At 63.1% G+C, this 57,671-nt stretch carries 48 protein-coding genes (2 of these 48 cut by a window edge); 10 read left to right on the top strand and 38 right to left on the bottom strand.

Annotated features, from left to right (window positions below; genetic code table 11):
- The 5 genes from umuC to EDC39_RS07525 form a co-directional block, all read right to left on the bottom strand.
- On the bottom strand, positions 1–323 hold the 5' portion of the coding sequence (gene umuC, locus EDC39_RS07545) for a translesion error-prone DNA polymerase V subunit UmuC (RefSeq protein ID WP_148895767.1). It extends 937 nt beyond the left edge of the window; only the first 323 of its 1,260 coding nucleotides appear in the window; it begins with the start codon at positions 321–323; the stop codon falls past the left edge of the window.
- A complete protein-coding gene (gene umuD, locus EDC39_RS07540) occupies positions 320–751 on the bottom strand; it encodes a translesion error-prone DNA polymerase V autoproteolytic subunit (protein WP_148895766.1) in 432 nt (143 codons plus the stop codon). The genes umuC and umuD overlap by 4 nt, the downstream gene beginning before the upstream one ends.
- Before the next feature lie 448 nt (positions 752–1,199).
- Positions 1,200–4,652 carry a pyruvate carboxylase gene (locus EDC39_RS07535; RefSeq protein WP_148895765.1) on the bottom strand — a complete coding sequence of 1,151 codons (3,453 nt, stop codon included), beginning with the start codon at positions 4,650–4,652 and terminating at the stop codon, positions 1,200–1,202.
- 329 nt (positions 4,653–4,981) lie between these two features.
- Positions 4,982–5,764 (bottom strand): slipin family protein, encoded by a 783-nt coding sequence (locus EDC39_RS07530; protein WP_148895764.1) that lies wholly within the window; start codon positions 5,762–5,764, stop codon positions 4,982–4,984.
- The gene (locus tag EDC39_RS07525) at positions 5,761–7,053 is read right to left on the bottom strand and encodes an NfeD family protein (RefSeq protein ID WP_246140203.1); all 1,293 of its coding nucleotides are present in this window, start codon (positions 7,051–7,053) and stop codon (positions 5,761–5,763) included. The genes EDC39_RS07530 and EDC39_RS07525 overlap by 4 nt, the downstream gene beginning before the upstream one ends.
- Positions 7,054–7,269: 216 nt before the next feature.
- Here EDC39_RS07525 and EDC39_RS07520 point away from each other — a divergent pair, with 216 nt between their 5' ends.
- Positions 7,270–8,667, top strand: a complete 1,398-nt coding sequence (locus EDC39_RS07520; RefSeq protein WP_148895762.1) for a sigma-54-dependent transcriptional regulator — start codon at positions 7,270–7,272, stop codon at positions 8,665–8,667.
- A 6-nt stretch (positions 8,668–8,673) separates the two neighbouring features.
- Here the strand turns inward: EDC39_RS07520 and EDC39_RS07515 are convergent, their stop codons facing one another.
- A complete protein-coding gene (locus tag EDC39_RS07515) occupies positions 8,674–9,585 on the bottom strand; it encodes a selenium metabolism-associated LysR family transcriptional regulator (protein WP_148895761.1) in 912 nt (303 codons plus the stop codon).
- A gap of 149 nt (positions 9,586–9,734) precedes the next feature.
- Here EDC39_RS07515 and EDC39_RS07510 point away from each other — a divergent pair, with 149 nt between their 5' ends.
- On the top strand, positions 9,735–11,063 hold the full coding sequence (locus EDC39_RS07510; RefSeq protein ID WP_148895760.1) for a glycerate kinase type-2 family protein: 1,329 nt from the start codon (positions 9,735–9,737) through the stop codon (positions 11,061–11,063).
- Positions 11,064–11,252: 189 nt separating this feature from the next.
- On the opposite strand, the gene EDC39_RS07505 is transcribed toward EDC39_RS07510, so the two are convergent.
- On the bottom strand, positions 11,253–11,960 hold the full coding sequence (locus tag EDC39_RS07505; RefSeq protein WP_148895759.1) for a uracil-DNA glycosylase: 708 nt from the start codon (positions 11,958–11,960) through the stop codon (positions 11,253–11,255).
- Between the two features lie 143 nt (positions 11,961–12,103).
- Here EDC39_RS07505 and EDC39_RS07500 point away from each other — a divergent pair, with 143 nt between their 5' ends.
- The gene (locus EDC39_RS07500; protein ID WP_148895758.1) at positions 12,104–13,015 is read left to right on the top strand and encodes a zinc dependent phospholipase C family protein; all 912 of its coding nucleotides are present in this window, start codon (positions 12,104–12,106) and stop codon (positions 13,013–13,015) included.
- Here the strand turns inward: EDC39_RS07500 and coaBC are convergent.
- The 15 genes from coaBC to ndk all read right to left on the bottom strand — a co-directional run bounded on the left by coaBC (position 13,009) and on the right by ndk (position 26,109).
- Complete coding sequence (gene coaBC, locus EDC39_RS07495; protein ID WP_148895757.1) at positions 13,009–14,223, bottom strand: bifunctional phosphopantothenoylcysteine decarboxylase/phosphopantothenate--cysteine ligase CoaBC; 1,215 nt, start codon at positions 14,221–14,223, stop codon at positions 13,009–13,011. The two genes, EDC39_RS07500 and coaBC, sit on opposite strands and share 7 nt — an antisense overlap.
- A gap of 32 nt (positions 14,224–14,255) precedes the next feature.
- Positions 14,256–14,879, bottom strand: coding sequence for an MBL fold metallo-hydrolase (locus tag EDC39_RS07490; RefSeq protein ID WP_148895756.1), 624 nt, complete (start codon positions 14,877–14,879; stop codon positions 14,256–14,258).
- On the bottom strand, positions 14,869–16,011 hold the full coding sequence (locus EDC39_RS07485) for a 3'-5' exoribonuclease YhaM family protein (protein WP_148895755.1): 1,143 nt from the start codon (positions 16,009–16,011) through the stop codon (positions 14,869–14,871). Before EDC39_RS07485 ends, EDC39_RS07490 begins: the two co-directional genes overlap by 11 nt.
- A complete protein-coding gene (locus tag EDC39_RS07480) occupies positions 16,008–17,597 on the bottom strand; it encodes an NAD(P)/FAD-dependent oxidoreductase (RefSeq protein WP_148895754.1) in 1,590 nt (529 codons plus the stop codon). Before EDC39_RS07480 ends, EDC39_RS07485 begins: the two co-directional genes overlap by 4 nt.
- Positions 17,598–17,633: 36 nt before the next feature.
- Positions 17,634–18,797 (bottom strand): hybrid sensor histidine kinase/response regulator, encoded by a 1,164-nt coding sequence (locus EDC39_RS07475; protein WP_148895753.1) that lies wholly within the window; start codon positions 18,795–18,797, stop codon positions 17,634–17,636.
- A gap of 125 nt (positions 18,798–18,922) precedes the next feature.
- A complete protein-coding gene (locus tag EDC39_RS07470) occupies positions 18,923–19,372 on the bottom strand; it encodes a universal stress protein (protein ID WP_148895752.1) in 450 nt (149 codons plus the stop codon).
- Between the two features lie 32 nt (positions 19,373–19,404).
- A complete protein-coding gene (locus EDC39_RS07465; RefSeq protein ID WP_148895751.1) occupies positions 19,405–19,770 on the bottom strand; it encodes a response regulator in 366 nt (121 codons plus the stop codon).
- A 124-nt stretch (positions 19,771–19,894) separates the two neighbouring features.
- Complete coding sequence (locus EDC39_RS07460) at positions 19,895–20,734, bottom strand: purine-nucleoside phosphorylase (RefSeq protein WP_187426697.1); 840 nt, start codon at positions 20,732–20,734, stop codon at positions 19,895–19,897.
- The gene (locus EDC39_RS07455) at positions 20,727–21,239 is read right to left on the bottom strand and encodes a response regulator (RefSeq protein ID WP_148895785.1); all 513 of its coding nucleotides are present in this window, start codon (positions 21,237–21,239) and stop codon (positions 20,727–20,729) included. Before EDC39_RS07455 ends, EDC39_RS07460 begins: the two co-directional genes overlap by 8 nt.
- An 85-nt stretch (positions 21,240–21,324) precedes the next feature.
- The gene (locus EDC39_RS07450) at positions 21,325–22,071 is read right to left on the bottom strand and encodes a tetratricopeptide repeat protein (RefSeq protein ID WP_148895749.1); all 747 of its coding nucleotides are present in this window, start codon (positions 22,069–22,071) and stop codon (positions 21,325–21,327) included.
- A 10-nt stretch (positions 22,072–22,081) separates the two neighbouring features.
- Positions 22,082–22,621, bottom strand: a complete 540-nt coding sequence (locus EDC39_RS07445; protein WP_148895748.1) for a hypothetical protein — start codon at positions 22,619–22,621, stop codon at positions 22,082–22,084.
- A 3-nt stretch (positions 22,622–22,624) separates the two neighbouring features.
- Positions 22,625–23,536, bottom strand: coding sequence for a PfkB family carbohydrate kinase (locus EDC39_RS07440; protein WP_148895747.1), 912 nt, complete (start codon positions 23,534–23,536; stop codon positions 22,625–22,627).
- Positions 23,537–23,645: 109 nt separating this feature from the next.
- Positions 23,646–24,509: an S-methyl-5'-thioadenosine phosphorylase gene (gene mtnP, locus EDC39_RS07435; RefSeq protein ID WP_148895746.1), complete on the bottom strand. Its 864-nt coding sequence runs from the start codon at positions 24,507–24,509 to the stop codon at positions 23,646–23,648.
- 28 nt (positions 24,510–24,537) lie between these two features.
- Positions 24,538–25,581, bottom strand: a complete 1,044-nt coding sequence (rlmN, locus tag EDC39_RS07430; RefSeq protein WP_148895745.1) for a 23S rRNA (adenine(2503)-C(2))-methyltransferase RlmN — start codon at positions 25,579–25,581, stop codon at positions 24,538–24,540.
- A 114-nt stretch (positions 25,582–25,695) separates the two neighbouring features.
- A complete protein-coding gene (gene ndk / locus EDC39_RS07425; protein WP_148895744.1) occupies positions 25,696–26,109 on the bottom strand; it encodes a nucleoside-diphosphate kinase in 414 nt (137 codons plus the stop codon).
- Positions 26,110–26,286: 177 nt separating this feature from the next.
- On the opposite strand from ndk, the gene EDC39_RS07420 reads away from it, so the two are divergent.
- Positions 26,287–27,006, top strand: coding sequence for a L,D-transpeptidase family protein (locus tag EDC39_RS07420; RefSeq protein ID WP_148895743.1), 720 nt, complete (start codon positions 26,287–26,289; stop codon positions 27,004–27,006).
- 233 nt (positions 27,007–27,239) lie between these two features.
- Here the strand turns inward: EDC39_RS07420 and EDC39_RS15715 are convergent, their stop codons facing one another.
- Positions 27,240–27,566 carry a hypothetical protein gene (locus tag EDC39_RS15715; RefSeq protein ID WP_148895742.1) on the bottom strand — a complete coding sequence of 109 codons (327 nt, stop codon included), beginning with the start codon at positions 27,564–27,566 and terminating at the stop codon, positions 27,240–27,242.
- Between the two features lie 358 nt (positions 27,567–27,924).
- Between EDC39_RS15715 and EDC39_RS07410 the strand changes: the two genes are divergently transcribed.
- The 5 genes from EDC39_RS07410 to EDC39_RS07390 all read left to right on the top strand — a co-directional run bounded on the left by EDC39_RS07410 (position 27,925) and on the right by EDC39_RS07390 (position 32,811).
- Positions 27,925–29,085, top strand: coding sequence for an HD domain-containing phosphohydrolase (locus EDC39_RS07410; protein WP_148895741.1), 1,161 nt, complete (start codon positions 27,925–27,927; stop codon positions 29,083–29,085).
- A 290-nt stretch (positions 29,086–29,375) separates the two neighbouring features.
- Entirely contained in the window at positions 29,376–29,936 is a 561-nt protein-coding gene (locus EDC39_RS07405) for a methyl-accepting chemotaxis protein (RefSeq protein ID WP_148895740.1), read from the top strand.
- Positions 29,933–30,727 (top strand): cytochrome c3 family protein, encoded by a 795-nt coding sequence (locus EDC39_RS07400; RefSeq protein WP_148895784.1) that lies wholly within the window; start codon positions 29,933–29,935, stop codon positions 30,725–30,727. The genes EDC39_RS07405 and EDC39_RS07400 overlap by 4 nt, the downstream gene beginning before the upstream one ends.
- A gap of 11 nt (positions 30,728–30,738) precedes the next feature.
- Entirely contained in the window at positions 30,739–31,305 is a 567-nt protein-coding gene (locus EDC39_RS07395) for a hypothetical protein (RefSeq protein WP_148895739.1), read from the top strand.
- A gap of 111 nt (positions 31,306–31,416) precedes the next feature.
- Entirely contained in the window at positions 31,417–32,811 is a 1,395-nt protein-coding gene (locus EDC39_RS07390) for a S1C family serine protease (protein WP_148895738.1), read from the top strand.
- Between the two features lie 16 nt (positions 32,812–32,827).
- Here the strand turns inward: EDC39_RS07390 and EDC39_RS07385 are convergent, their stop codons facing one another.
- The 5 genes from EDC39_RS07385 to EDC39_RS07365 are packed head-to-tail and all read right to left on the bottom strand — an operon-like array spanning position 32,828 to position 47,108.
- Positions 32,828–35,869 carry a response regulator gene (locus EDC39_RS07385; protein ID WP_187426696.1) on the bottom strand — a complete coding sequence of 1,014 codons (3,042 nt, stop codon included), beginning with the start codon at positions 35,867–35,869 and terminating at the stop codon, positions 32,828–32,830.
- An 18-nt stretch (positions 35,870–35,887) separates the two neighbouring features.
- Positions 35,888–38,905, bottom strand: a complete 3,018-nt coding sequence (locus tag EDC39_RS07380) for an LVIVD repeat-containing protein (protein ID WP_148895736.1) — start codon at positions 38,903–38,905, stop codon at positions 35,888–35,890.
- Positions 38,898–41,303, bottom strand: a complete 2,406-nt coding sequence (locus EDC39_RS07375) for a response regulator (RefSeq protein WP_148895735.1) — start codon at positions 41,301–41,303, stop codon at positions 38,898–38,900. The genes EDC39_RS07380 and EDC39_RS07375 overlap by 8 nt, the downstream gene beginning before the upstream one ends.
- 24 nt (positions 41,304–41,327) lie before the next feature.
- Entirely contained in the window at positions 41,328–43,838 is a 2,511-nt protein-coding gene (locus tag EDC39_RS07370) for a TonB-dependent receptor (protein ID WP_148895734.1), read from the bottom strand.
- Between the two features lie 33 nt (positions 43,839–43,871).
- Positions 43,872–47,108 (bottom strand): hypothetical protein, encoded by a 3,237-nt coding sequence (locus EDC39_RS07365; protein WP_148895733.1) that lies wholly within the window; start codon positions 47,106–47,108, stop codon positions 43,872–43,874.
- 819 nt (positions 47,109–47,927) lie between these two features.
- Between EDC39_RS07365 and EDC39_RS15320 the strand changes: the two genes are divergently transcribed.
- The gene (locus EDC39_RS15320; RefSeq protein WP_187426695.1) at positions 47,928–48,248 is read left to right on the top strand and encodes an energy transducer TonB; all 321 of its coding nucleotides are present in this window, start codon (positions 47,928–47,930) and stop codon (positions 48,246–48,248) included.
- A 51-nt stretch (positions 48,249–48,299) separates the two neighbouring features.
- On the opposite strand, the gene EDC39_RS07355 is transcribed toward EDC39_RS15320, so the two are convergent.
- The 10 genes from EDC39_RS07355 to EDC39_RS07315 all read right to left on the bottom strand — a co-directional run.
- Entirely contained in the window at positions 48,300–48,728 is a 429-nt protein-coding gene (locus EDC39_RS07355; protein WP_187426694.1) for a hypothetical protein, read from the bottom strand.
- Positions 48,729–48,742: 14 nt separating this feature from the next.
- Positions 48,743–49,351, bottom strand: coding sequence for an XTP/dITP diphosphatase (locus tag EDC39_RS07350; protein ID WP_246140201.1), 609 nt, complete (start codon positions 49,349–49,351; stop codon positions 48,743–48,745).
- The gene (gene rph / locus EDC39_RS07345) at positions 49,348–50,076 is read right to left on the bottom strand and encodes a ribonuclease PH (protein WP_148895783.1); all 729 of its coding nucleotides are present in this window, start codon (positions 50,074–50,076) and stop codon (positions 49,348–49,350) included. Before rph ends, EDC39_RS07350 begins: the two co-directional genes overlap by 4 nt.
- Positions 50,077–50,081: 5 nt before the next feature.
- Entirely contained in the window at positions 50,082–51,164 is a 1,083-nt protein-coding gene (locus tag EDC39_RS07340; protein ID WP_148895729.1) for an N-acetylmuramoyl-L-alanine amidase, read from the bottom strand.
- Between the two features lie 135 nt (positions 51,165–51,299).
- Complete coding sequence (locus EDC39_RS07335; protein ID WP_148895728.1) at positions 51,300–52,337, bottom strand: DHH family phosphoesterase; 1,038 nt, start codon at positions 52,335–52,337, stop codon at positions 51,300–51,302.
- A gap of 17 nt (positions 52,338–52,354) precedes the next feature.
- On the bottom strand, positions 52,355–52,822 hold the full coding sequence (locus EDC39_RS07330; protein ID WP_148895727.1) for a TIGR00725 family protein: 468 nt from the start codon (positions 52,820–52,822) through the stop codon (positions 52,355–52,357).
- Positions 52,823–52,825: 3 nt separating this feature from the next.
- Complete coding sequence (locus EDC39_RS07325) at positions 52,826–55,459, bottom strand: heavy metal translocating P-type ATPase (protein ID WP_148895726.1); 2,634 nt, start codon at positions 55,457–55,459, stop codon at positions 52,826–52,828.
- On the bottom strand, positions 55,456–56,709 hold the full coding sequence (locus EDC39_RS07320) for a tetratricopeptide repeat protein (protein ID WP_148895725.1): 1,254 nt from the start codon (positions 56,707–56,709) through the stop codon (positions 55,456–55,458). Before EDC39_RS07320 ends, EDC39_RS07325 begins: the two co-directional genes overlap by 4 nt.
- A 388-nt stretch (positions 56,710–57,097) precedes the next feature.
- The gene (locus EDC39_RS15315) at positions 57,098–57,256 is read right to left on the bottom strand and encodes a hypothetical protein (protein WP_187426693.1); all 159 of its coding nucleotides are present in this window, start codon (positions 57,254–57,256) and stop codon (positions 57,098–57,100) included.
- Positions 57,257–57,354: 98 nt separating this feature from the next.
- Positions 57,355–57,671: the 3' portion of an SseB family protein gene (locus EDC39_RS07315; RefSeq protein ID WP_148895724.1), read on the bottom strand. The gene runs 115 nt beyond the window's last position; only the last 317 of its 432 coding nucleotides appear in the window; its start codon lies off the right edge, out of view; its stop codon occupies positions 57,355–57,357.

Below are 57,671 nucleotides of genomic sequence, written 5' to 3'. Positions count from 1 at the left end.
TCGAGAAACGCCTCGTCGATGGAGTAGATCTCCAAGTCGGGACTGAACCGTTCGAGAGTCTGCATCACCCGGGCGGAGATGTCGCCGTACAGGGCGTAGTTGGAGGAAAAGACCCGGACGTTGTGACGCCTCACCGTCTCCCGCACCTTGAACAGGGGCGCACCCATGCCGATTCCCAGCGCCCTGGCCTCCGAACTGCGGGCGACGACGCAGCCGTCGTTGTTGGAGAGCACGACCACCGGCACCTTCTTCAGGTCCGGCCGGAACAGGCGCTCGCAGCTGCAGTAGAAGTTGTTGCAGTCGACCAGGGCGAAACGTCTCATGGCCGGCGCAGGGTATGAATGACCGTGGTGACCACGCCGAAGATCTCCAGCTCGGCCCCTTCCGGCACCGGCACCGGCGCGTGCCGGCGGTTCATCGGCACCAGCCGCACCTCGGGCTTCAGCTCCAGCCTCTTCACCGTCAATTCGCCGTTGAACTCGGCGATGACAACATCGCCGTGCCGGGCCTCCAGCGAGCGGTCGACCACCAGCACGTCACCGGGAAAGATGCCGGCCTCAATCATCGAATCCCCCTGCGCCCGGACAAAGTAGGTGGCGGCGGGATTCCTGACGCAGAGTTCGTTCAGATCGAGGGTACGCTCCTTGTAGTCGGAAGCCGGCGAGGGAAAGCCGGCCGGCACCGCGTCGAGAAAGAGGGGAATGTCGAGCCGGTCGAAGTCACCGGCGCGACCGATGGATTCGGCGTTCATGGACCCTCCTGGCGATACGTCTTTCAGCATTGCGGCACACCCCAGCATACGGCCGGGCGTGACGAAATACGACATTTCACTTACAGAACGGGAAAGGAAAACCGGAACCATGCGCTGCCGCGGATGACGCCGATGAGCGCGGAGGCGTACCTGAATGGTACGCCGCACAAGTGAAGAGGCACCCAACGCCGGGCTGGCGGAAAAGAACCGCCCCTGCCAAACCTGCCGGCAAGAGGGACGCCCTCCACCAGCCCACCCCGTTCAAGGGCGAGGAGTTTTTCGTCAGATCAAGGCGGGCGCCGATGAGCGCGGAGGCGTACCTGGATGGTACGCCGCACAAGTGAAGAGGCACCCAACGCCGGGCTGGCGGAAAAGAACCGCCCCTGAAAAAAAAGGGCCGGACCCTGCGGATCCGGCCAAAGACATCCGTTGTGACGACGGATAGGGTTCAGCCAAGTACAACCAGCAGATCGCCCTGGTCGACCTGGTCGCCTTCCTGGCAGAGAATCTCCTTGACCTCGGCAGAGATCTTCGCCTTGACGTTGGTCTCCATCTTCATCGCCTCGGTGGTCAGCAGGGTGTCCCCCTCCTTGACCACGTCGCCGACCTTGACCAGCAGCTTGAACACCTTGCCCGGCATGGGAGCACCGACCTGACGTTCGTCGTCCGGGTCGGCCTTCTGCCGGCTCGACCCGCCCGCCTCCACCGACAGGTCCTTGACCTGGGCGGTGCGCGGCATGCCGTTCAGCTCGAAGTAGATGTTGCGGGTGCCGTCCTCCTGCACCCGGCCGATGGCGTTGAGCTTGATGATCAGGGTCTTGCCCTCTTCGATGTCGATGGTCACCTCGTCACCGACATCGAGACCGTAGAAGAAGACCGGCGTCGGCAGCACCGAGGTGTCGGAATAGGTCTGGCGATGGCGGTCGAACTCCTCGAAGACACCGGGATAGAGAACCGCCGACAGCACGTCGCGGTCGCTGACGGGATGACCCAGCTTTTTCTCCAGCTCCTCCTTTTTCGCTTTGAGGTCGACCGGCTCCAGCAGTTCGCCCGGCCGGCAGGTCAGGGGCTGCTCGTCCTTGAGGATGATCTTCTGCAGCTCCTTGGGAAAACCGCCGTAGGGCTGGCCGATCATCCCCTTGAAGAAGTCGATGACGCCCTGGGGGAAGGTCAGCTCATGCCCCCGCTCGAAGATGTCCTCCGGCTCGAGGTTGTTCTGCACCATGAACATGGCCATGTCGCCGACGATCTTGGAGCTGGGGGTCACCTTGACGATGTCGCCGAACATGTCGTTGACCTTGCGGTACATCTGCTTGCACTCTTCCCAGCGATCGCCGAGACCGAGCCCCTCGACCTGCGGCTTGTAGTTCGAATACTGGCCGCCGGGAATCTCGTGCTCGTAGACCTGGGCGGTTCCGCTGCGCAGCTCCGACTCGAAGGGAGCGTAGTAGGTGCGCGCCGTCTCCCAGTAGTTGGCCAGTTCCTGCAGACCCTGCCTGTCCAGCTTGGGATCCCACAACGTCCCCTCAAGCGCGGCCAGCAGCGCATTCAGGTTGGGCTGGGCGGTCAGCCCCGACACCGAGGACAGGGCGGCGTCGACCACGTCGACCCCGGCCTGGGCCGCCATCAGCAGCATGGCGCCGCCGTTGCTCGAGGTGTCGTGGGTGTGCAGATGCACCGGAATGCCGATCTCGTTCTTCAGCGCCTTGATCAGCTTTTCGGCGGCGAAGGGCTTGAGCAGGCCGGCCATATCCTTGATCGCCAGGATGTGGGCGCCCATCTTCTCCAGCTCTTTGGCCATGTCGACGTAGTACTTGAGCGGATACTTGTCACGCTTCGGGTCGAGGATGTCGCCGGTGTAGCAGACTGCCGCCTCGCAGACGGCGCCCGATTCGCGCACCGCCTCCATCGCCACCTGCATCCCCTTGGTCCAGTTCAGCGAGTCGAAGACGCGGAAAATGTCGATGCCGCTCTCGGCCGCCTTGCGCACGAACTCGCGCACCACGTTGTCGGGATAGTTGGTGTATCCGACGGCATTGGAACCGCGCAGCAGCATCTGGAAACAGATGTTGGGAATCTTCTCCCGCAGCCGGTCGAGACGCTCCCAGGGATCCTCGAAAAGGAAGCGCATGGCGACGTCGAAGGTCGCCCCGCCCCACATCTCGAGCGAGAAGAGCCCCCCGCCCAGGTGCGCCGTCGCCTCGGCGATCCGGTCCAGGTCGGCGGTGCGAAAGCGGGTGGCCATCAGCGACTGATGGGCGTCGCGCATGGTGGTATCGGTAATCAGCAGCTGCTTGTTCTCCCGGACCCAGGCGGCCAGCCCCTCCGGGCCCTTCTCGCGCAGGATGTCGCGGCTGCCGCGCGGCAGCGGCTTGCCGTAGGGAATCTCGGGCACCCGCGGCTCCCGCAGGTCGCGAAAATGCAGGCGCTTGTGCTCCGCGATGCCGGGATAGCCGTTGACCGTGACATGACCGATGTAGGAGAGGATCTTGTTCGCCCGGTCCTTCTTCACCGGCAGTTTGAACACCTCGGGATGGGTTTCGAGGAACGAGGTGTCGTACTTGCCGCCGAGAAAGTCGGGGTGGGTGATGACGTTCTCGAGAAAGCCGATGTTGGTCTTGACGCCGCGGATGCGGAACTCCTGCAGAGCCCGGTTCATGGTGCGGGCGGCCTGCTGCAAATTGCGGCCGAAGGTCGACACCTTGACCAGCATCGAATCGTAGTGCGGCGTGATCTCCGCCCCGGCGTAGGCGCTGCCGGCGTCGAGACGCACGCCGAGACCGGCCGCCGAGCGATAGACCTTGAGGGTGCCGAAGTCGGGCGCGAAGTTGTTGGCCGGGTCTTCGGTGGTGATGCGGCACTGGATGGCGGCGCCACGCAGCTCGATGTCCTTCTGGCTCCTGATACCGATTTCCGGATCGGACAGCCTGTGCCCGGCGGCGACCAGAATCTGCGCCTGCACCAGATTGCGCATGGTCACCAGCTCGGTCACCGTGTGCTCGACCTGGATGCGCGGATTGACCTCGATGAAGTAGAACTTGCCGTCCCGGTCCATCAGGAACTCGACGGTGCCGGCATTGACATAACCGACGGCGTTGCCGATGGCCAGGGCGTAGTCACAGACCTGTTGCCGCTGCTTCTTGCTGAGGGTGATGGCCGGGGCGACCTCGATCACCTTCTGGTGCCGTCGCTGTATGGAACAGTCACGCTCGTACAGGTGCACCAGGTTGCCGTGCTTGTCGCCCAGCAGCTGCACCTCGATATGCTTCGGATTTTCGATGTATCTTTCCAGAAAGATGGCGGCGTTGCCGAAGGAGGCCTGCGCCTCGCTGGCGGCAGCGCGCATCCCCTCGATCAGCTCTTCGCGGTTGCGCGCCACCCGCATGCCTCGACCGCCGCCGCCGGCTGAGGCCTTGACAATGATCGGGTAGCCGGTCTTCTTGGCGAACAGCAGGGCCTCCTCTTCGGTCTGCACCGGCTTTTCGGTGCCGGGCACCACCGGAACGCCGGCCTCGATCGCCACCTTGCGGCCGGCCACCTTGTCGCCGAGCTCGCGCATGATCCGGGCGTGCGGGCCGATGAAGGCAATGCCGGCCCGTTCGCAGGCCTCGGCGAATTCCGGGTTTTCCGACAGGAAGCCGTAGCCGGGATGGATGGCGTCCACTTCCTTGCGGCGGGCCAGATCGACGATCTCCTCGAAGTCGAGGTAGGCGTCGATCGGCCCCTTGCCCTTGCCGACCAGGTAGGCCTCGTCCGCCTTGTAGCGGTGCAGGGACAGACGGTCCTGCTCTGAATAGATGGCCACCGTGCCGATTCCCAGCTCGGTGCAGGCGCGGAAGATGCGAATGGCAATCTCACCGCGGTTGGCCGCCATGATGCGGCGAAACTTGCGTACAGCCATGAAACCTCCTCCAGTCTCCCCCGCAGGGTTTTGGCCCCGCTAAAATAAAACGCTCAATTCCCCGAATATTTTTTATTCAAATTAAAAATTAGCTTAAATATCAATAAGTTACATGCAGCTTCAGCGCCCGCCCATCTAAGCAAAGGTGCTATTTGCTGTCAATATAAAAAAGTGTTTTACGCCCTAACCCCTTGATATGCAAACGCTTTCCCTAACCCTTCTCGCACTTTTTTCCATTTTTGTTATAAAATTACCATATCTTATTTTTTACCAGATATGTGACCAGCCTGCCGCACGCCTGCCGCCGCGACACGCGTGCGGCAGGCTGGTCATTTTTCGGCAGCAGCTTCTTGTCGCGCCGCGATGTCGAGAAACGGCTTGATCAGGTCGATGGGCAGCGGAAAGAGGATGGTCGAATTTCGTTCCGAGGCGATCTCGGTCAGGGTCTGCAGGTAGCGCAACTGCAGGGCGCCGGTTTCAAGACCGATGATATGCGCCGCCTGGCTCAGCTTTTCCGAGGCCTGCAGCTCGCCTTCGGCATGGATGATCTTCGAACGCCGCTCCCTTTCGGCCTCGGCCTGCCGCGCCATCGCCCGCTGCATCTCCGTCGGCAGGTCGATATGCTTGACCTCGACATTGCTCACCTTGACGCCCCAGCAGTCGGTCTGCCGGTCGAGAATCTTCTGCAGTTCGACGTTGATCTTGTCGCGGTGGGTGAGCAGTTCGTCCAGCTCCGACTGGCCGAGAACGCTGCGCAGGGTAGTCTGGGCGAGCTGGCTGGTGGCGTAGAGATAGTTCTCCACCTCGATCAGCGCCTTGTCGGGCTCCATGACGCGAAAGTAGATGACGGCATTCACCTTCACCGACACGTTGTCCCGGGTGATGACATCCTGCGGCGGCACATCCATGGCCACGGTGCGCAGGCTGACCTTGACCAGCTTGTCGACCACCGGAATGATGAATTTCAGGCCCGGCCCCCGCACCCCGGCGAAACGGCCGAGGCGAAAGACCACACCCCGCTCGTATTCGTAGAGAATCCTGATGGCGCTGCCGACGATCAGCAGCACGATGGCGACCAGGATGGCCCACAGAATCAGACTGAACGGAATCATGGCTCACCTTTCCTTTCCTCTTCGTTGTCTTTCGGCACCGGCGCCACCCTGAGCCGCATGCCGGGCAGAACCTCGCGCACCTCGACGATCTGGCCGTCGCCCACCGGCTCGTCGGCGACGGCGTCCCAATATTCGCCATGGACGAAAACCCGGCCACCCCGGGCCACCGACCCGTGGGCGATTCCCCGCTCGCCGACCATCCCCTCGAGACCGGAAACCACCCGCCCTTTCTGCGCCCGGATGACGTAAAAGAGCACCAGCAGAAACAGTCCGCTGAAAACCGCAACCGTCAGGACGATAACAGGCAGCGACACCCGCATGGCCGGGCTGTCGCTGTCGATCAGCATCAGCGAGCCGAGCGCCAGCGCGACGATGCCACCCACCGAAAGCATGCCGTAGGAAACGACCTTGATCTCGAGCAGGAAAAGAACGATGCCCAGCAGAATCAGCAGCAGTCCGACGCCATTGACCGGCAGAGTCTGCAGACCGAAAAAGGCCAGCAGCAGAGCGATAGCGCCTATGGCCCCCGGCAGGATGACGCCGGGCTGGGAGATTTCGAAAAAAATGCCGAGCATGCCGAGCATGAGCAGCATGTAGGCGATGTTCGGATTGCTCAGCACGTTCAGGATCCGGTCGCGCCAGCCCATCTCGACCTCGACCGGAACCAGGTCGCTCCCCGCAAAGCTCAGGGGCTTGCCGCCGCGGGTATAGGAGCGGCCATCGAGCTGTACCAGGGCCTGGCGGTAGGATTCGGCGACCAGGTCGATCACCCCGAGGCGCAAGGCCTCGACGGCTGGCGTCGACAGGCTTTCGCGCACAATCTTCTCTGCCCAGTCGGCGTCCCGACCGCGCTGCTGGGCGATGCTGCGGGCGTAGGCAACTGCGTCGTTGACCACCTTGGTCTCCATCACCCCGTCCTCCTTCCCGCTGTCCGGCGAAGGGCCGATGGTGACGGGATGCGCGGCTCCGATGTTGGTTCCCGGCGCCATGACGGCAAAATCGGCGGCCAGAGTGATCAGGGCGCCGGCTGAGGCGGCGCGCGCTCCGGACGGATGAACATGCACGATCACCGGCACCCGCGAGGTCAGCTCGGCCTTGATGATCTGGCGCATGGAACTGTCGAGACCGCCGGGGGTGTCGAGCAGCAGCACGAAGGCCTGGTTCTCGCGGTTGGCCAGTTCGAGCTGCCGCGAGATGAAATCCCCGGCCACGGGATTGATGGCCCCCTGCCAACTCACCACCCGCACACTACCGGCGGCCCCGGCGCAAACGGAGGTGACAGCGAGCACAATCGTCAAAAGGGCTCCCGTCACAGGGAGCTTTAGCAGCCAACGCATGCTTCAAGCTTATCAACCGGCCTTCCCCTGTCAACGGACCCGCCGCTCAGGACTTGCCGAGAGGCCGATTTGGTGCTAAGTTGACATGCGTCAATGAAATGACACCCTGGTCATCAGCCGACAGCCCTCTGTCCCGCCGGCTGACCGGCCTGTTTCGGGAGGGGTTGCATGAAAGAGCTGGCGCAGATTCTTCTTGTCGACGACGAGCCCAACAACCGCGAGGCGCTCTCCCTGCTGCTCACCGGCGCCGGCTACCAGGTCGATGCTGTCGGCACAGGCGAGGAAGCGATCCGGATTTTGCAGCGGACTCCCTACGCCATCGTCGTCACCGACCTCTTTCTCCCCGGCGTGAGCGGCATCGACATCCTCAAGAAAGTCAAGTCCGAAGCCCCCTACACCAACGTCATCCTCATCACCGGCAACGCCTCGGCCGAAACCGCCGTCGAGGCGATGAAGGAAGGCGCCTTCGACTACATCACCAAACCGGTCGATTTCGAAAAGCTGAAGATCCTGGTCGCCAAGGCGATGGAAAAGAGCCAGCTGGTGGCCGAAAACCTCTACCTGCGCCAGCAGCTGCGCGGCAAGTACCGCTTCGACAACATCATCGGCCACAGCCCGGCCATGCAGCAGGTCTTCGCCCGGCTGGAAAAGATCGTTCACACCGACTCGACCATCCTCATCCTCGGCGAATCCGGCACCGGCAAGGAGCTGGTCGCCAAGGCGATCCATTTCAACGGCAACCGTCGCAACAAACCCTTCATCGCCATCAACTGCGGCGCCATCCCCTCCGAGCTGCTCGAAAGCGAACTTTTCGGCCATGTGCGCGGTGCCTTTACCGGCGCGGTGGCCGACAAGCCGGGCAAGTTCGAGATGGCCAACGGCGGCACGGTCTTTCTCGATGAAATCGGCACCATGCCGGAGCGCCTGCAGATGAAACTGCTGCGGGTGCTGCAGGAGCAGGAGATCGAGCGGGTCGGCGGCAGCCGGCGCATCAAGCTCGACGTGCGGGTGATCTCGGCCACCAACGCCGATCTCGAAAAGGACGTCAAGGAGGGGCGGTTTCGCGAGGACCTCTACTACCGGCTGAACGTCATCCCCATCCAGCTCCCCCCCCTGCGGGAGCGCAGGGAGGACATTCCGCTGCTGGTCCGGCACTTCCTGCAGAAGACGTGCAACGAGATGGAGCGGCCGCTGATGTCGGTAACGCCGGAAGCGATGCGGGCCCTGGAAAACCACGACTGGCCGGGCAACGTGCGGGAGCTGGAGAACGTCATCGAGCGAACCGTGGCCCTGACCGACGGCGAACTGATCGACTATCCCGACCTGCCGCCGGCCATCGCCGGCAAGGCGTCCCTCGACCTGGCGGCGGACGCCCCCTCCCTGCGCCTGCCGGACGAAGGGCTCGACATGCCGGCGTTTATCGCCGACATCGAGCGGAGCCTGATCCGGGACGCCCTCGACCGGGCGGACGGGGTCAAGGCGCGGGCCGCCGCCCTGCTCGGCATCAACCGAACCACCCTGGTCGAAAAGATCAAACGGCTGGAGCTGGAGGACCGGGCCCCCTGATCCCGGTTACAGGCTGGCGCAGCACTCGGCGCACCACTGACGCAGATGTTCGGCGAAAACCTCGGCCAGGGGCGAAAGCCGCCGCCCTCTGCGCGTCATCAGCCAGATGGTGCGCCGGTCCTTCATTCCCCGGATGCCCAGCGCCGCCAGCTCGCCGCGGGCGACATCCTCGCGAACCGAATGCAGGGAGAGCACGGCGACGCCGGCGCCGGAACGGACCGCCTGGCGGACTGCCTCGCTGCTGCCCAGCTCGGCGACAATATCGAGAGCGTCCACGGCCAACCCGGCCTCGCGCAGGGCGGCTTCGGTCATCTGCCGGGTGCCCGAACCCGGTTCCCGGCGAATGAAGGGCTGCCCCGACAGCTCGCCGACGGCGATCTCGTCCCGGCCGGCCCAGGGATGATCGGCCGGAACCGCCAGCACCAGCCGGTCCTCGCACAGGGCCTCGAACTGGCGGCGCGGGTCCGAACCGCGACTGCCGACGACGCCCAGCTCGATCTCGCCGGACATCACCTGCTGCTGCACCCCCTCGCTGCCGGTGATGCGGACCGTCAGCCGTCCCCGGGGATGGTGGGCGTGAAACGGCTGGATGGCCTGCGGCAGGATGTAGGTCCCGGGAATGGTGCTGGCGCCGATGAGCAGATCGCCGGCAAGCTCGCTGCGAAAAGCGGCCATCGCCTGCAGGCTCTCGTCGCGCAGCCGGACGATGCGGCGGGCATAGGGATAGAGCTTTTGCCCTGCCGGGGTCGGCACCACCTGACGGCCGAGCCGGTCAAGCAGCTTTTCGCCGACGGTCTCCTCGAGCAGGCGGATATGCTCGCTCACCGACGGCTGACTCAGACCCGCTTCGGCGGCGGCGCGGGTGAAACTTTTCAGTTCGACAACCTTGCAGAACAGGTCGAGACGCTTGATGTCCATCGAAGACTCCGGAAACGGACGGTAACAGAGCGTGGAAACATGGGCATGCCTGAATGCGCGCGTTCGTGATCGCGGGCAAACGCGCGCCGGACTTGCCAGAGGTCAGGTCATACAGGTTATAGACCATCTGCCCGCCGAGAGCAAAGGGCATGACTGACAGGACGCACAGGACGCCGGAAACGAAACTGCGCCAGGACGCCGAAACCATCTTCTGGCAGGCGCTGGCCGTCGTCGACCCGGCGCGCTGCATCGAGCGGGCGGTGCGCATCGAAAACGACCGGCTGCTGATCCGGGGAAGCAGCCACCCGCTGCCCGCCGGCCGCCTCCAGGTGCTGGCGGTCGGCAAGGGAGCCCTGCCCATGGCCACCGCCATACGGTCGCTTCTCGGCCCGCGCCTCGATGCCGGCCTGCTGATCACCAAGGACGGGCACGGCGGCGCGGTGGAGGGCTTCGCGACCTTCGAAGCCGCGCACCCGGTCCCTGACGGCCGGGGCGAAGCGGCGGCGCGTCGGGCGCTGCGCATGGCCGCGACAGCGGGCCGAGACGATCTGCTCCTGTTGCTGCTGTCCGGCGGCGGCTCCGCCCTGCTCCCCCTGCCGGCGACCGGACTCGGTCTGGCAGACAAGATGGCGGTCACCGACCTGCTGCTGCGCAGCGGCGCCGACATCGGTGAAATCAACAGCGTACGCAAGCATCTGTCCGCCATCAAGGGAGGACGCCTGGCCCTGGCCGCCAGGCCGGCCCGCCTGCTCACCCTGGCCATCTCCGATGTTCCCGGCGACGATCCGGCCACCATCGCCTCCGGACCGGGCGTCCCCGACCCGACCACCTTCGCCGGGGCGATGGCCGTACTCGAAAAATACCGGCTGACCGACCGGGTACCCGCCGCCGTCCGCGATCATCTGCAACAGGGAATGGCCGGCAAGATTCCGGAGACGCCCAAGCCCGGCGACCTTCCCGACGGCTGCGCCTGCCACATCCTGGCCAACAACCGGCAGGCGCTGCGAGCGGCCGCCGAAGCGGCCCATCGGCTCGGCTACGAGCCCCTGATCCTGGAGCGGCCGCTGAGCGGCGAAGCGGCGACCGCCGGCCGCGAGCTGGCGCGGCAGGCGCTGGCCGCCAGGGCGACAGGGCGTCGCTGTCTGATCGCCGGCGGCGAAACCACGGTCAGCGTCAGGGGAAACGGCAAGGGAGGACGCAACCAGGAACTGGCGCTGGGCGCGGCCATCGAAATGGCCGGCGAGTCGGGGATGGTCCTGCTGGCCGCGGGCACCGACGGCACCGACGGCCCCACCGACGCCGCGGGCGCCATCGTCGACGGTACCAGCCTCGAGCGCGGCCGGAAGGCCGGCCTTCTGGCCACGGCCACCCTGACCGCCAACGACAGCTATCGCTTTCACCAAGCCAGCGGCGACCTGCTCATCACCGGCCCGACGGGCACCAACGTCATGGACCTGGCGCTGCTGCTCACCGCCTGACAGGGTATTGAAAAACGATTACGGTTGGCGATACGGCGTTGAAAACGGCATCAAATGCTCATTTACTGGTTTGTAAACTGCGCATCTTCGGCTGTTTTCGCCTTGTCTCGCCTGCGCTCATGACGTTTTTCACCCCCATAAGCAGGCCGGCCACCCGGCTGAAACCGGACGTTGTGTCAACGGGGTGTTTCAACTTCGCAACCGGCGGACGACCTGCTTCACATCCTCCCAGACATCGCGCTTCTTCTCCGGGTTGCGCAGCAGGTATGCCGGGTGATAGGTGGGCATCAGGGGAATGTCCTGGTAGGTACGCCAGTTGCCGCGCAGCCGCCCAACGGGCGAGCCGTCACGCAGAAGCGCCTGCGCCGCGTAGCGGCCGAGGGTGAGGATGACCTCGGGAGCGATCACCTTCAGCTGGCGGCGCAGAAAGGGCTCGCAGGCGGCGACTTCATCCTCTTCCGGGTCGCGGTTGCCGGGGGGCCGGCACTTGATGACATTGCAGATGTAGACGTCAGAGCGCTGCAGGCCCATCGCCAGCAGAATCCGGTCGAGCAGCCGCCCTGCCTCGCCGACGAAGGGCTCACCCCGGCGGTCCTCCTCCCGGCCCGGAGCCTCGCCGACCAGAACCAGCCTGGCCTGCGGGTTGCCGACGCCAAAGACGATCTGCGTCCTCTCCCGGCAGAGCTTGCACCGCTGGCAGTCCCCGAGGTCGGTGCGGATCGTCTCCAAGGTTTCCGGCACGCTCCGGCACCAGTCTCCGTTCGCCTCGCCGCCCGCCGCCAGGGTTCCCGGCTCGGGCAGCCAGATGTCGTCGAGCCCCAGGTTGCTGTAATCGAGCAGCAGCCCCCGGGCCTGGCCGATCAGTTCGGCAATCTCTCTCTGCAGCTTCTCCGCCATGGCGGCTTTACTTCCCCCGGTCCCTTGTCTATCCTTGTTGTCAACACGGTTGTCCGGCCGCCCGGCGGGCAGCCGCGGACGCTTTTACGACCGACAACTGAACGCGGCACCGGATTCTTCCGCCCGCCCCTGATGGCCCGCGCATGTTCCTGCTGACGACTTTTCTGACCCTACTGCTGATCGGCATCCCCAACGACTGCTGGGCCTGGGGCATCGGCTTTCACCTGCAGGTCGGCTCGTGGCTGCTCGACAACGTCGGCAGCCTGGCGCCGCAGTTGCAGGCGCTGCTGGCCAGCCGCCCCCACGACTATCTCTACGGCTGCATCGCCGCCGACATCACCCTCGGCAAGAAATTCACCCACTACCTGAAGCACTGCCACTCATGGCGGGTGGCCCTGCAGCTGATCGACGCCGCCGGCAGCGACGGCCAGAAGGCCTGCGCCTACGGCTACCTGAGCCACCTGGCCATGGACACCGTGGCCCACTCCTTCTTCGTCCCCTACAAGCTGGTGCGCACCTACAGCACGATGATGCTCAAGCACACCTACTGGGAGATGCGCATGGAGGACGATCTCGATCCGGCCGTCTGGAGTCTGGCACGGGAGATCGCCCGCAAGGACTACCGCGAGAACGACGTCCTGTTACGCGGCATCATCGCCGACACCATCTTCTCCTTCGGTACCAACAAGCGGATCTTCAACTCCCTGCTGATGCTCAACCGCCTGCAGCACTGGCAGAAGATGATGCGCTCCATGGGCCGCAACTCGAAATGGGAGATTCCCGCCGCCAACCGGGAGGAATACCTCGACCTGGCCCGGGAGGTGACGGCGAGCATCCTGCGCCACCTCGATACCAGCCCCTACTGGCAGGCCGATCCGGCCGGCGAACGCGCCCTCTACGCGGCCCGCATCATCCGCAAGAACCTCAACTTCCTCCACATCTGCAACAAGCTGCCCAAAGAGGAAGGCGAACGGCTGGTGGCCGAGATGCGGCCGCACTTCCGGGAAGGAATGACCTGTCCCGACCAGCTGCTGGAACTGCTCTCCGCCTACTGAGCCGTACCGGTTTTCTGTTTCTTCAGGGCCAGAGCCTGGTCGAGCAGCTCGCCGGCCAGTTCGAATTTGCTCATCTTCGCCAGATCCAGCCGTCGTCCGTCAGCGAAAAAGAGCCGCACCTCGTTGGTGTCGACATCGAACCCGACGTCCTCGCGGGTTACGTCGTTGGCCACGATCAGGTCGAGATTCTTGGCGGAGAGCTTGGCGGTGGCGTTGGCTTCCAGCTCGTCGGTTTCGGCAGCGAATCCGACCAGCACCCGGCCGCCGGGCAGCCGGCCGAGCTCGGCCAGGATGTCCGGGTTCCGCTCCAGCTCGATGCGCGACAGGTCGTCCTTTCCCTTCTTCAGCTTCTGCGACGCCCGGACGGTCGGGCGGTAGTCGGCGACGGCCGCCGCCTTGAAGATGATGCCCGCGCCGTCCGCCCGCGGCAGCACCGCCTCGCGCATCTCGACGGCGCTGCCGACCCTGACCAGCTCGACGCCGCGCGGCACCGGCAGGCAGGTCGGCCCGCTGACCAGCGTGACCCGGGCACCACGCAGGCGTGCCGCCCGGGCGATGGCGTAGCCCATTTTGCCGGAGGAACGGTTGGTGATGTAACGCACCGGATCGATTTCCTCGCGCGTCGGCCCGGCGGTGACCAGCACGGTTTCGCCGGCCAGATCCTGCGGCGTGAGCAGCTTCAGCGCTTCCTCGAAGATGTCGGCCGGGTCGGGCAGCTTGCCCGCCCCCTCCCAGCCGCAGGCCAGTTCGCCGACCACCGGCGCGATAAAATGGTAGCCGTGCTGCGCGAGCAGTTGCTGGTTGCGACGGTAGAGGGGATTTTCATACATGTTGACGTTCATTGCCGGTGCGAACAGGACCGGAGCTCTGGTCGCCATCAGGGTGGTGGTCAGCAGATCGTCGGCAATGCCGCCCGCCACCTTGCCGATGACGTTGGCAGTCGCCGGGGCGATGACAAAGAGGTCGGCCCGGTCGGCGAGGGAGATGTGACCGATCTCCCGCTCCTGGATCAGGTTGAACAGCTCGGTGTGCACCGGGTTGCCGGTCAGGGTCTGAAAGGTGAGTGGGGTGATGAACTCGGTGGCGCTGCGTGTCATGACCACGTGCACTTCGGCCCGGCTGCGACGGAAGAGACGCACCAGCTCCGCTGCCTTGTAGGCGGCGATGCCGCCGCAGACACCGACAACCACTTCTTTTCCGGCCAGCATGTCCAGCTCCTTTCGCGCGGAAAAAGCGGGGCTCATCCCCGGATGAAGGGATTGACCGCCTTCTCCCGGCCAATGGTGGTGTCCGGTCCGTGACCCGGATGCACCAGGGTATCGTCGGGCAGCACCAGCAGTTTGTCGCGGATGCCGGAGACCAGGGTCTCGAAGTTGCCGCCGGGCAGGTCGGTGCGGCCGATCGACCCGGCGAAGAGCACGTCACCGACAAAGGCGTGTCCGCCGCCGACCAGGCAGATGCTGCCCGCCGAATGGCCGGGGACATGCAGCACGTCGAAACTCAGGTTGCCGATCCGGACGCTGTCTCCCTCGGCCAGCAGACGATCCGGCAGCGGTGATTCCTCGGTGCTCAGACCGTAGAGAGAGGCGTGCATGGTCGCCTGCCCGATCAGCGGCACATCCTCGGCATGCATGCAGAGCTCGGCGCCGGTCGCCGTGACCATCGCCCGGTTGGCGCCGATGTGGTCGAAATGGCCGTGGGTACAGACGATGGTGCGCACCTTCACTCCCGCCTTGCGGATACCGTCGAGCAGGGTCTGCGGATCGCTGCCGGGGTCGATCAGCATGGCCTCCCTGGTCTCGGGACAGCCGACCAGATAGGCGTTGACCTGCAGTGGCCCCACCGGCCAGGCTTCAACGATCATCTTCATCCTCCCTCGTGGCGAAAAGGTCGAGATTCTTGCCGCGCAGCTGCTCTCCCAGGCTGAACGAGAGGGGCCTGTCGTGCTTGCGGGCCGGACGCGGCTTCGGCTCGGCCGCCTTCTTTTCACCGCCGGACGCAGCAAGCGGCGGCCGCGGCCGCGTTTTCGTCTCCTGCTCCTGGGTACCGATCTCGCCCTTGAAGAAATAGCGCTCGTAGAGCCGGTGATAGCTGGTCCAGTTCCCCCCCTGGTCCTGCTCCCGGCTGATGTGGCTGCGGATGCCGTTCAGCTTCGAGTCGAGGTCGTCGAGGTAGTTCAGCACCACCGCCTCCAGGGTCTTGGGACGCTTCGGCGACCCGTACTCGTACTGGCCGTGGTGCGACAGCAGCAGGTGCTTCAGGTGCACCGCCAGATCGCGCGGAAAATCGGGCAGCCCCGCGATCCGCTCATCGACCATCTCCACGCCCATGACGATATGGCCGAGCAGCTTGCCTTCATCGGTGTAGTCGAAACTGCGGCTGTACCTGAGCTCGAAGATCTTGCCGACATCGTGCAGCAGGGCGCCGACCAGCAGCAAGTCGCGGTTGAGAAAGGGATAATGGCCGCAAACCAGATCGACCAGCCCGGCGATGGAGAGGGAATGCTCCAGCAGGCCGCCGAGATAGACGTGGTGCATCGACTTGGCTGCCGGCGCGCTGCAAAAGTCACGAAGAAAGTCGGCATCGGCGACGAAGGACTCCATCAGCCGCCGCAGGTGGGGATCCTTCAGTGAATCGACCTTCTGCCGCAACTGTGCCTCGAGATCGGCGACGGGCACCTCGCAGACCGGAAGAAAGTCAGCGAAATCTACCTCGCTTTCATCCACCCGGACAAGCTCCTGCACCACCAGCTGCATCCGGCCCAGGTAGCTGCTGGCACGTCCCCTGACCCGTACGAAGTCATCCTTGTCGAACAGGGCCCCCAGCTCGTCGACCCGGTCCCAGACCCGCCCCTCGATCTCGCCGGAACGGTCCATCAGCTTCAGGGTCAGGTAAGGCTTGCCGTTCTTGGCCATGGCCGTCACCTTCTCCCGCACCAGAAAAACACTCTCGACCCAGTCGCGCTCGCCGATGGCGCTGGCAAATATCTGTTTCACGTTGTCTCCACGGTCTGAAGTTTGCTCATAATACCCTCAGCCACGCGCATGCCGTCAAGGGCGGCGCTCATGATGCCGCCGGCATAGCCCGCCCCTTCCCCGGCCGGAAAGAGCCCGGGATGGGAAACCGATTCGCCGGCCCGGTCGCGCACGATGCGCAGCGGTGCCGAAGTCCGGCTCTCGACGCCGGCCAGAACCGCCTCGGCGGTAACAAATCCCTTCATTTTGCCGTCGAAGCGCACGATCCCCTCGCGCAAGGGCGCCAGCAGCCCGGCCGGCAGCAGCTCGGCAAGGTCGGCCTCACGGACGCCCGGCCGGCAGATCGCCCCCACCGGTCCCGTGCCGCGACCGAGAAAGGCCAGCAGATTCTGCACCGGAACGCGGTAGTCGCCGCCCCCCAGAACGAAAGCCCGACGCTCGAGCCGGCGCTGGAACCGGACCCCGTCGAGGGGGTGGGTTCCGAAATCGTCCGGACTGACACTGACCACCAGGGCGCTGTTCGACAGGGGGGCGTTGCGCCGGTAGCGGCTCATGCCGTTGACCACCACACCTCCGGTTTCGGAGGCGGCATTGACGATCTCGCCACCGGGACACATGCAGAAGCTGTAGACGCCGCGCCCGCTGGCGGGATCGTTCCACGCCAGCCGGTAGTCGGCGGCCCCAAGCCGGGGATGGCCGGCCATACCGTACTGGATGCGGTTGATCAGTTCCACCGGATGCGCCACCCGCAGACCGACGGCGAAAGCCTTGCCCTCGAGCGCCACCCCCCTCTTTTCAAGCATGGCGTAGGTGTCGCGGGCGCTGTGACCGGGAGCGAGCACCAGGGCGTCGCAGGTCCACTCCTCCCGTTCGTTGATCACGCCGCCGATCACCCTGCCCGCCTGCAGCAGCAGATCGGTCAGGCAGGACTCGAAGCGGATCACGACGCCGAGCCGCTCGAGGGCGCGCCGAAAACGGATGAGCACCGCCCGCAGCCGGTCGCTGCCGATGTGCGGTTTGGCGTCGGTCAGAATCTCGCGCGGCGCGCCGAAGGAGACCAGAGTTTCGAGAATGAGCCGGATATGCGGATGGTTGATGCGCGTGGTCAGCTTGCCGTCGGAAAAGGTGCCGGCGCCCCCCTCGCCGAACTGCACGTTGCTGACCGGATCGAAACCACCTCCCGACCAGAAACGCTCGACGTCGCGGACCCGCCGTTCAACGGGCCGTCCCCGTTCGAGCAGCATCACGTCGGCACCGCAGCGCGCCAGCGTCAATGCGGCGAACAGGCCGGCCGGCCCCATGCCGGCCACCAGCACCCGGCGGCCGTCGAGCCGACTCTGCGGAAATTCGAAACGGGGCTTTTCGACCCGCGCAAGCCGGCGGTTGCGCCGGTTGCGGTGCAGGACGGCATCCTCGTTGTCGACTTCGAAACGGACCGTGTAGACGAACTGGATGCGCGGCCGGCGGCGGGCGTCGACGGAGCGGCGAACAACCTCCAGGGAACGGACGGCCGCCGGTTTCAGTCCCAGTTCACGGGCGACGGCGCGAGGAAGTTCCGCCTCGTCCCGTTCGATGGGCAGAGAAATATCCCGCAGCTGGAGCGTCATCGGCCGGCTTCTTCCTGATGCGGTGCGGGCGCCATCTCAACCCTTGGTCGGCAGGGAAACGAAAAAGGTTGCGCCTTGGCCGGGCGTGCTTTCGACGCGGACCTTTCCGCCCATCGACTTGACGATGCGCAGCACCACGGAGAGACCGAACCCGGTTCCCCGCTCCTTGGTGGTGAAGAAGGGGTCAAAGATCTGGCTCAGGTGTTCCTGGGGAATGCCGCCGCCGCTGTCGGCCACCTCGATGTCGATCCGGCCATCGACCTGCCGCAGCGCCAGCCTGAGATGTCCGCCGTCGGCCATTTCATGGACGGCGTTGGAGACCAGGTTGGTGAAGATCTGCTCGACTTCGTCTTCATCGCCCCGGATGGCGGGCACCGCCGGCAGGTCGGCTTCGACCTCGATCCCCTGGCGGCGGATCTGCTCGTCGAAGGACTCCAGAACCCGCTTGATGAGCCGGTGCAGGTGAATGTCGACCGGATCCCCCTTCGGCTGCCGGCTGACGCCGAGCAGTTTGACCAGCAGCTGGTCGATCCGCTCCACCTCGCCCAGGATCTTGTCAGCGTAGGAGCTCATTTCGGCATCCTCGGCCACTGCGCTGCGCAGCACCTGGGTGAACAGGGAGATCGAATTGAGGGGATTGCGGATCTCGTGGGCCATGCCGGCCGCCAGATGGCCGAGAGCAGCCAGCTTTTCGGCCTGCAGGATCTCGGCGTGCGCCCGTTCCAGCTCCCGGCTCTTCTCCAGCACACGCCGTTCCAGTTCGAGGTTCCATTCCTCGACCTCCCGCAGCAGGCGCTCCCGCTCGTGCATCAGCTCGAGGTTGTGCAGCTCGATCCGCCGCAGCCGCAAGACGGTCTCGATCCGCTCGACCAGGTTCTGGTTGGAAAAGGGCTTGAGGATGTAGTCGGAAGCGCCGGCCTTCATCAGCTCGACGGCAACCTCTTCCGAGCCCTTGCCGGTGAACATGATAACATAGGTTTCCGGGAACTCGCGGCGGATGTGCTTCAGAGCGGTCAGACCGTCCATTTTCGGCATCATGTAATCGAGCAGGACGACTTCAGGGCGCAACTTCTCGACCAGTTCGAGTCCGGCAATAGCGTCTTCCGCCAGGTGGACCTCGAACCCCCGGCTGGTGAGCACCATGGAGGTCAGCTCGAGAATGATCCGTTCATCATCGATGACGACAATTTTTGCCTGCATACGCTGGTCCGGAGAAGCAAAAGGCGGGTTGACGGGAAGAAGAATACCCCTTGTTCGCCCTGGATGACAAGCAAAAACAAGGGGTTAAAATGCGGCTCTGCGGCGCGGCGACGGACGGGGGCCGGTCAGTCTTCCTGACAGCGGATGGTCAGGACCGGAATCGGCGACTTGCGCACCACCTTTTCCGCCGTGCTGCCGAAAAGGACATGATCGAGACCGGTACGGCCGTGGGTCCCCATGACGATCAGGTCGGCGCTGACCTCTGTCGCCTTGCGGATGATCTCGTCGTAGGGAATGCCCGCGACGATGTGGGTGACGACCTTGTCGTAATCGGCGGCATGGGTCCGGCGGAATCTGTCCATCATCTTGCGGGCCCCCTCTTCGATCTCCTCCTCCAACTTGTCGAAGGAGATGTGCGGCACGTAGAAACCGCGCAGGTCGACCGGCTCGTTGATGACGTGAATGATGTGCAGATCGGCACTGAACCGGCGCGCGAGGGAGTAAGCGTAATCGAAGGCGAAATCGGAACCGGCAGAGAAATCGGTTGCGAACAGAACGTTTTGAAAATTCTTCATGGTGACCCCCTTTTGCCCCGGCTGGGGAACCGTCAGTTGGCTATCTTGCGCATGATCGATTTCAGCTCATCCAGCCTGACCGGCTTGTGCAGGTACTCGAAAGCGCCGAGATTCATCGCGTCAAGATAGGACTCGACGCCGCCGTAAGCGGTGATCATGATGACATGGGTCTCGGGATGTTTCTTGTGCAGCTCGCGCAGAAAGGTGATACCGTTCATTTCCGGCATGTTGATGTCGCTGATGACCAGGTTGACCTTTTTGCGGCGCAGGTATTCCAGTGCCTCGATCCCGTTGGCGACACTTTCGACTTCGTACCCTTCCTGGCTAAGCAGCTTGCTCAAACCGATGCGGGCGTTCTCTTCGTCATCAACAATCAGAATTTTCTCTATCGTCTGCATAAACGGACTTCGCTCCGAGTCTAATTTCTTTTTTGCCCTGCAAAAAAAGTCTAACACGGGCAGGGGACCTGTCAAGCCGCCCGACCCGCACGAATTAATGGTTTTTCGATAGGTTTTCAAATACTTAGAAAGTCGAGACGGTATTAATTTGCGGTCGGGCGACAAAGATGTCCAGCAGGTCCGGCAGCAGCTGCCGCAGGGTTGCGCCGAAGGTCCGACCAACGTTCAGAACCTCCCGGTGATCGAGGCGGGCATCGCTTCTGCCGGCAGCCTTGTTGGTCACCAGGGCCAGGCCGAGAATGTCCAGGCCAAGGCCGGCGGCCAGCACTGTTTCCGGCACCATCGACATGGAGACCACATCGGCCCCGAGCCGTTCGAGCATGCGGATTTCGGCCGGCGTCTCATAGCTGGGACCGGACATCGCCGCCAGCACGCCCCGGCGCAAAACAATCCCCTTCTTCTCGGCGCGATCAGCCAGCTGCGGGTAGAGCTCGGTCGGGTAGAGGTGGCAGAGATCGGCGAAGACGGGCGGTTCGATGCCGCGCAGCGGATTGTCGCCGAGCAGGTTGAGATGATCCTCGACGAAAACCGGATCGCCCGGTGCAAAAGCCCGGTTGATGGCGCCAACGGCGCTGGTCACCACCAGCCGGCGGACACCTAGAACTGCGGCTAGCCGAACCGGCCAGGCGGCCTGATAGGCGCTCAGTCCCTGGTAGCAGTGAAAGCGGCCCTGAAAGACGAGGCCACGAAGCTTTCCGAAACGGCAGGGAAAAACCTGCCCGCCGTGTCCCGGGATCAGGCTGCGCGCAGGACAGTCGGGAAGCTCGCTGAAAGGAACTCCCGCCCCCGTTACCAGCTCACCGGCCACCTCCCCGAGCCCCGAACCAAGAATCAGGGCGAAATCGCAGGGCTCCTCGCCCAGTTTCGCCCTGGCCGCGGCGATATCGGAAATCAGCTCAGACATGACCGGATGCAGCATCCAGCAGCTTGCGTACCCTCAACAGCAGCTGCTCTGGGCGGAAGGACTTGTTGAGAAAATCGTCGGCGCCGATCTGCATGATCCTGCGGATCTCGTCTTCGCCGCGATAGACGCTGCTCATGGCGAGCAGCTTCGTCGACGCCAAGGCTGGATCGGCCCGCACCTCGCGCACCAGCTGATACCCGTCCTTGCCGGGAAGTTTCAGATCGAGGATGACCAGGTCGGGCCTTTCGCCGCGGATCAGGTCGAGGGCCTCGTCGCCGTCACCAGCCTTGAGGATGGTGACGGCGAGCTGGCTCAGGATGTCGAGCACCACTTCGCGAAAAAAGCGGGCATCATCGACAATGAGGATCTTCGGCCTGGCCGGTCCGGCAAGGTCGATTTCGAAGCCGTGACCGCACTTGGGACACCTGACGCGCGCCACTTTCTTGTCGATGCCCGACGGATCGATCCGGTAACGGGCGCGACAGGATGGGCATTCGATAACCATGGACTCCTCCCCGATGGAAACTGCGCCTTCAATGACTTATCGGCTCGAAAAGATGGGAGATTTAAATTGTTACCGGGCGACGGCGTCAGTCGAGCAGTTTCAGGTATTCGCGCGACAGCCGCGCCTGTTCCGACTGGGGCGCCAGTTCAATCACCTTTTCGAACTCGGGGCGGACCAGATCGTTCTTCTTCTGCTTCAGGTAGGCCATCCCCAGCTGATAGTGGGCAAGCAGGTAGTTGGGCGCCAGGTTCAGGGCCTGACGATAGGAGGCGATCGCCTCGTCGAGACGGCCGAGAGCCTGGTAGGCCTCGCCCAGAAAGAAATGGGCCTGCGGCAACTGGTAGTCGTCGAGCAGGGCCGCCTTGCAGCTTTCGATAGCTCCGAAATTGTCCCCCTTCTTGAGCTGCGCAACTGCCATGCCGGTACGCGCCAGGGCCGGCCGGTCGAACAGCAGATTCTCCGCCGCCAGGCGGAAATGCCGGATGGCGTCGTCCCAACGCTTCATGTCGAGGTAGAGTGCACCGAGATTGTTGTGGTATTCGGGATTGTTTCCGCTCAGGGCGATCGCCTCGAGATAGTGTTTTTCGGCCAGCTCGAACGCCTTTTTCAGATGATAGACCTGAGCCAGACCGGCCTGCGCCTCGGCGTTGCGCGGAGCCCCTTCGACCGCCTGCAGGAACTCCTTCAGGGCCCTGGTCGCGTCCCCTTCCTGCAGATAGGAGAGCCCGAGCTTGACATGCACCTCGGGGTCGAGGCCGTCGGCGGTGTCGTTGACCGGCACACAGGCTGCGAGCAGAAAGAGAAGAAGCAGCAGAGCCTTCCGTCGAAACAAGGGAACCTCCTCAGAGCATGGCCAGAAGACGGCCGAGATTTTCGATGAACCGGCGCCGTTTGAGCTGCATCTCTTCTACCGTCCATTCTGTGCGAAGGGCCGGCGGCTCTTCGACGGACGGCCCGTTCTCCCGTTCTGCGGCGGATGCCGGCCGTGACGGCGAAGCGGCGGCCAGCCCTTTCTCCAGCGGCAGAGAATTCCACAACTCCTGGCGCTCGGCCGGTGACAGGCGATGGAAATCGAGATTGCCGAGCATGAAACCGAGGGACTCGGCGAACTGCATCCCCTCCCCCAGCACCCGACAGGCATCGTCCTTGCCGAGCGGGCCTCCTGAATTGAGAAAGAAGACCAGGCGATTGGACGTCAGCAGGTGCAGTACCACGGTGACACGCAACCCGGAACCTGTCTGGAAGACGCAGAGATAGGCCCGGGCCATCTGCGAAGGATATCCGGGCACGCTGACCTGGGCGTCGCTGATCGATTCCTCAAGCCGCAATACCTGTTGGGCCGGGATTCCCAGGCGCGTTCTGTTCGGATCCTGTCTGAACATCGGTCAGCCTATCCCCGCGAACTCGGTCAACAGCTTGAAACGGCGAAAACGCTCCTCGATCTCGGCACAGTCCAGTTCCCGCATGCGGTCGAGACTGAAGTTTTCGACCACGAAGGAGGCCATGACCGAACCGAAAACGATCGCCTGCCGCAGGCAGCCCTCGTCGTGGTTGCGGTTGGCCGCCAGGTAGCCGAGAAAACCGCCGGCAAAGGCATCCCCCGCCCCGGTCGGATCGAAAACCGATTCCAGCGGATAGGCCGGAGCAGCGAAGATGCTGTGCTCGCTGAACATCAGGGCGCCGTACTCGCCCCGTTTGACGATCAGGGTTTTCGGTCCCATGGCGAGAATCTCCCTCGCAGCCCGAACCAGGTTCGGTTCGCCGGCAAGCTGCCGCGCTTCGGCTTCGTTGATCAGCAGCATGTCGACCCGCTCCAGGGTCTTCAGCAGAGCCTCACGCTTGCCCTCGATCCAGAAATTCATGGTATCGCAGGCGACGAGCCGGGGCCGGCGGACCTGATCCAGCACCTTCAGCTGCAGCTCGGGATCGATATTGCCGAGGAAGACATATTCGGCATCCCGGTAATGTTCTGGAAGCTCGGGGGCAAACCGTTCGAAAACATTGAGCTGGGTATCCAGGGTATGGGCTTCGTTCAGGTCGAAACCATATTCCCCCTTCCAGCGGAAGGTCCGCCCCGGCCGGATCTGCAGTCCGTCGAGATTGACGTTGCGCCCGGCGAGAAAATCGAGATGCTCCCGCGGAAAATCCTCGCCCACCACGGCGACGAGACTGACATCGGCGAAGAAACTGGCCGCGGTCGAAAAGTAGGTGCCCGAGCCGCCGAGAACCTCCTCGACCTTGCCGAAAGGGGTCTGCACCGAATCAAAAGCCACGGAACCGACGACGAGAATGCTCATTTCACGCTCCCCATGGACAGGGCCGGCCTGGCCGGCCCTGCTGCCATGTATACATGCTTGTCCCCCTCCCCGCAAGAAAGGAGTTGCGAACGACAGGGCGGATCGCCGATTACAGGTATTTTCCGATGATCAGATCCAGCTTCTCCCGGGTCACCGGCGGGATCAACTTGCGATCGGTCATGATGGCGTAGGCCAGGGCCGAACCGCAGCCGCAGGAACGCTGTGTCGTCAGCAGCTCGACGGCGGCGGCGATGATCCGTTTGGCCAGGGCGACGTTCTTCTTGATCAGGGCCACAACCGCCTCGACGGAGACATCGTCGTGCCCCTCGTGCCAGCAGTCGTAATCGGTCGCCAGGGCGATGGTGGCGTAGCAGAGCTCGGCTTCGCGGGCCAGCTTCGCCTCGGAGACATTGGTCATGCCGATGATGTCGACCCCCCAGCTGCGGTAGATGCGGGATTCGGCGCGGGTCGAGAACTGCGGGCCCTCCATGCAGATGTAGGTGCCGCCCTCGTGGACCACGGCGCCGACCTGGCGGGCGGCCGTGGCGAGCAGGCCGGCCAGGCGCAGGCAGACGGGGTCGGCGAACTGCACGTGACCGACCACGCCCTCGCCGAAGAAGGTCGAATCCCGCCGACCGGCCGTGCGGTCAAAGAACTGGTCGGGAATGACGATATGACCGGGAACGATCTCCTCCTTCATGCTGCCGACGGCTGAAACGGAGATGACCTGTTCGACGCCCAGCTTTTTCAGGGCGTAGATGTTGGCCCGATAGTTGACTTCGCTCGGCAGCAGCCGGTGCCCGCGCCCGTGCCGGGGAAGAAAGACCAGCCTGGCATCCCCCAACCGACCGGTCACCAGCAGGTCGGAAGGCTCGCCGAAGGGGGTCTCCACCCGCTCCTCGCAGACATCCTTCAGTCCCTCCATTTCGTACAGGCCGCTGCCGCCGACAACTCCGATCACAGGTTCACTCATGACAACCTCCACTGTTCACTGTTCAGGATCAATCCCGGTTGGTTTCCCTGCTCCGGTCGAGTTCCGCCTTGAGCTGGCCGCAGGCGGCGAGAATGTCCCGCCCCTTGCTGGCCCGCCTGACGGCCACCAGCCCGTGGTCGAGCAGAAAGGTCTGAAAGGCGTCGACGTCCTCCGGACACGAGGTACGGAAATCGGAACCGGAATGTTCATTATAGGCGATGAGATTGATTTTCGCTCGCACGCCGTGCATCAGCCGCACCAGCCTGCGGGCGTCGGCCAGAGTGTCATTCACTCCGCGGATCAGGATGTATTCGAAGGTGATCCGCTCCCGCGGCTGCAGCGGGTAATTCCGGCAGGCCTCGAGCAGCACGGCGAGCGGATAGCGCCGGTTGACCGGCATCAGCCGGTCGCGCACCTCGTCGGTGGTGGCGTTGAGAGAGACCGCCAGTCCGACCCTGACCCGGCGACCGAGTTCGAGCATTTCCGGCACCAGGCCGGATGTCGACAGGGTCACCCGGCGCGGTCCGTAGTTGAGCCCTTCGCCGGCATAGAGAATCTGCAGGGCACGAATCACGTTGTCCAGGTTGTGCAGCGGCTCGCCCATGCCCATGAAGACGATGTTGTTCACCGGCCCGTCCCTTCGGGCGGCGCAGACTTGGTTGACGATCTCCGCCGGCGTCAGGTTGCGGGTCAGGCCGAAGGTGCCGGTCAGGCAGAAGGAACAGCCCATGGCACAGCCGACCTGGCAGGAGATGCAGAGGGTGGTCCGCCCTTCGTCCATCGGAATCCGCACGCTCTCCACCGTTTCGCCGTCGGCCAGCCGAAAGAGATACTTGCGGGTTCCGTCACGACTGGTCTGGACGCTCACCGGCGCGAAATCGGAAACCGTTGCCACTGCCGCCAGCCTGGTGCGCAGATCCTTCGACAGGTCGGTCATAGCCGAAAAATCGGAGACATCCCGCTGATAGATCCAGCGCAAAAGCTGCCTGGCGCGAAACGGCTTCTCGCCCAGCCCGGCGCAAAAGGCGACCAGTTCGTCCGGAGAGAGATTTTTCAGGTCAGTCACAGGCATGAGGCCACCGGGTTGATGGTCGATGTTTCTGCAACGGCAGCGAGCAAAAAGGCCTTGCGGATTCTATCCGCAAGGCCCCCAAAACGCAACCCGGACCGACCGGGAGCAAAGGTTTCAGAGCAACTCCATGCCGCTGAAGAAATAGGAAATTTCGAACGCGGCCGTCTCCGGAGCGTCACTGCCGTGGGTGGCGTTTTCGCCGATGGAGGTGCCGAACTCGCGACGCAGGGTGCCTTCGGCAGCCTCGGCCGGATTGGTGGCCCCCATCAGATCGCGCCATTTCTTGATGGCATTCTCGGCCTCGAGCACCATGACGATGCAGGGGCCACTGCTCATGAAGTCGGTCAGCTCGCCGAAGAAGGGGCGGTCCTTGTGGACATAGTAGAATCCTTCGGCCTCGGCCTTGCTCAGAAACAGCTTCTTCAGGCCGACGACCTTGAAACCTTCGGCGTAGATCCGCTCGAGAATCTTGCCGGCATGACCGGCGGCAAAGGCATCGGGCTTGATGATGGCAAAGGTTCTTTCCATGGAAACTGGCCTCCGTTCTTGATTCTGTTGGACCTGAATCCGCCGGGCAGCGGACCTGCACCGTTCGCCGGTAACAGGTCCGGATTCAGGCGATTGTCTGCAGGAAACGCGCCCTTTTAGCACCTTGACGCCGGCCGTGTCAAGCCGGCCGCGGAAAATGACGCTATACTGTCGGGCATGAAAAAAAACATCTGCCTTCTGCTGCTTGCCCTGCTGCCGGCCCTGTCGCCCGCCACCGTCCGGGCCTGGCATCCGAGAAACGCCGGGCTTTCGGACGTGACATCCGGTCTGCCGCCGGTCATTGGCAAACAACGCTCCTACCTTCCCGCCCCCGGCGAAACGCTGATGGAAATCGCCTGGCGGGCGGGCATCGGCTTCAGCAACCTGAGGCGCGCCAACCCCGGCGTCGCCCCCTGGCATCCGCCCCTGGGCCGGGAGATCATCCTCCCCCTGGCGGTACCGGTGCCGCCGGGCATCGAGGAGGGGCTGACCGTCGACCTGGCGGCAATGCGAGTCTGGTTGCTGTGGTGGGAGGGAAACCGGCGACGCATCCGCTGGTATCCGATCGGCATCGGCCGCGAGGGTTTCGCGACCCCCACTGGCCGATTCGCGGTGACGACGGTTATTGAAAGACCGACCTGGTTTCCGCCGCCGGCTCTACGCGCCGAAGAAGGACTGCCGGCGGCCGTCCCGCCCGGACCGGACAACCCGCTGGGCGATTACTGGATCGGCACCACCGCTCCGGGCATCGGCCTGCACGGCACCAACCGCCCTTTCGGAGTGGGAAGGAGAGTCAGTCACGGCTGCCTGCGGCTCTACCCGCGGGACATTCGTGACCTCGCCAGGCATGTCCGTCCCGGAATGCCGCTCCGCATCCTTGGCCGAGAGTTCAACTGAATGATGAAAGCATTGCCCCCGGGCGGCAGCACCAACCACTTTCGACGGAAAAAGCCGCCGGCCTGATGGCCGGCGGCCCGCGATACCTTGCCCGGCAAGATCCCCCCGCCCTCCTGCAGGGATTGGACTGAAGGGACTTTCGCATCTCGAGATGTCGACCGACTTGCGTCCGGTCGTCTCGACAACCTTCCATATCGCGACCCGGCCGGGTTGTCCGGCCGGGTCGCAAAGCCCTATTTCCTGAGCGACATCTCGAAGGCCTTTTGGGCGTCCGCCGCGCTTTTGCCGGCGGCGGTTGCAGCGTCCTGTGCACGTGAAGCCGCCGCTTCTGCCCGGGAGGCCGCCGTCTCCGCGCGTGCCGCCGCGGCTTCCGCCTTGCCCGCAGCCGCATCCGCCCGGGAGGCCGCCGCCTCTGCCCGGGATGCAGACGCCGCCGCCTGGTTGCCCGATGTCAGGGCCTGGTTGAGCAGCTCCCTGTCCGCCTGAGACAGCTGTGCCGTGCATCCGGCCAGCGCCAAACCAAAAATCGCCAGAAACGCAGCCATGATCACTTTTTGCATATTCTTCCTCCCGTGGTCGAGGTTTATCCTATCTGTCTATCTCAGATTGGCCTCTTGTCAATCGGTTCCGTTCACAACAGAGTCAGTTCGCCTCTCCTGTCGACCAACGAACATCTTCCGCCATTTTGAACCAATAGATCACGAAATGACAGTGCTAAGCCGACACGAGCCCGCTTGCAAATTGGACTTGTCAGGTTAAAATTAGTTTGCCAGGTTACAATTCCCTAAGATTGTTCGGCACATGGAATTGATCAAAGAACTATTTTCATCTTTTTCTCCTGGACCGCCGGCCTGAGGGCATTGCCCGGCAAGTTTCACCTGCGGCCTGCGGTCCGGTTTGTCTGAAACGGTATAAAAAATGGTTGCTGAAAGCAAACGTTCCTTGAAAAAGGACGTAAGCCGACTGACCCGGGTGCTGTCAACGGTTATCAAGTGCCATGGCGTACTGGTAACATCAAAAACGGAAGATGAAATCTACAACAATATTTGCCGGATTGTTGTCGATGACGATAAATACAAGCTGGCATGGATCGGCATTCCCAAAGACGATCAGGATAAAAATGTTGTTCCGATTGCCTGCAAAGGACTCGATAAAGAATATTTGGATGCTTTGGCCGTGCACTGGAAAGACGACAGGTACAGTAACGGACCGACAGACACTGCCATTCGCACCGGTAAAGTACAAATCAACAACGACATTCACGACAATCCGGCCTATGAGCAATGGCGTGACAACGCAGTGCGCCATGGATACAGATCTTCAATTTCGATACCATGTAAAATTGAATACTGTATTTTATGCACATTGAACATCTATTCAGATGAAGCACACGCATTTGATCGACAGGAAATAGAGTTGCTCGAGGAATTGGCAAAAGACATAGCCTATGGCGTAGAAAACCTAAGAACAATTGACAAAAAAAACCGACTACAGGTTGAACTGGCAGCAACTCTCACCCAGCTTGTCGAAGCAATCGCTCTCACCTTGGAAAAACGTGACCCCTATACAGGCGGGCATCAAAAGCGTGTGGCAAAACTGGCAGCAGCCATCGCCGAGCAGTTATCGTGGAGCGATAACCGCATTGAAGGACTCTACTTGAGCGGGTTGATTCATGACATCGGAAAAATATACATTCCTTCCGAAATCTTGAACCGACCCGGCCCTTTGACTGGCGCTGAATTTTCCATCATCAAAACCCACCCTAACGTTGGCCATGAAATAGTAGAGAATGTCAGCTGTAAATATCCGATCAAAGAAATCATACTTCAACATCATGAACGCTTGAACGGCTCAGGTTATCCACACGGCCTGAAGCAAGACCAAATCAGCTTCGAGGCAAGAGTCATTGCGGTCGCCGATGTAACGGAAGCCATTCTCTCACACCGTCCCTACCGACCGGCCCTGGGAATTCATGCGGCAATGGAAGAACTGAAAAGGGGGCGTGGTGCCATCTACGACCCAACGGCTGTCGATATATGCATGAGCCTTTTTAATGATGGAAATTTTCAATGGGAATAATGACGTTCCCAAGCCATACGAGAGTGCGCCGGTCGGCAACGTTCAGCAGTGGCTCCAGCCTTCGGCAAAGGAGCACCAATGATTGCCCGAGGTCGCGCCCGGCCCCACTGACACGGTTGCAACGTCGGCTTGCACGCCGGGTTCCCGAATCTAGCGCTCCCCGACTGTCCACCATTGCGGCAGATCATTTTCCCATAAACTTTTCCACCTGCCGGTCGATATGAAGCAGTAGCCCCGCCGACGTTCGAATCTTGCAGCGTAAAACTGGTGTGTCAGGCAAGGAGGCAACAGTGAAAAACGACAAACCGATCGAACCGGTCTTCACCCTGAAGTTCCAGTTCAAGTACAGCCTGGCAATGGTGTTCTCCTCCATTGTCACCAGCCTGGTCTTCTTCTACTGCCTCGACCAGGGACTGGGGGACGGCTATTTCGAGTCCCTGGTCACCCTGAGTCAGTTCGAGGCGACTCTGCCCGAGCATCTGATCTGGTCCTTCTGTGCCCAGCTGGTGCTCATCTTCCTGATGACGGTCGCCATCCACCTCTTCGTCTCCCACAAGATCGCCGGCCCGGTCTACCGCTATGAGCTGTCTCTGACCAGCATCCTGAAGGATGATCTGCGTTTCGATGTCCGTACCCGCCGGAACGACCAGCTCAAACCGATGGTTCATGCGCTGAACGATTTCATCGAATCGATGCGTCTGATGTACGGCGGTATCGCCGAGCTGAGAAAAACCATCGACGAAGAAATGAAAAAGGAAAACCCCGACCCCGACATCATCCGCCAGCATCTGCGACGGGTCAGGGAGAGCATGGGGGAATTCCATCCGGCTTTCCGGGAGGGGGAACGATGAAAAAGCTGCTGGCTCCGCTCGCCATCCTCGTTCTCGTCGGTTCCCTTTCCCTGACCGGCTTCAGCACCGGCCGGGGCAAGCATGACTTCACCGGCAAATGCGAACTCTGCCACCTGGTCGCGCCCCAGAAGGGACAGCCCGGCATTTTCGTTCAGGATATCGACTACCTATGCAAGACCTGCCACCAGATCGTCGAAGGCAGCTCGCATCCCTCCGAGGTGGCGCCGAGCATGAAGCTGCCGAAAGTCTATACCCTCGACTGGCAGGGGCGCATCACCTGCGCCACCTGTCACAACCCGCATGACGAAGATGCCGAAGGCAATCCCTACATGCTGAAGACAGCCCTCCGCGGAAAGGCTTTCTGCCAATCGTGTCACAAGGACCTTTTCCGCGACCCGAAAAAACATCTGTCGGCCACGCGCATCGCTCACACCAAGAGTTGGACACCACCGACCAAGGAAACCCTGGACCAGGCTCTCGACCAGGTCTCTCTCGACTGTCTTGAATGCCACGAGGGAAGCGTCGGCCCGGCCGCCAATTACACCATTGCCGACCAGCACAACCTGACCTTCCAGGGGATGAACTTCAGCCATCCCATCGGCATGGACTACGCCAAGGCGGCGGCATCCAACCGGGAACTGCGGCCGATCGACGATCTGTCACCGATGATTTCCCTCTACGAAGGGAAGGTCGGCTGCGCCTCGTGCCACAACCCCTTTTCGCACGAGAAAGTCATGCTGGTCTTTGACAACAAGCGCAGTGCGCTCTGCTACGAGTGCCATCTTAAATAGGAGGACAGGCCATGACCAACCCCTACCCCTGGCGGCGGAGAAATTTCTTCATCAAGAAGGAATTCCAGGGCAAATTCATTCTTTCCTACGCCATCACCCTGATCGGCCTAGCCGCACTGGTGACCTGGATTCTCTCCATCAAGATGCGGCAGGCCCTGGAGGTTCACCTCTATTCGTCGCATCTGAACATCGAACGCACCGGTGATTTCATGTTCGACCTGCTGGTCCGGACCAACATGTACGCCATCGTCGGCATTCTGGCACTGGTGCTGCTGGTCTCGTCGATCATTGTCAACCGGCTCAACCGGCATTTCAGCCGCATGTGCGCGACCCTCAACGCCATGGCCCGGGGGCGGTTCGACACGCCTCCCATTCCCGAAAGCCATTTTCACGAGATCACCAACCTGATCCGGCTGGTCGAGGAGCTGAAGCTGCACTACCGGGAAAGGTTTGTTGCCATTCATGAAGCATTGCAGACCGTCGAAGCCGGCTGCAACCAGCTTCCGGACAGAACCCGGCTCCAGGAGGGGCGCGACCGTCTGCAGCGTCTGCTCGATCAGGTCTATCTGCCCGAATAGAAAAGGGCGGATGCGACAGGGCGTTCGCAATGTGACCGGAGTCGGAATCTTCCCCGGCTACACGCTACAGGCTACAGGCCGGTCATCCGATGTTATGGAGGTGGAGGATTTATGGACGACGGAATCCGATGTGACCTTTTGCGGCTCTTCCTGACCACACTCCTTTTCTGTCTGTCGGCATCCACGGCCCTGGCCGATGTCAAGCTGAACCGCAGCGGGTATATCGCCGTCAGCATCGATCCCATCCTCTACGAATCAAACCTCTGGGAAACCTCGCACCGGATCTCGCTCGACCGCTTTTTCACCAACCAGGCGCGTGACCTCGGCGAGGCCCTGGCGGAAGGACTGGAAAAAACGACCTTTCGCGGGAGGCTGCGGGTGGTTTCGGGGTACCGGCTCGAGGACCAGGCCGAGTTCCGCGAGAAAGGGCGACCGGAAACCTTTCTGATCACGGTCGACATCCGCTCCCGCTACGGCCTGACCAAAAGCAGTCCCGCAGCCGCCTGTCTGTCCGGCATGACCTGCCTGCTGCTCTCCTCGGCACCTCTGTTCACCTACGAAACCCGGACCGAGGCGACAGTCACCGCCTTCTACTTCACCCGTGAAGGACGCCGTTTGCGGCTGGTACAGGAAAATTTCAGCTCGCAGGGAAAGATGTCGGGCGATTTCTACGACGCCATGGACATGACCCAGGAGCTCGAATGGATCACCCATCTGACCCGAAACGCCATCGAAGACATCAGGCGCAAGATCCTGGCGGAACTGCCGACCGAACTGGTCTCCCGCTCGTGGCGCAAGGCGGCCGAGGATCTGAGGCGGGCCCCATCCGACGTCATCGGCACTCCGGGACTGCCACCCGAACCGGAGATCGCCGCCACGCCGGTAAAACCTCCTGTCCGCAGCGGCAAGAAACGGCGTAAGGAACTGGCCGGCAAACCGCTCAACCTGCAGGATCTGGTGCGGCTGATCAGTCCGTCGATTCTCAAGGTTCGCACCGAGCGTTCAATCGGCAGCGGCTTTGCCATCTCCCGTCGCGGTTTTGCCCTCACCAGCCTGCACGTGGTCGACAAGACCACGCGGATCACCGTCCAGGGCCATGGCGGCCAACCACAAAGAGCCCGGGTGGTGCAACGCTATCCCGAGCTCGACCTGGCGGTCCTCGCCATCGACGGTCCGGTCCGCGGTACCGCCCGCCTCGGCGACTCCGCCAGCCTCGAGGCCGGAGATGAGGTGATCGCCATCGGTTATCCCCTCGATGTCGGTCTTTCCATCACCCCGACCAGAATCGAAAAACTGGAAAACTGGCGCGGGCAACCCCTGATCCGCATCGAGGCGACCGTACCGGACGGCAGCGCGGGCGGCCCGCTGGTCAACAACCGCGGCGAGGTGGTCGGCATCATTTTCCACAAACAGGAAGACGGTACCCGGCAGGGAGCAATCTTCGCTCTTCCCATCAGCTCGGTACGGGGGTCTTTCGAACAGTTCCTCGATTTTTCCCCCGAGTGACTCGTTGCGTCCGGGATCAGGCCTGGTTCACCTGCTGCCGGCAGTTTTCGACCAGAACGTCAATGATCTCCAGGACTTCCTCCCGGGCATAACCGTCGGTCATCAGGGCTTTCTCATAGGCGCGAAGCACCTGCCTGGCCCGGTGAGACCGGCCGGAAAGAAGACCGGCTAGATAGAGCCTCCTGACCACGTGGTCATTGATCGGATCGAACTGCAGGGCGCGCTGCCCGACCTCGACAACCTCGTCCCAGTTGCGGCCTGCCAGCAGCAAATCCATCCAGGCAATGGCGCTTTCGAAATAGAGCAGCAGCAGATCCTGGCGATAATATTCCCTGCCGTCATCGTTGGGCAGACTGATGCTCACCTCGCCTTGCCACAACCTGTGAGCCCGGCGGAAAAGCTGGTCAGCCATCAGATGCTCCATGCGACGCGCGTGCCGGATGCCGTCACGAACGAGCAGCTCGAATTCCCTGGCATCGACCCAGCAGTGGTCGAGCCGCACCACCCCCTTGCGCAGGTGCAGATAGTCCTTGATGCCGACCTCCGGCATCAGCTCTTCGAGGGACTTGCGCAGGCGGGTCAGTAGCGAGTCGAAGCGTGACCGAGCCTGGTCGGCGGATGAATCGGGCCAGAACTGATGCTGGATTTCATCCAGTTCCAGCTGCAAACCGGGGCTCACCAGCAACAGACCGAGGAGCTGGCGCAGCGACGTTGTCAGACCGTCCCGCAGGTGGATGGTCCTCCCCCCGACGGCAACGGAAAAATCACCCAGGATACGGAAACGCAGGGTGGGAAGAGGACGCCCCTTCTCCGCATAGCTGACATAGAGTCTGGCGCGGCTCAGGCTGACGGGCGTTTCGGATTTGACCCCGAGCCGCAGCATGGTCGAAAACAGCTGGGTCATCAGGTGGGGGTTCCAGCCGTAGAGATTCCTGAACGCCCCCCTTTCCATCAATTCGAGACAGTTACGGAAATCCTCGACTGCCCTTGAGGATCTGCCGAGCTGATGCAGCACCAGGCCGCGAACGGCCCAGCCGGTGCAGAGCAGAAAGCTGTTCTCCTGCTGTTCGGCGTCTTCGATTCCCCGTTCCGCCCACTCGAGCGCAAGTTCCCAGTCTCCGGTAGCACAGGCCGACCAGGCAAGACAGATCTCCATTCTGGCCCGATAGATGGGGCCACCCGCCTCGTCACGCAAACTCGCGGCTTTCTGGGCATCGGCCCTGGCGATCTCAACACGCCCGGTCAGGGCCGAAAGCAGGGAGCGGAACTGCAGCAGCTGACTCTTCATGTGCGGGCTGCCGGCACTCGGCAGCACCAGGGCGGCGTCGGTCATCTCCAGTGCCTGCTCGTAGTGACCGTGCGCCAGCTCGCTCTGGACATCGAGCAGGATCATCTGCGGCTGAATCAGGCTCTGCTCGAAACAGTGGCCTCCCCTCAAGCCGCGTACCAGGGCTCTCTGCCGCCGGCTGCCAAGGACCTCTCCCATCCCCTCGAGCAGCATGGCCATGACATTGTGCCCCAGCAACCGGGTCGACAGGTTGACTTCGTCGTTTCTGGCATGTCCGGCGGCAAGTTCCAGCTCCCGCAGTGCGGACCGCCAGCTCCCCCGGTAGAATTGCAATAGCCCGCGACCGATTCGGCCCAGAACAAGGTATTCCGGCCATGCATAGTCCTGGGCGGTTTCGATGGCGATGGTCTGAAGAATGTCGGCTTTCTGAAAATCGCCATCGAGCAGCAGTGCCCCGAGGGCCAGGGAAAAACTGACCTGGATGCGGATGTGCTGCTGCCCGGTCAGGTCGAGATCCGAAAACCGCCCTGCCGTCTCGGCTAAAATGTCCCGGCAGGCGGCAAAATCGCCATCGGCCAGGCAGCAGATTCTGATCAGCATGCCTCCGGCATAGACCAGCCCCGCGAGATCGCCCCTCTCCAGAAAGACCTTCCGGGCCGATTCAAAGGATTCCCTTGCCGAACTCGGCATGGTTTCGTAAAGCAGCAGTCCATGAAGACAGCCAAGCCAGGGATAGCGGCCGTGATCAACCCGCGCAAGGACCGCGCCCTGCGGCTGAATCTCGCGGATGCCGCCACTGGCGTAGATTTGGGGAGCGGACTGTGAACAGATCCTTTCGGCGCTTTCGAAATCACCGGCCTGAAGAAGAAATCCGAGTCCGTGAGCGGTCTGGTCGTGGGCCAGGTACCAGTCTGCCGTCGCCAGCATCACCTCCCGGACGATATCGCTTCCGAGTTCCCGCGATGCCCGGCCTTTCAGATAGTCCCTGAAATGTTCGTGCAGCACATAGATATCGCGAGCAGGCTGGTAATCGACAAAATAATTGTGCCGCACCAGGTAATCGAGGGCAGCCCTGACATCCTCGATTTCGGACAGTTTTTCCGCCAGCCCGGCGGGAACCGAATCGAGCAGACCGATCTTGAGCAGGGTCCGCCGCAGGTTGTCGGGGAACCGGGCGAACAGCTGGCCGTCAAACTGGGTCAGATCGAGATCACCGTCATCACTGAGCAGCTGTCCAAGCTGCCTGAGGGTGTCGGCCGCCGATATGGCGGTATCGCTTTCGGCAACACTGATCAGACCGGTCACCCAGCGCAGGGCGGCAGTCTTGCGCACCACCTGGTGCTGCAGTCCGACATTGGCCTGGCGCAGTTGCCTTTCAACATGACGGATCCGCAACAGCGACCTGATCCGGGCCAGCAGTTCGACATTTCGGATCGGTTGGGAGATGAAATCCTGGGCGCCGGCATCCAGCCCCTCGGCCCGCAGTTCTGGGGTCGACTGGTGGGCGGTGATCAGAATGACCGCCACATGGGCCGTTCTCGGCTCCGCCTTGAGACGCCGGCAGACCTCGATGCCATCCATACCCGGCATCTGCATGTCGATCAGTGCCCCGTCAGGTGGCGTGTGCCGGGCAAGTTCCAAGGCGTCGAGGCCATGGCTCGCCACCATGACCGTGCACTGGGGCAGATTCTGCTGGATCAGTTCCTGAAGCAGGGCGAGATTGGTCGGATTGTCATCGACCAACAGCAGGGTGTAATGCTGATCGTTCATGAGACTCCCTGGCATCCTTCAGAATTCCGGCAACCGGACCCGTCCGTCGGTGAAAACCTCGATTACGGGCAGGGCATCCTGCCCCCGGGAACCAGAGGCGAAAAGTTGGTACTGCCCGGACTGCCGCGGCAGCGTAAAACTCAGTGTCGCCAACGCCGGCGAAACCTGTCGGATCCGGCCGGGAACATGCTCCGGCAGGTAGTAGAGCGCCTGCATCTGGTCGTCCAGAACCAGAATTTTACCGGATCCGACCCAGACTCTGCGGCAGCCGGAGGTTCCCGGGTAATGTGCCAGCAATACCGGCTGTCGGGGGTTGTCGACCGAAAAGACAAAAATGCTTTTTTTCCAATCCGCCAGGTAGAGCTTCCCTTGCCGCAGAAAAAGCGAATAGGGAATGCCGCCGGTCTGAAAACTGTTGACGATTTTCAGTTTCCCCGCGCCGGATTCCCGCAAGACGAGCAAGCCGTTGCTGTGGTCGGCGGCATAGACATAGGAACCTCCCCTGACGGCGTCGACCACCTGGCTGAACCGGTTCAGCGGTACCGGCAGAACGAGATGGTCGAGCACAATCGGCCGATCCGGATCACGAACATCGACACTGTAGAATCCGCTGTTCTTGGTAGCAACCACGGCCCGGTTTCCGTCGACATCAACCCAGCCGAAGGGGTCTTCTATGGCAATCCGGCCACGGCTTTTCGGCCTGTCCGGCCGTCGCAAATCGACAATGACGACCCCCTGGTTGCGGACATAGGCATAGCACAGCCCCTGGAGCAGCCGGACAGATACCACCGAACCTCCCAGTGACAACCTCGCCAGCTCGACCGGCTGACGTGGATCGACGGCGTCGATGACCCGCAGACTGTCCAGGCTGCCGATCACCACCAGGTCCCCCTCGGCATCGATGGTTTTGCCACGCCCGCCCAAAACCAGCCCCGACAGGTTGCGTCGGGCCAGTGGCCAGAAAGCCACATAGTGCTTCTGGTCGTAGACGAGAACATTGTCACCGACCAGCAGAGCCTCGCTGCCCAGGTCGGGGTCTTCCAGCTCGGCGGTCAGCTTGGGTCGGTCGACCGCGGCCGAGGAATAGATGGCGATCCGGCCGCCGCTTCTGACAACGATCAGCTTCTGCTGCTGCAGACGGACCGACACGGCATCCTTGGCCAGCAGAAGCGGATCGACCGGAAGCCGTTCATCGCCCTGCCCGTAAAGATGATAGCGGTAGAGACGGTTGGTGCGGCCACGAACCAACAGTTGCGTGGCATCGCCCTCAACCTCTTCAGCCAGACCGGGCAGCTGCAACTCTCCCCGGGAATGCAGCTCCCCCCGACGATCGACGGCAAAGACGCGGACCTTCCCACGGCCGTTCACCACGTAGAGACGTCCCCCGGCAAAGGCGAGATCGTAGGCCCCCCTGTAGACCTCGACCCGCCGCTGCTCGGTCAGCTCCCCGCCCTGCCCGATCCGTACCAGATGAACTCCTCCGTTCATGTCGGCCAGAAAGACGCGCGTACCGTCGAGCGCCAGGGAAACGGCACTGTAAAGAACCGGCAACGCCCCTTTCATGACCGGCGCATCCGGATCGGACAGATCGAAACAGAGCAGACCGGCCTCGGACGCCGCCACCAGCAGATAGTCACCGGCAACCGCCATCGCAATCGGTTTTCCGGGCAATGTCAAACGCCTTTTCACACTCAGTTCACCGTCGGCTTCGAGTATCACCAACGCCCTGTCGCCCGTACCGAGATAGACATGACGTTCACGGGCGGCGGCCGCAAAGACCTGCCAGCGCTCGACCATCTTGCCGAGCGACCTGAAACGGCCCCTGTCATCCGGTTCGACAATCTGCAGATCGAAGTCGTAGCCGGTCAGGTAGATGCGTCCGTTGTGCACCACCATGTCCCTGCTCCGGCTGCCGGGCCGAAAAATGCCCTGGTCGGTCAGACGCATGCTGACCTGCGGATCGAAAACCTCCAGCCCCTTCCCCTGATCGGCGACATAAAGCCGTCCGGCAGCCGGGAACATGCTCCGAACTCCGTGCGAAAGAACAACCATGCCGGGGTCGATCAGACGACCTTCAACATCGATTCGGGCGGAAAAAAGCCCTTTCTGTCCTCCCCAGAAGAGTGTCTTGTCCAGTACGACAAGTCCTCCTCCCGAATTGACCTGGTTCCGGTAGATATGTACCCGCGGATCCTGCCCGGCCTGCAGGTCGACAACAAACAGATGTTTATGTCCACGAGCGACAAGCCGCCCCTCCCCGAGAAAAAGAAGCTGCTGCACCACGTCGGGAAGCTCGACCTTGCCGGTCAGCTGCAGCATTCCGGATTCGGCACCACGAAAGACGCTCAGTCCGCGACTGCTGTCGGCCACGACCAGAAGGTCACGCGACAGGGCCAGTCCCCGCGCCCGGTCGCGGCTCGGGACCGTCCCCACCAGTTGCACGCCGGTGTCGCCATCCAGCCGCAGCACATGCACCCCTTCTCGGAAAGCGGCAACATAGGCAAAATGCTCATTGGCGGTAATGTCGTAGAGATAACCGGGCAGGGAAAGGGTTCGCACCAGCCGTGGCTGCAGCGGATCGGCGACATCGACCAGATGCAGTCCGTGCTTGATGGTCAGGGCCAGAACCAGATCCCCCCACAGATGAACCCTCCAGACCCGGCCCGGCAGGCGAAGACTTCCGACAACCTCTGGCCGGTCGGGCCGGCTGATGTCGCAGACGACCAGTCCGTCCCTGTTGCCGGCCAGGAAAAGATGGTCGTTCCGCGCCGCCATGCCTTCGACTGTATGGAACAGCTGCAGTCTGCCACGTACCAGTCTCGGATTGCCGAAAGCCCTGACCAGGCTGAACTGCGTATCTCCCCCCAATCCGGTGCCGCGCACCTGCAACAGCAGCCGGCCGTCGCCTGTCGTCTCGGCGGAGCGGACATCGAGCAGATCGAGAGAGAGCAGCTCATGCCCATCACCCACCCGGGAGAACAGGGCGAAAATGCCGGCAACGACTGTAAACATCAGCAGGACCAGTCCGCTACGCACGATCTCCCCCCTCTCTGCACGACATCGGTGAAGCCGGCAGCCAGGTTTCCAGTACTTTCAGCAGTTCCTCGCGTCGGAAAGGCTTGCAGACATGGGCGTTCATTCCGGCCGCCAGGCAGGCCTCGACATCCTCCCGGAATCCACGGGCAGTCAGAGCGACAATCGGCCCCCCGTATCCCATGCTCCGCAGACGCCGGGCGGCTTCGAAACCGTCCATGATCGGCATCTGGCAGTCCATCAGAATCAGGTCGAAGTCCTGCCCGGCAGCCAGGTCGACCGCTTCCCGCCCGTTGTGGGCCATGACAAGCTGTCCAGGCTGCGGCTGCAGCAGTCCCCTGACGTAATCGCGAGTCGTTGCATTGTCCTCCACCAGCAGAATGCAGCACCCCTCAGGCACAGACGACGCTGAGCTGCTGCAGTCCTCTCCCGAGCCCTCTTCATGACCGAGCAGGCGGAGCAACGCCTCGCCGAGCAGGGTCTTGCGTACCGGCTTGTAGAGCCACTCGACCCTCACACCGTCGACATGGCGTGCTTCGATGCTCGATTCGTCAGGCGAACAGAGCATGATGACCGGGATTGCAGGGATGGCCGGATCGCCGGCCATGGCCTCGACCAGCTTCCAGCCGCCGAGTCCGGCCATGTCACTGTCGACCATCGCCAGCTGACAGGAAGAACCTTCAGCTACCGATCGGCGCAAAATGGCCAAGGCGCGGGGTCCGCTGCCGGCGACATTCACCTCAAGTCCGAGCTGCCGCAGCTTGGCCTGCGTCGTACCGGTCTGTTCGTCGTCGCTCACCAGCAGAACCCTGCGGCCGGCAAGTGCGGCCCAGCGGCCGTCGTTCCAACCCTTTTCCTGCCGGACAAACCGCAATTCCAGAGTGAAACGCGAACCGATCCCGGGCGTGCTGTCAAGATGGATACGCCCCCCCATCATGTCGACCAGCTGGCGGACGATGGCCAACCCCAGACCGGTGCCGCCGAACCTTCGCGTCAGAGTTTCCTCGGCCTGAACAAAGCTCTCGAAGATCCTGTCCTGGACGTCGGGCGCGATACCGATCCCGGTATCGGCGACCTCGATCCGGTAACAGCAGGTTCGCGCATCCTGTTCGATCAGGTCGATGTGCAGGCGGACTTCACCCTCATCGGTAAACTTGATGGCATTGCCGACCAGGTTGAGCAGAATCTGTCGCAGACGCCCCCCATCCCCCTTCACGTCGACCGGCATGCCGGGCGCAATCTCGCACCTGAGCTGCAATCCCTTGGCGGCCGCGTTTTCCGCCATCAGACCGACAACTTCCTCGGCAACTTCCCGCAGATCGAAATCCTGTTCCACCAGTTCGAGTTTTCCCGCCTCGATGCGCGACAGATCGAGAAGATCGTTGAGAATTTCGAGCAGGGCCTCGCCGGAATTGAAAACCGTCTGCGCCAGTTGTCGCTGTTTTTCGTTCAGGCCCGAATTGAACAGCAGTTCGGTCATTCCCAGTACCCCGATCATCGGGGTGCGGATTTCGTGGCTCATGTTGGCCAGAAACTGCGACTTGGCCTGGTTCGCCGCCTCGGCCCGGTCGCGCGCCTCCTGCAACTTGACAATGGTATCTTCCAGTTCCCTGGTGCGGGCCGCGACCTGAGCCTCGAGGTTGCGCCGGTAATCCTCGAGCTGCCGGTCACGGATCTGCAGCTGTTCGAGCATCTGGTTGAAGCTCTCGACCAGCGAGCCGATTTCGTCCCGGCTCAGCGCCTCGACCCGGGTCGAAAAATCCCCCGACTCGGAGACTTTCTTCATCGCGTCGTACAACCGGTAAATGGGATCGGTAACCAGTCCCTGAAAGCGGCGGGCGAGGAAAAACGAGCAGAGGATGGAGAAGAAAAACAGTACGAGCATGACCACGCCATACTGCAACAGGCGACTGTTCAGTTCCTCGAGCCCGGACTGCAGGTAGATGTGACCAAGAATCCTGTTCTGGTAACGCACGGGAATGACAAAACCGAGGTGCGTGGTCGTGAAGTGATATCGCGGCGTTTCAGCCTGCGCGATCGTATCGAGAAGCGTGCAGGGGCTGTATGGCAGGCCGGTTTCCCGATCCCGGAAACGGGCATTCGACTTCATGTAGGAAGCGAAGGGGACACCCTTGCGGTAAATAAAGACAGCCCGGATCTGGGGGTCGGCGGAAAATGCCTCCAGTACATCGCGAATCTCCGCCCTGCGCTTGAGCAGCAGGTCGGGAATGGAGTGCTGTGCCACCACCCTGACCATGGCCTCGATCTTGGCGACCATGCTCTGCCGGTAGGCGTAGACCTCGAGCAGGATAACCGCTCCGGTGACCAGGAGCAGCACCACCAGGCTGATGGCGACCATCAGCAGAGTCAGCTTTTGTCGTATGGGTGCGTCCCTGAGCACCGGGTCCCCCCCTCCGGAAAACGGTCAGAAGCGCAGATCGAACCCGACCCAGAACTGCCGCCCCAGCCGATAGTCTCCGGGCGTCGTCCCCGATTCGATAGTGCTGTCAAACAGGTTGAGAATGTCGAGATGGCAATCGACTGCGGGCAAGCCGGCCAACCGTCCATTCCAGGCGAGTCTCAGATCGACCTGCACGGCCTGTTCGTGCCGCACCTCATCATAAACGAAAAGGGACTCCTGGACAAATTCTCCCTTGATGGCGTCGAACCGCTGCAGGCTGCCCGGAACCGGCACCTCCCGATAGGTGTTCTCCAGACTGCGATAGGCCGCCAGGTACTGGGCACGCGTTGTCAGGTGCATTCCCCCGGGCAGGGCCATCATGTGCAGCAGCCGGACGACATGCGGCCGGCTGTAATCGGTGCGGGGAAGCTCGCTGCGATAGACGATCCGTCCCCGGTACCATACGCGGGGTTCGATCTCCTCGTCATCGAGCAGAACGTCGTAGGTCTCGTTGCTGGTCAGGTTCTCCTGCCAGACCCAGCTCAGCATCAGGTACTGTTTCCGCCAGGACCGTTCCCAGCTCAGGCGAAGGCTGCGGTGACGGCTGCGGCCCCGGTTGTTCATGGTGTAGTAACGCAGGCCATCGTCCAGTACCGGTCCGAACTGGCGGGCGAACTCGTCCCGGCCCTGGCGCTGCACCAGCTTCATGCTCAGTCGGCCGCCGTACAGTTCCTGATCCAGACCGAAAACGATCTCGTCGCTGTAGGGCGTATCCAGATCGGAAAAACGCGCCACACTCTGCAGCCCCGCCGGGTAGAGTTCCCACAGCCCCGGATCGGCCGGATCGACGACGGCGCCGGGATCGACGCTGCCGGAACCGACGGCGCTGTTGCGCTTGGGCCGGTACTGGCTGATGACCGGCAACCGGGCCTCTCGCAGCTTGAAGGCAAGAAAACTCCTGCCGTAATAGCGATTGACCCCCAGGGTCAGCATCGTCGTCCGGTCTCCTCTCAGATCCCAGCTGGCAGCCAGTCGGGGCGCCAGATCCAGGTTCTGCAGATAGCTGTTCCAGGACAGCCGCAGGCCGGGACGCACCTGCAACCGGTCCAGGGTCAGACTGTCGTCGACATAGAAGGCCAGCTCCTGCATATGCACGGCTTCCGAATTGGCCCGCAGGATGTCACGCCGCGAGAAATACTGCTCTTCCTCGATACAGCCGAGCAGATCGTCGGTGCAGATGACATCCGGGGCCAGAACGGCATCCTTGAAGATGAAACTGGTCTCGGACCGGTCGTAGGTTCCCCGGTGGACCTGCCACTGCAGACCGGCACCGAACTCCTGTACCAGGCGGCCGCGTGACGGCGGCTCGTAGGTGACATCCCAGTTCAGGCCGATACTCTGCTGCCCCTGTTCGACGTCCCCGAATCCACCTTCCCGGCTGTAATCGGACTCGACGACACTTCCCCAGGGCTTGCTGGCGCTGGCCAGCCAGTTGCGGAAATGCGCCGGGGCGGAGCGCTGGTTTTCGCTGCCGCGAAAAAAGAGCTGCAGATGGCTTTCACCGTCGTCACGAAAATGATGATAACCGCCGGCGAGGCGGAAACCGCCCCGGCTGACGGAAAATGCGCTGTTTTCGACATCGGTCAGAAAATGGCTCGCCCGGTAGGGGGCATAGAGCAGACTGATGTCATAAAGATCGTCGGTCCCGGATTCCCGGGTGACGCGAGCCAGAAAATTGACGCTGCTGCGCCGCTGAATCTCCTGCCGGTCGAGATGGAACAGCGGAATCTCGGAACGGGCGACGCGGGCCTCGAACAGAAGTCCCGTCTTGGCCCCAACCGGAAGATCGAACCCGGCACCGAAAAAATCCTTGCGAAAACGTGGCTGTCTGGAGGCACTGCTGGAATGGAAGAAATCGAAATGCTCCTCGCCGGCCAGGTGAAAGCGGGCCCAGTCGTCGCGGGTATGGCGCCAGGAGAGCCGGGCCGAAGGCGTTTGCCCCGGCATTCTCAAACGGGCGTCGACCACGCCGCCGGTAAAGCCGCCGAAGCGGGCCGGGATGTTGCTGTCGTAGACGGCGATCTCGTCGACCAGGGCGGCGTCGACAAAGAGCTGTTGCGGGTGTCCCGGCACGTCGGTCAGACTGTTGGGGTTGCGTGCCATGGGATCGAGAATGCCGGCATTGTCGATGCCGTCGAGGGTAAAGGCGTTCTGAAAGACCTTGCCGCCGGAAATGGAGATGTCAGGCGGCAGAATCTCTCCCCCGGTCCTGCCGCTGCGAAAGGATTCGCTGAACTGGACATCCGGCAGAACGTCCAGCATCTCGGTCAGGGTCCCGTTGCCGGCAGGCAGCCGGTCGAGCACTGGGCGCCGCAACAGGGAAACGCCCCCCGCCGAAATGTCGAGACGATCGACGATGGTTACCGGCGGCAGAACCGTTTCTTCCCGATCTGCGGCGACCGCGGCCGAAGGCAGGCAAATTGCCAGCAGTCCGAAAAAAGCTGAAAGGATGCGCAGCAGGTTGCTGTGGGACAAAAGATCTCTTGCGGAAAGAATCCGCCCTCCTGTTCAGAAACCGGAATCGAAGAACATCGGTCTGGGGTCCTGGTCATCGGACAGACCGTCACCGTCCATGTCGTCATCGAGCGTCAGGCCGGAAGCGTCGATTTCACCCGGCGACATCAGGGGATGAAAGAAATCGGGCGCTCCGTCGGCATCCATGTCCGACACCGCCAGATCGGGCCGGTCCAGGTCACTGCGTCCGGCATAGACCCTGCCAATCGCCAGCAGCGCCCTGTTGCGACCGACCCGGAATCCTTCTTCTTCCACCCGGCGCACCGCGTCGAGGGCACCGTCATAGGTATCGATTTCGGCATGTGCGGCGGCCCAGTCGATCAGCTTGTCCAGACGGTCCCGCGGGTCGCTGACACTCTGAACAACCTGGAGGGTCCGGTCAAGAAGGTCGAGTGCCAGGGCCTGCCGGCCCGTGGCACGGGCATAGCGTGCCCCCTGCAACAGATGTCTGGCGATGGAAAAAAGATCGCTGTCGGCAGCGGCCGACGGGTAGAGATCCCAGGCCAGCTGCCAGTAGGCGTCGAGTTGCTGGTCGATGCCGGCAGCGCCGGCACGCAGCATGGCGTCGATCAGGGTATCGTAGGCATCGAGGGAGAGTCCCTGACCGGCCCGGGCCAGCAGGTCGCGGGCGGCCACCGCGTCTCCCAGACGCAGGTAGACGTCACCGAGGCTGGCCAGTGACATGGCGACCAGGGTCGGGTCGGTCATGGCAGACAGCGCCTGCTCCGCCTCGACCAGCAGCTGCCTCGCCTCGGTATTCATGCCGAGATCGACATAGAGATCGGCGATCTTGGCCAGACCGAAATCGATCTTGGCCGATCCGAGCGTCTTGGTGCCAACCTTCTTGGCCAGGTTGACGTCGATCTGCCGGACCAGATCGGTGGCCAGCTGCAGGGCGGTCACGGCGTCGGCATCGAGCGACTCCTCGATCAGGCGCAGGCCGAGATAGGGCTTCTGCCTGTTGGCGACGTAATAGGTCAGGGCCTCGACCTGGGTTTCGAGCGGCGTCGGGTTGAAAAGATCGGTCGGTACCCGGTAGAAGACCAGATCAAGAGCCGTCATCCCGGTTGGCGGCGGTTCCGTGTCGTGGGCCGGCAGCAGCCCGCCGGTGACCGACTCGGCCACCGCCACTTCAGCCGCCAGCTGCTTGTAGCCCCAGGAGCGCGACAGCCCGCTCAGGGTGTCGAGCAGCGCCAGCGCCCCCGCCTTGTCGCCCGCCAGATAGAGCGCTACCGCCATGTCATCCATATAGATTCTGGTTCGCGAACCGGTTCTGTTGGCGGGCAGACCGTCGTTGCTGCGCAGATCGGCGATCATGCCGGCGCCGTAATAGAGATCGAGAGCGTCCTGACCGCTGCCGGCCAGGGCGTAGCGGCGCGCCGCCTCCACCATGTGAAAAACCCGGTTCTTGTAGCTTTCGCTGCCGGCGATGGTTTCCGTCGGCGTGTCGACCGCTATCTGCCGCAGCTCGTCGATCACCGTCAGGGCTCCGACCGAATCGCCTGCGGCCAGCAGCTCGTCGGCGATACCCATGCCGGCGGAAAAAGCGTTGGCGTAGGCTAGATAGGTGCCGACGGGCACGGCGATGTCCAGATGCAGATACCGCAACACCGCCAGCGCCGAGGCAAAGTCCCCGGCACGCAGGTAACCCTGCGCCAGCAGCCGGAAATTGGCGGCATCATCGGCATTGAAAAAAGCCGTTCCCTTGGCCGCCAGCACACCGCGCAACTCCTGCTCCGCCTGCGCCAGGGCATCGAGAGCGTCGGCGGAGAATCCCCAGCGGGCCGCTCCTTCGGCCAGTTCGATGCGGGCCAGGGCACGATTGACCGGATTGAAGATCCGGCTGTCGATCATCCGCCAGGGATCGTAGGGAAGCAAAGAGTCGGCAACCCAGCCGCGCACCAGACCGCTGCGGGCGACCCCCCTGATCAGTTCGATCATCAGTTCATCGTTGAGCTGATCGTCGAGGACCGCCTGCGCCAGGGCATCGGCCCGGTAGAGATGCGACAGGTCCGAATTGTAGTAATAGGCGACCCGGGCCATGTTGTCACCGGCCGGCAACATCCGGTCGGCAGACAGGGGCAGACGAACGGCGAAACGCGGCTGGCCGGTCAGAATGGCTCCGATGCGCGGATCATCGGCCGGAGTGTAGGCGCCACCTGCGTCGGCGCGGACCAGGCCGGCGACAAACTGGGCGGGATCGGCCTGCAGAAACGCACCGGGATCGTTCAGCCCGTACCCGTACAGAACATGCTGCAGCAGGCGCTGGGGAATCAGGTCCCACAGAGGAACGCGGCCGCCCTGCAGCACCAGCTGATCGAACAGCGCTTCCCTGTTGGCCAGGTAACGGGCATCCGCGATATCGAAGGCGGGATCGACCGTCTGCACAAGATCGTCCAGCTCCCGTCCGAGCATACGCCCCAGCAGGTAGCGGTTGAAGAGGCCGAAGGCCTGATCGCTTCCGGCGGCCGCTGCCAGATCACCGGCCAGACCCGCCAGGGCAAGCGCTTCATCGGCCGAAAAGCCGAGTCCGGCGGTCAGCTCCCCGGCATTCACCCGTCCGCTGCTGTCGAACAGCGACGGGGCTGAACCGACGTTCGCCGCCAGAGTATCCCAGGGCGCCGTTTCTCCCCGCCAGTAAAGATGCATGGCCGCGGCCATCAGCACCAGGTTGCGCTGCAGAATCCCTGGAACGTCCGTCGGCCTGACGAGAAGATCGTTCACCTCGGCCAGCCCCGCCCAGGCGGCAACGGCGGACAGGGCCCGGTCGAGCGGCTGACCGCTGCTGACGCGCCTGGCCAGCAAGGTGGTCAGCGGGGAAATGACGACATGCGAAAGGGAAGAATAGGCCCCGGCAGGGGCGGATAGATCGAGGGAGACTTCCGTGAAACTGATGCCTGTGTCACTATCCCGGCCGCCGGCGGCCACCAGGATCCAGGACGAGGGATCGGCATCTTGCGCCAGATCGATCCTGAAATGCCCCAAATCGTCGGTGATCGCTTCACATCGTCCCTGGCCGCTCGCCCAACACCGGCGCACGACTTCACCGCTGGCCGGGTCGATCAGGCTAACCCGGGCACCACTGACGGCGCCGTCCTCGACATAACCGGCGACCGTCAGGGTATCGGCCGATGGCGAACCGAAGGAGGAATCCGCACCGCCGCCACCACCGCAGGCAGCCAGCAGACTGCAGAAAAAAAACAGGAGCAGGATGTCAGACCCGTATCGCAACCGCATGACACTCCAGACCATCCCCTCCGGACCGACAACGGAACAACAATCAATGAATTGACTAACTCACTGAAATATGGGCAAAAATTTTAGCAAAACAATCTTTTACAAAGCAAATAAAATTCCTCCCATAATCGTCGTGTTGAAAATAGTTGAATTATTCCATGGAGTTCAATCCCAGAAAACAATTGACAACGCAATCGACGGATTGACCGACACGCTTCGGTCGGTCATTATGGAAAACGCTGAATCCCCGGTTCCCCGGCACGTTCCGGGCAACAGTCGGAGCAAAGAATGCCGAAACGGAATCAGGCCGACAGACAACAGGACCGCTGGCTGCCGCTGGCTCTGCTGCTGGCCACCCTGACCCACGGTCTGATTTTCCTGCTCCTGCCCGACCTCCCCCATTCGAGCCCATCGCGAAACAGCGAACCGATCCGGGTCGGCTTCTATCCGCTCCCGGCTGTCGGCAGCACTGGCACCCCCCGAAAATCAAGCGAAAAACCTACGGCAAAACAGCCGGCGAAACCGCCGCAGGCCACTCCAAACCGACACTCGTCCCCTCGGCATCCCTCCCCTGGGCAGGCAACAACACCGGTCAGGAAAAAAACGGTCCCACCACCACAACCGCCGAAATCGGCGCCAGCAAACGTCAAGGCGGCACCCGCCCCGGCACCGCAACCAGCACCAGAAGAGAAAGTCGCAAAGCCGACCAGAAAGAAAACCGCTGCAACGCCACCTCCAGCCATGGGCACCGACAGCACCAATGAAACCGTTCAAACCTCTGGCAAGGCGGTGAAAACTGAAGGGGAAAAGACCGTGGCGGCAGCCGGGGACGCCGGCGGTCGCACCGGATTGCAAACGGACGCCCAACCGGCGCTGCTGGCCAATCCACGACCGGTCTATCCCTCGCTGGCCAGGCGGCGGGGATGGGAAGGCACGGTGCTGGTCAGAATCCGGGTCGAAACCTCGGGCAGGGTCGGCGAAGCGAGCCTGGTGCACTCATCGGGCCACCGGATTCTCGACCGTTCAGCCCTGAAACAGGTCCGGGGCTGGCGGTTCCGGCCGGCCATGAAGGATGGCAAACCGGTAGCGGGCGAGGTAATCCTGCCGATCAGGTTTGAATTGCATCAGGGATAGCCGGGAGAATTGAAAAACGGGCTGAATGCGGCCTGAACCCGTTTTCGGCCGCTAGGGCTTGTAGCCGAGCTCACGCAGAAACTCGAGAACCTGCTGCAGTGACTGCCCTTCCTGCTGTTCGATGCGCCTGGCCTCCTGGGCGGCGCGTTCGGCGTCGAGAAAGGCCTTACTGGCGGCATCGGCCGCCTTTTGCCGCAACCCGGCCGTCTCGACGGCCGCGGCCTCGGCTCTCTCCGCCGCCTCTTCTGCCCTCTTCGCCGCCGCCTCGACGCGCGCCGCGCTTTCTTCCATGCGACTGGCCAGTTCTTCCATGCGCAACACCAGCGCCCAGGCCTTTTCTTCCGATTTCACCGCCTGCCGGCCCGCCTTGACGGCATCCTGCATCTGCTTGCTGGTGGCGGGAAGATAGGCCTCGCAGCCGGCGAGAAAAAGGGGCAGGAACAGAAGCGTCAAAAACCGAAGCGGCAGCGACCGGGCCATGGAGGGTCCTTTCTTCAGGAAACCGGCTGCAGCTGCGAAAGAATGTCCGGCAGCGCCTGCAGCATCACGCGCAGGGCCTGCCCCCGATGGCTGATGGCGTTCTTCCGTTCGAGGGGCATTTCCGCCAGGGTGCAACCGTGGTCCTCCATATAGAATAGAGGATCGTAGCCGAATCCGCCACTTCCCCGGGCAGTTTGCAGAATCTCTCCTTCGAGGCGGCCGGTGAAATGCCAGCAGTCGCCGGCCGGAGTGCACAGGGCGATGTCGCAGACGAAGGCGGCCCTCCGCGGCTCGGGAACCTCCGCCAACGCGGTGAGCAGCTTGCGGTTGTTGTCGGCATCGCTGGCCTCTGGTCCGGCGTACCGGGCCGAATGCACGCCGGGGGCGCCGCCCAGAGCCTCGACCACAAGTCCGGAATCGTCGGCCAGGGTCAGATGGCCGGTCGCCCGGGCGATGGTCGCAGCCTTCTTTTCGGCGTTGTCGGCAAAAGTGGCACCGTCTTCGACGACCTCCGGCAGGTCGGTGAACTCGGCCAGGGAGACGATCTCGAACGGCCAGTCGGCCAGGATCTTTCCGATCTCCTCCAGCTTGCCGCGGTTTTTTGTGGCGATGACCAGCTTCACAGCAGATCTCCCAGTGCTTCCTTCTGCGCCAGATCGAGCCGGGCGCATCCCGCAAGGGCCAGCCGCTGCAGCCGGGCCAGCTGCTCGGTCGTAAACGGCTCGGATTCCGCCGTTCCCTGCACCTCGACAAAACGGCCGGAACCGGTGATGACGAAATTCATGTCGACCTCGGCACGAAAGTCCTCGTCGTAACAGAGATCGAGCAGGGGCGTCCCCTCGACGATCCCGACACTGACCGCCGAAACACTGTCGCGCAGCGGATCGTCGAGCAACAGCCCCTCCCGCTGCAGCTTGCGCAGGGCGTCAACCAGCGCTACATAGGCGCCGGTGATGGAAGCGGTGCGGGTACCGCCGTCGGCCTGGATGACGTCGCAGTCGATCTGGATCGTCCGCTCGCCGAGCCGCTCGAGATCCATCACCGCCCGCAGGGAACGGCCAATCAGCCGCTGGATTTCCATGGTGCGGCCGCCGAGCCGCCCCCTGGCCGCCTCGCGGGGGCTGCGGGTGTGGGTCGCCCGCGGCAGCATGGCGTATTCCGCGGTCACCCAGCCGCGACCTTCGCCCTTCATGAAAGGCGGCACCTTCTCCTCGACACTGGCGTTGCAGAGCACCCTGGTTTCACCGAAAGTGACAAGCACCGAACCTTCGGCGTAACGGGTGTAGTTGCGTTCGAAGCGGACCGGGCGCAGCTGGTCGGCGGCCCGGCCGTCAGGCCGTTGAAAAATCTCAGTCACTTCACACTCCTCTGGTCGCGACCGAAGCGCTCCACTCCCTCGACCACCGCCTCGGCCAACATCTGCCGGGCCTCCGGGTCGGTCAGCAGGGCAAGGTCATCGGGATTGGTCAGATAGCCGAGTTCGAGCATCACGGTCGGCAGATCGCCCCGACCGAGGGGCAGCAGACCGGCCTGCCGCACCTCCGAGACGGCAAAGCCTTCATCGAGCAGCGACTGCCGCACCTCGGCGGCGAGACGACGGCTGCCGCCGCGTCGTTCCTGCCTGAGATCACGCGCCGAAAATTCCTCCTGCGGCCGGATGTAGAGCTCGACGCCGTGCGGCCCGGAAGCAAAATGCCCCTGGGCGTGCAGAAGGATGAACAGATCGACGTCCCGGTCGAGCACGGTTCTGAGCCGCTGCTGACCATCAAGACTGTAATCGCCGTCCCGGCTGAGGTAGACGTCGACGCCGAGCCGCATCTTCAGCAGCTTTTCCAGCTGGCGGGCGAAAGCCAGCGCCACGTCCTTCTCCTTGGTCCCATGCAGGCCGATGGTGCCGGGATCTTCGCCGCCGTGCCCGACATCGATCGCCACCGCCCGCAGCCTCGGCCCGGATTTCGACTGTTTCTTGCGCAACAGCAGGGCGAACAGCTGGTCGATGGGATTGTCGCTCTCGACGACCAGCTGTTCCGGAGGGTCGAGATTGCGGTAGTAGACCGACCGCCCGACCAGGCCCGGCAACTGGCCGATGACGAAGTCTTCGGCAACCCTGAGCCGGCCGTCGATAAAAAGCGGCGGATGATCGAGAGGAATGAAGCGGCCGTCGATCTCGAGGTAGTTGCCGCCGGGAAAGATCGACGCCACGCCGGACGGGGTGCGAAAGCGGAACCGGTGTTCGACCGAATGCCAGCGGCCGCGCAGCCTCAGGGCGGACAAAACATCCTCGACGGCGAGATAGGGAACGCCGTCGCGGTTGTAGACCTCCTCGATCCGGTGCGGCCGGCTGCCGCTCCAGGCCAGCTCCACCGCCGCCTGCGCGACGTCGGCGGAAACGAGACATGCCAGCAGCACCGGCAAAATGAAGGACAGGCGAGACATGAAACTCCCGTCGGAAGCGGAATCGTCAACCTCGAATCCGTAACACGCGTCACCGCGACAGATCGTCCGGCGTCGACAGGCTACGAAACCAGTTGCCTTATATACCCTTTTGCCGGCGAACCTGTCAACGCGCCCTCAGTCGTCCTGGGGGAGCAGCCGCCTCCCCCTGACCGGCTTGCGCTCAAGGGCGTCGAGCAGCCGCCGGGTCAGGCGCCGTTCGAGCCGGCGCAGGGTGGTCTGGGACGCGGAGTGGGACCGGATCTGTCCCCCGGCAGTGTTGTGGTGGCCGCCAGCGGTGCCGAGATCGGCCATGACGGTGCGGATCAGCTCGCCGGCGTTGATGTCGGGCTGGCCTGTGCGCAGCGAAAGGTAGACATCCTCACCGTCATGCCCCATGCCGAGCACCAGCGACACACCCTCCATCCGCAACAGGAAATCGGCCATTTCGGCAACGATGTCCGGATTGTCGACCCGGTAGAGGTTGAATGCCAGCACATCGCCGTAGATGCGTGAATTTTCTATGGCCCGGCTGTAGGAAAAGAAATAGTCGCGGGGAACCTTGGGGTGGGTCACCCGGTAGAGGATGCGGTTGTTGGCCAGCGGCAGCAGGTAGAGATAGGCCTCACGGTCGGCCCGAACCCAGTCCCGGCCGAGATCCTGGGTCTCCGACTTGATGGCGTAGAAAAGGATGGTCGCCAGGCGGGTGCCGAAACTGACGTCGTGGGCCAGCAGGTACTCGAGCAGAATGGTGGCCGAAGCGCCGTAGTCCTCGCGCACGTCGACCCAGCGGCAGGTCTGGCAGGCGTCGCGCAGGGGATGATGGTCGATGACCAGGTGCACCGGCAGGTTGTCGGGAAAGCTGTTGTTGCCGGTTCCCGGCTGGGTGTCGACCATGCAGACCACCTGAAACTGCCCGGGATCGATGCCGGAAAAATGGACGGCGTCGATCTCCAGCTCCTGGGCCATGGCGCGGTTTTCGCCCCGACCGATCATGCCGCCGTAGGCGATGGTCGCTTCCTGGCCGGTGGTCTTGAGCAACAGATGCTTGAGCGCCGCCGCCGCCGCCAGAGAATCGGGGTCGGGATTGTCGTGGGCGACGATCAGAACCCGGCCTTTGCCGCGCACCCAGTCGAGAAATTGCAGGGAAAACTCGCGGGATCGTTCCAGCTGCACAGCACGCTCCTCCTGGTTCAGGGCCGCTTTTCGGCCAGACGCAGTGCAAGTTCGACCGCTTCCTCCGCGGTCTCGACCGGCCGGATCCCCGGTACCTGCCACCTGCTGCCGATGGCGACGACCGGCCGGCCGAGCTTCAGGCCGATGGCGATCTCCGACAGGGTACCATATTCGCCATCGACGGCGATCAGGGCCGCGGACACCTGGGCGATCAGCACGTTGCGCGCATGTCCCAATCCGGTCGGCAAGGCCAGGGTCACATGGTCATTGGCGGCCGCCGGGTCCGGCCCCGGCAACAGGCCGATAGTCTCACCGCCGGCGCGAACCGCTCCCCGGCAGGCCGCTTCCATCACGCCGCCGAGCCCGCCGCAGACCAGAACGGCACCAGCCTCGGCCAGCCGACGGCCGACCTTTTCGGCCAGTCGTGCGCCCTTTTCACTCGCCTGGCCGGCACCGACAACCCCGATGAGCAGACGCCGCGCCATGCGTCAGTTCCCCCGGATGGCGGCAGCATGCCGGTTGAGCAGCAGGCTGTTGCTCACCACCGAAACGCTCGACATGGCCATGGCCAGTCCGGCGAACTCGGGCCTGAGCAGCCAGCCGAACCAGGGGTAGAAGAGCCCCGCCGCCAGCGGAATGCCGACCAGATTGTAGACGAAGGCCCAGAAGAGGTTCTGCCGGATTTTCAGCAGGGTCAGCCACCCCAGCCGGATCGCCCGCGCCACATCCATCACCGAATCATGAACCAGCACCAGATCGCCGGTCTCGCGGGCGACATCGGTGCCGCTGCCGATGGCGATACCGACATCGGCAGCCGCCAGCGCCGGCGCGTCGTTGATGCCGTCGCCGACCATGCCGACCCGAAAGCCCTGCTCCTGGTAGCGGCGGACCACGTCCAGTTTCTGTTCGGGGCGCACCTCGGCCTCGACATCATCGGTACCGACCTCAGCCGCCACCGCTCTAGCCACCACATTCCGGTCGCCGGTCAGCAGCACGGTGCGCAGCCCGAGCCGGCGCAAAGCGGCGACCGCCTCGGCGGCATCCGGCTTCAGACTGTCCTGCAGGGCGAGGAATCCGGCCAGTTTCCCCTCGCGGGCGACCCAGACCAGCGACTTGCCGGCGGCGACCATTTCCTGCGCGACATCGCGCAAGGCGCCGGTCTCGACGCCCCGGCCGGTCAGAAACTCCTCGCTGCCGAGCAGAACCGGCCGCCCGGCCACCCGGCCGCTGACGCCACCACCTCCCTGTTCAACGACATCGCTCACCGCCGCCTCCCCCGCTCCGGCCGCCCTGGACGCCACCGCCCTGGACAGAGGGTGATTGCTGACCGCCGCCAGGGGGCCGGCCAGCGCGAGCAGTTCGGCTTCGCCAACGCCCGGCGCCGGTCGGATGTCGGTCACCCGGAACAGGCCGCTGGTCAGGGTTCCGGTCTTGTCGAGCAGCAGCACCTGCAGCCGGGCGACATTCTCCAACACCGAAGCTTTCTTGAACAGGATGCCGGCCTTCAGGCCTATGGTGCTGCCGACCATGATGGCGGTCGGCGTCGCCAGGCCCAGGGCGCAGGGGCAGGCGATGACCATCACCGCCACCGCCGTCTGGAAGGCGAAGAGGAAACCGGCGCCGGTCAGATACCAGCCGACGAAGGTCAGAAGAGACAGACTCACCACCGCCGGCACGAAGATGTTGGACACCCGGTCGGCCAGGCGCTGGATGGGAGCCTTGTCGGCCTGGGCGGCGGCGACCAGGGCGGCGATCTGGGACAGGGCCGTATCCTGACCGACCCGCCGGGCCTCGATAACAAGCCGGCCGTCGCGATCGATGGTGCCGCCGGTGACAGCGTCACCCGGCCGGCGCGTCACCGGCACCGATTCGCCGGTCAAAAGCGATTCGTCGACGGCGGCCTCCCCCTCGATGACGATGCCGTCGACGGGAATTTTCTCCCCGGGGCGCACCAACAGCCGGTCGCCGACCTCGACCAGGTCGGCCGGAATCTCCTTTTCCCGCCCCCCGACCAGCAACCGCGCCTTTTGCGGCCGCAGGTCGAGCAGTTCACGCAGGGCCCGGCTGGCCCGGCCCCTTGCCCGCGATTCGAGCCACTTGCCGAAACGGATGAAGGTGATCAGCAGGGCGCTGGTTTCAAAGAAAACCGGGCTGCCCGCGCCGAGAAGACCGAGGAAGGAAAGGCACGAATAGCTCCAGGCGGCGCTGATGCCGAGAGCGACCAGAAGGTCCATGTTGCCGGATCGGTTGCGCAAGGCATGCCAGGCGCCCCGATAGAAGGTCAATCCGGCACTGAACTGGACAACAGTGGAGAGCAGCGCCACCAGCGGCAGGGTGCCGTCGCCGAAGGGGACAAACCACATCAGCGGCATGATGGGCAGGGAGAGAAGCGCCGCGAAGACCAGCCAGCGGGCCTGGCGCGCCGCTTCGTCGTCATCCGCCCGCTCCGCCGTCAGCGGCCGGTAGCCGGCGTCGACGATGGCGTCGAACAGCTCGCGCCTGCCGACCTTTTCCGGGTCGAAATGCACGCTGACGCATTCGTCGGCCAGGCTGACCACCGCCCGGTGCACGCCGTCGACGGCCAACAGCCGTTTTTCGATACTCCGGGCGCAGTTGCTGCAGCTCATGCCGCCGACGGCGATCCGCATCTCGCCCGGGGTTTCGGCGGCCTCACCCGCACTGGCCCGGAAACCGAGAGCGCGGATGCGATCACGGATACCTTCGAGGTCAGTCCGCTGCGGGTCCCAGGCCAGCTGCAGGCTCTGCAGGGCAAAATTGACCTGCGCCTCGCGCACGCCCGGCAGCTGCGACAATCCCTTCTCGACCGTGCGGGCGCAGTTGGTGCAGCTCATGCCGTAGAGCTTCAGCTCGGCCCGCTCCAGGCGCTCACGCCCGTCCGTTTTGCCCTTGTCGTCAGCGACAACGAATCCGGCCTGAACGATGGCCTGCCGGATCGCTTCGCGGTCGATCCGGGCGTCGTCTATCACCAGGGTCGCCGCCGCGGCGTCGAGATCGACTTTCACCTCCTCCACACCGGCAAGCGCGGAGAGGGCAGCCTCCAGCTTGGCGACGCATTTGCCGCATTTCATGCCCTGAACGGGCAACGTCAGTCGCTGTTTCATGTTGCTTGTTCGTATCGCTCCAGCAGGGCTCTGAAAGAGGGCCGCTTCCGGATGGCGTCAAAATCCGGGTCGCTGTGCGCCTCGCGCAGAAAGACGGGATCCTGTTCGATGGCCCGGGCCAGAGAACGCACCGCCTCGCGCACCTTCCGCTTGCGGGCCATGACGCAGGCCCGGTTGTAGTGGACCACGGCAAGTTGTGCCGATTCGGCCAGCAGGGCGTCGAAGCAGGCGAGCGCCTCGTCCAGCCGTCCCAGTTTCAGCAGCAGGTTGCCCCGGTTGTTGCGCGCCATGCCGAAAGCGGGATCGATCTGCAGGCAGCGCTCGATTTCCTGCAACGCCTCCTCCAGTCTCCCCTGCCGTTCCAGCAGCATGGAGCGATAAAAAAGTGGCTCGGTCCGGCCGGGGTCGAGGTCTTCGGCACGGTCGAGATCCTGCTGCGCCACCGGATAGTCGCCCCGCTCAATATGCAGAAGCGCCCGTTCGATCAAAGCCTCGAAAAAGTCGGGAGCCAGCTCCAGCGCCCTGTCAAAGGCGGCCAGAGCATCGTCCGACCGCTCCAGCCGCTGCAGGCTCAGCCCCCGGTTGTAATGGTAGTTCGGCATCTCCATGGCGGCGATGGCCCGTTCGTACCAGACCAGCGCCTCCTCGTCGCGCTGCAGTCCGGCCAGGGCATAGCCCCGGCCGTTGAGCGAAGCCGCATCGTCCGGTTTGAGCTGCAGGGCCCGGTCGAAAAAGCCGAGGGCCTCGCCATGGTGGCCGATCCGGTTCAGGGCGTAACCGATGTTGTAGTAGATGTCGGCCGAATTGGGCATCCGCCGCAGCGCCCGTTGGTACATCTGCAGCGCTTCGCTCGTCCGCCCCATCTCATCGAGCACGTTGCCCAGGTTGACGTAGGCTTCCGGAAAATCGGGCTGCAGTTCCAGCGAACGCCAGAAATGATGGTAGGCCTCGTCGTAACGCCCCAGCCGCTCCAGCAGCACACCGAAATTGTGGTGCAGAGCACCGTTGCCCGGATCGAACCTGAGCGCCTTGCGGTACAGGGCCATCGCCTTGACCTGGTCACCGAGGTTCGACGCGGCGACGGCGCAGTAGTTCAGGGCCTCGACATCGAGCGGATGCTCCTCAAGGTAGACCTCGGCCAGATCAAGCGCGATCTGGTTTTCGCCCCTTTCCAGGGCGGCCTGTACATGCTCGAGCTGGTCGTCGTCCAGCTCGGACAGATCGTCGAAATCGTCGAAGTGCTCACTCATCGAAAACGCCTAACCGACAGGATTTCCAGCATGAAACGCCCTGACACTGTAGCAGAAAACGCGCCGCGGCGCACCTGTTTCGCCGGCGGTCGTTCCGGCAGGATCGCCACCCGAGGGTAAGGGAATCCGGCCGGCCGACAAGTCTGGCTGTGAGCTGAACACGCGGGTTCGCGCCGGTTTTCGCCGCGACACAATCTGAATCTGGACAGAAATTACCTGCGCGATGTGATCGCGCAGGTCGAGGACGAGACCGGGGAACTGCTCGAGCCCCTGAACTGACCATGGAAGGGCCCGGCTCCGGAGAGACGGAGCCGGGTTGTTCGTGCAAAAATTTCACATCCGCTGCCGAAATTTGCCCCAGACGAGCGGATGGCAGGGGGGAGCGAGGTCAGGAATCTTCCCGCTCTTCTTCATCGGCGAGGGCTTCACAGGGGCCCGATGTCTCCATGCAGAGCCCGCGCAGCATGTCGTAGGAGAGGCAGAGCCCCTCGCACTCCTTCTTTTCCGGCCGCCGACAGCGACTGATGTCGAATGCAGCGATATCCACCTTGCACCTCCCTTCCCCGCAAAACGGCAGAAACGCCATTCTGCCCGTCATGAACGAGCAAGGGACATGCCAGAATCAGAAACTGCGAAAACGACCGCTCACTCGGCAACCGGCTGGCCGGCGTTTTCGGCGTTGAAGGCCTTGATGATATCCTTGAGCCAGTCGATTTCCTCGGGAACGAACTGCTTCTGGTGCTCGGAACCAACATTCAGGGCCCAGAAAAGGCCGGGCGACGAATACTCGGCGATGACGTGTCCCGGCAGGACGATGTAGTCGACATCCTGTTCGGCCCAAGTGGTCATTTTTTCGATGCTGTCGAACAGCATCAGATAGTCGTCCCCTTCGGCTTCCAGCACCATGGGGACGGTCCCTTCCTCGCCGCTGCGGTCGCGACCCGGTTCGGTTCCTTCATCGG

Source organism: Geothermobacter ehrlichii (genome assembly GCF_008124615.1).
Classification (GTDB): domain Bacteria; phylum Desulfobacterota; class Desulfuromonadia; order Desulfuromonadales; family Geothermobacteraceae; genus Geothermobacter; species Geothermobacter ehrlichii.
Note: the sequence above shows the minus strand (reverse complement) of the source record. Positions and strands in the feature narration are given on the sequence as shown.

What these genes read in the sequence shown, in the direction of transcription:
- EDC39_RS07515 (WP_148895761.1), bottom strand. Translation starts at nt 9,585, where the DNA reads ATGGACATCAAGCGTCTCGACCTGTTCTGCAAGGTTGTCGAACTGAAA.
- EDC39_RS07395 (WP_148895739.1), top strand. Translation starts at nt 30,739, where the DNA reads ATGACCAACCCCTACCCCTGGCGGCGGAGAAATTTCTTCATCAAGAAG.
- mtnP (WP_148895746.1), bottom strand. Translation starts at nt 24,509, where the DNA reads ATGAGTGAACCTGTGATCGGAGTTGTCGGCGGCAGCGGCCTGTACGAA.
- EDC39_RS07490 (WP_148895756.1), bottom strand. Translation starts at nt 14,879, where the DNA reads ATGATCGTTGAAGCCTGGCCGGTGGGGCCACTGCAGGTCAACGCCTAT.
- EDC39_RS07320 (WP_148895725.1), bottom strand. Translation starts at nt 56,709, where the DNA reads ATGAGTGAGCACTTCGACGATTTCGACGATCTGTCCGAGCTGGACGAC.
- EDC39_RS07500 (WP_148895758.1), top strand. Translation starts at nt 12,104, where the DNA reads ATGTTCCTGCTGACGACTTTTCTGACCCTACTGCTGATCGGCATCCCC.
- EDC39_RS07510 (WP_148895760.1), top strand. Translation starts at nt 9,735, where the DNA reads ATGACTGACAGGACGCACAGGACGCCGGAAACGAAACTGCGCCAGGAC.
- EDC39_RS07390 (WP_148895738.1), top strand. Translation starts at nt 31,417, where the DNA reads ATGGACGACGGAATCCGATGTGACCTTTTGCGGCTCTTCCTGACCACA.
- EDC39_RS07480 (WP_148895754.1), bottom strand. Translation starts at nt 17,597, where the DNA reads ATGACGCTCCAGCTGCGGGATATTTCTCTGCCCATCGAACGGGACGAG.
- EDC39_RS07535 (WP_148895765.1), bottom strand. Translation starts at nt 4,652, where the DNA reads ATGGCTGTACGCAAGTTTCGCCGCATCATGGCGGCCAACCGCGGTGAG.
- EDC39_RS07505 (WP_148895759.1), bottom strand. Translation starts at nt 11,960, where the DNA reads ATGGCGGAGAAGCTGCAGAGAGAGATTGCCGAACTGATCGGCCAGGCC.
- EDC39_RS07445 (WP_148895748.1), bottom strand. Translation starts at nt 22,621, where the DNA reads ATGTTCAGACAGGATCCGAACAGAACGCGCCTGGGAATCCCGGCCCAA.
- EDC39_RS07325 (WP_148895726.1), bottom strand. Translation starts at nt 55,459, where the DNA reads ATGAAACAGCGACTGACGTTGCCCGTTCAGGGCATGAAATGCGGCAAA.
- EDC39_RS07410 (WP_148895741.1), top strand. Translation starts at nt 27,925, where the DNA reads ATGGTTGCTGAAAGCAAACGTTCCTTGAAAAAGGACGTAAGCCGACTG.
- EDC39_RS07400 (WP_148895784.1), top strand. Translation starts at nt 29,933, where the DNA reads ATGAAAAAGCTGCTGGCTCCGCTCGCCATCCTCGTTCTCGTCGGTTCC.
- EDC39_RS07530 (WP_148895764.1), bottom strand. Translation starts at nt 5,764, where the DNA reads ATGATTCCGTTCAGTCTGATTCTGTGGGCCATCCTGGTCGCCATCGTG.
- coaBC (WP_148895757.1), bottom strand. Translation starts at nt 14,223, where the DNA reads ATGCTGGCCGGAAAAGAAGTGGTTGTCGGTGTCTGCGGCGGCATCGCC.
- EDC39_RS07475 (WP_148895753.1), bottom strand. Translation starts at nt 18,797, where the DNA reads ATGCAGGCAAAAATTGTCGTCATCGATGATGAACGGATCATTCTCGAG.
- EDC39_RS07340 (WP_148895729.1), bottom strand. Translation starts at nt 51,164, where the DNA reads ATGTCTCGCCTGTCCTTCATTTTGCCGGTGCTGCTGGCATGTCTCGTT.
- EDC39_RS15715 (WP_148895742.1), bottom strand. Translation starts at nt 27,566, where the DNA reads ATGCAAAAAGTGATCATGGCTGCGTTTCTGGCGATTTTTGGTTTGGCG.
- EDC39_RS07460 (WP_187426697.1), bottom strand. Translation starts at nt 20,734, where the DNA reads ATGTCTGAGCTGATTTCCGATATCGCCGCGGCCAGGGCGAAACTGGGC.
- EDC39_RS07330 (WP_148895727.1), bottom strand. Translation starts at nt 52,822, where the DNA reads ATGGCGCGGCGTCTGCTCATCGGGGTTGTCGGTGCCGGCCAGGCGAGT.
- EDC39_RS07470 (WP_148895752.1), bottom strand. Translation starts at nt 19,372, where the DNA reads ATGAAGAATTTTCAAAACGTTCTGTTCGCAACCGATTTCTCTGCCGGT.
- ndk (WP_148895744.1), bottom strand. Translation starts at nt 26,109, where the DNA reads ATGGAAAGAACCTTTGCCATCATCAAGCCCGATGCCTTTGCCGCCGGT.
- EDC39_RS07420 (WP_148895743.1), top strand. Translation starts at nt 26,287, where the DNA reads ATGAAAAAAAACATCTGCCTTCTGCTGCTTGCCCTGCTGCCGGCCCTG.
- EDC39_RS07355 (WP_187426694.1), bottom strand. Translation starts at nt 48,728, where the DNA reads ATGGCCCGGTCGCTGCCGCTTCGGTTTTTGACGCTTCTGTTCCTGCCC.
- EDC39_RS07385 (WP_187426696.1), bottom strand. Translation starts at nt 35,869, where the DNA reads ATGAACGATCAGCATTACACCCTGCTGTTGGTCGATGACAATCCGACC.
- EDC39_RS07440 (WP_148895747.1), bottom strand. Translation starts at nt 23,536, where the DNA reads ATGAGCATTCTCGTCGTCGGTTCCGTGGCTTTTGATTCGGTGCAGACC.
- rlmN (WP_148895745.1), bottom strand. Translation starts at nt 25,581, where the DNA reads ATGCCTGTGACTGACCTGAAAAATCTCTCTCCGGACGAACTGGTCGCC.
- EDC39_RS07455 (WP_148895785.1), bottom strand. Translation starts at nt 21,239, where the DNA reads ATGGTTATCGAATGCCCATCCTGTCGCGCCCGTTACCGGATCGATCCG.
- EDC39_RS07465 (WP_148895751.1), bottom strand. Translation starts at nt 19,770, where the DNA reads ATGCAGACGATAGAGAAAATTCTGATTGTTGATGACGAAGAGAACGCC.
- EDC39_RS07520 (WP_148895762.1), top strand. Translation starts at nt 7,270, where the DNA reads ATGAAAGAGCTGGCGCAGATTCTTCTTGTCGACGACGAGCCCAACAAC.
- umuD (WP_148895766.1), bottom strand. Translation starts at nt 751, where the DNA reads ATGAACGCCGAATCCATCGGTCGCGCCGGTGACTTCGACCGGCTCGAC.